The sequence below is a fragment of the Paenibacillus apis genome (assembly GCF_018333295.1).
GTDB classification, from domain to species: Bacteria; Bacillota; Bacilli; order Paenibacillales; family Paenibacillaceae; genus Fontibacillus; species Fontibacillus antibioticophila.
This window is the reverse complement of the sequence record NZ_BORS01000008.1, coordinates 115,344-173,014: the sequence shown is the minus strand read 5'-3', so window position 1 is coordinate 173,014 and position 57,671 is coordinate 115,344. Positions and strand designations below refer to the sequence as shown.

Here is a 57,671-nt window from a genome sequence, read left to right as displayed (position 1 = left end):
CTGCCGTGCTGGCGCTGATTAGCGGTCTCGCTTTTAATCCGGCGTTAAACTCGGATGTGACCTTCGGGGAAGCGGCGCAAGTCGAGAACAGCTCTTTGGATTTAGTTCGATTGTTTACGGTTTCAGACTTTGTGGAGCTGTTGTCCTTAAAAAATATGATGGCCTTAATCGTGTTCGCCATTCTGTTCGGGATATCCGTCAGCTCGATCGGGGAGATCGGAGAGCCTGTGGTCAAGCTGCTAAACAGCTTGTCCGCCGTATTGAACAAAGTCGTATCGATCATCATGTATTACGCACCGGTTGGCATTGCCTGCTATTTCGCTACGTTAATCGGAAAAGTCGGCAATCAGGTGGTATGGTCCGTGGCTCGGGCATCGATCATCTACTCCGTCTTCTGCATTTTGTTTTTCGTCCTATTCTCCATATTGGCTTCTTATTACGGCGGCGGGACAACCGGATTAAAGCGGTTTTGGAAAAATATATGGCTGCCGCTGACGACCGCTATGGGAACCTGCAGCAGTACGGCTTGCATCCCGGTTAATCGGCTGGCCGCCAAGGATATGGGCATCCCCGATGAAATTAGCGACATCGTCATTCCGCTGGGGGCAAGCGTTCATAAAAACGGGGTCGTCGCCGTTCAAATCATTAAAATCGTATTTTTGTTCGGTATTTTAAACCTAACGATGGGCCCGGCGGATATGGCAACGGCGATTGTAGTGGCTTTGATCAGCGGAATCATTGTGGGCACGATTCCCAGCGGAGGATTCATTGGAGAGATGTTTATCTGCACCGCTTTCGGGTTTCCGGTGGAAGCGGTTCCGATTCTTGTGATTATGGGCACGATTACCGATCCGTTCTGCACGATGGTGAACGTCACGGGCGACACGGCCATAAGTATGGTCATTTCGCGAATTGTCGAAGGGAAGAACTGGGTGAAAAACAAAATCGGCAACTTAACACAAGCTTGAGATTAGAGAGGATGTACAAATATGGATAGGGAAGAGATAAAAAAGCGACGGCAGACGATCGCGAAACAGGACTGCGACAGCATCTATATTGGTAATTTATATACCGTGGATACGGATTTGCAGCTGCCTTCCGTTGGAAAGCATGGCTCATCCATCAACTGGGAATCTAAAGAAATTCTTTTTTTAAGCCATACCGGCAAGGTCACCAGACCTACTCATGGGGTTGGAAACCGAATTGTTCCCTTGGTGGCAACCGTAACTTTTGAAGGAGAAACTTTGCAAAGAACTTTTGAAGTCACGGTGCTGGAGGAAGAATATAAGGCCGAAATCGTGGAAGTTTATCCTGTCCGGATTCTCACGAAGGCAGGGATCAAGCCGGAATTACCGGGCGTCGTTGTCGTCAGAAACGATACCGGAAGCCGTACGGTTAGCCAGGTATCCTGGGAGCCAAGCGCAAGGGAAAACTATCAACAGACGGGTGTTTTTACGATCAAAGGCAAGCTTGAGGAGAGCGGATGGCAGGCCGAAGCCATCGTGACCGTGGCGACCGATGCGGATGAAAGAATTGAGCATACTCCCAAAGTATATGCATTTAAAGGTCAAAGCGTACGGCTTGAGGCAGATACGGAGTTTGGAGCGGCGATGAACCGTTCGTTGGAGTATCTGTTATCCGTGGATGACGATCAGATGCTGTACAATTTTCGGATCGCCGCCAATTTGGATGTCAAAGGGGCAAAACCGATGACCGGCTGGGATGCTCCGGAATGCAATCTCAAGGGGCATACGACAGGGCATTATTTATCCGCTTTAGCGCTTGCCTATGACGCGACAGGAGGAAATTTGGCGATAAAAGCAAAAATGGACTACATGATTGCCGAATTGGGCCTATGCCAAAATGTCATGTCGGAACTGCCTGGCTATCATCAAGGCTTCCTAAGCGCTTACTCGGAGGAGCAGTTTAATTTATTGGAACAGTACACCACTTACCCAACAATTTGGGCCCCGTACTACACGCTGCATAAGATTATGGCGGGGCTGTTGGATTGCTATACCCTGGCCGGAAATAATAACGCCCTGGTGATGTGCATTCGGTTAGGCGATTGGGTACATCGGCGGTTGAGCCAGCTCTCCAAGGAACAACGCCAGAAAATGTGGTCATTGTACATTGCCGGAGAATTCGGCGGCATGAACGAGGTCTTAACGAACCTGTATCTGATCACGCAGAACCGGAACTATCTGGCTGCCGCAAAATATTTTGACAATGAGAAATTATTTTTTCCCATGAAGGAAAATATGGATACACTCGGCGACATGCATGCGAACCAGCATATTCCGCAAATGATCGGCGCGTTAAAACTATTTGAGGCGGAAGGCGAGAAAGCCTATTATGAGGCAGTCAAAAATTTCTGGCATATGGTTACGGAAGACCATGCTTATCAAATCGGCGGCGTCGGCGAAACGGAAATGTTCAAGGAGCCCGGCAGGATTGCCGCATATTTAACGGATAAAACCGCGGAGACCTGCGCCAGCTACAATATGTTAAAGCTGACCAAAGAGCTGTACGGTTTTGAACCTAAAAAGGAATACATGAACTATTATGAGAGAACCCTTTACAATCACATTCTGGCCACGGAAAACAGCAAGCGGGCGGAAGGGGGAAGCACCTATTTCATGCCTTTGGCCCCGGGTTCATGCAAGAAATTCGATACCCATGAAAATACGTGCTGTCATGGCACCGGTTTAGAAAACCATTTCAAATATCAGGAAAGCATTTATTTCCATGACCAGGACAACTTGTTCGTCAATCTGTATATACCGTCCGCTTTGTCGTGGAAAGAGAAAGGTGTTACCGTTACCCAAAAAAGGATTAGAGGCGAAAATGGTGAAACGGTACAGTTTTATATTAATGGCGGGAAAGAAGAATTCAGCATTCGTTTTAGAATTCCCGAATGGGCGGAGAGCTCCATCGCCGTTAAGATCAATGATGTTCTAATTACTCCAGACATTGTGGATGGGTATATTCAAATTAAACAAACATGGGAACGCGATCAAGTAGAACTTATCATACCTTTTGGTTTAAGATTGGAAAGTACGCCGGATGATAACCGAATCAAAAGCGTATTCTACGGGCCTTATGCTTTGGCGGCAATCCATGAAGGTGAGGATTTCATTACATGGCCTTTCGGCGAAGAACAATTCGTGCAACGCATGAGAACAGCAGAAGGGGACTTAAATTTCTCCCTGAATGGCATACGTTTTGCTCCACTGTATCAAATCCAAGATCAGCGATATCATATGTATTTTAAGTTCACGGAGTAAACGTTTATCCGGAAATCCGTAGAGCCAAGACTTCCGAAGCGAAGTTTTGGCTCTATTTTTGCATTGAAGGAGACTAGAAGCCCCTGCTCTCCATTTGGCAGAAAGGCGAAATTGCATGGTTTACAACCGCTTGTTTGGTGTTTATTAACAACCCCAAAAGTCTTATTACGAGGGGGCAGGCTGCTTGACGAATTGTGGGACGCGGCGGGAGTCCTTGCATTTTTCAATTTGTGGTGGTACCATTACCGCAGAGCCTATGATAGTATTGGTCGGATCGTGGTAGGATTTTGGCGGGAAACAGTCTATAACAAAACTACTATTACTGATCGCAAACGTAAAATGTTGTCATGGGAGACAATTCAATAAGCAGCATCCTTCGGGGCAGGGTGAAATTCCCTACCGACGGTGATGGCGCCAGAAGCATGAAGATGGACGGCGCACAAGTCCGTGACCTGTATACAGCACTTGGAGTTGTATATGGCTGAGCCGGTGAGATTCCGGGACCGACAGTATAGTCTGGATGGGAGAAGGAGACGCATCAACGAAGCACATCGTTTTTTTTGTATATGTGTAGTTAAGTTGAAGTGTAGATTATTGCTGGAAAGTTCTGTTTTTCACATAGTGGAAAAGGGACATTCCTGACGATAGTTTATTTGCGTACACTCACTCTCAACCCTGCCGGATGCCGGCAGGTTTTTTTGTGCTATTACACATGAACGAAGGAGGTGGAAATGTGATCGGACTGAATGACGAGTACTATATGGAGCTGGCGATTCAAATGGCCGAGCGGACGCAAGGACAAACAGGCGTTAATCCCGTCGTCGGCGCTGTGGTCGTCAAGGATGGGGCAGTGATAGGTATGGGAGCGCATCTGCAGCGAGGAACGCCTCATGCTGAGGTGCACGCGTTGAATATGGCTGGGAGTGCAGCTGCTGGCAGCACAGTATATGTCACGCTGGAGCCCTGCAGTCATCATGGATTGACCCCACCCTGTGCTGAGCGACTTGTCCACGGACAGGTAGCTCGTGTGGTTGTTGCTTGTGAGGATCCCAACCCGCAGGTTGCCGGCCGGGGAATTAAGCTCCTTGAAGAGGCAGGCATTACGGTCGAGGTAGGTGTTCTGAAGGAACGCGCGATCAAGCTGAACCGTTTCTTTAACAAATTCATTACTACGGGCATGCCCTATGTGACAGTTAAGACAGCCTGCACCTTGGACGGCAAGATTGCTTCTCGAAGCGGGGACAGCAAATGGATCAGCAATGAAGCAGCGAGAGCGTTAGTGCATACCATGCGGCACCGTCATCAGGCTATTATGGTAGGCGCAGGGACGGTGGCGGCGGATGATCCGCAGTTAACGACCCGACTGGAGGTTCCGGGTATTCAGCCGATCCGGATTATCGCTGACTCCAAGCTGTCTATGCCTTCAGAGAGCCGTGTATTAAATGACGGTCTTGCCCACACCATAGTGCTGACGACTGAAGAAGCCGATCAAGCTCGCGTGAAGGTGCTGCAGGACCGGGAGATTGAGGTTCTGATCTGCGGAGCAGGTCCTCGGGTTGATCTGAACCTAGCCTTGAAGCAATTGGGAGCACGGGGGATCTCTTCGATCCTGGTGGAGGGAGGCGGTCGCCTCAACGGCTCGCTATTGGAGCTGGGCCTGGTGGATGAGATGATTCTATTCCTCGCGCCGAAGCTGATTGGGGGATTTCAAGCGCCGGGGGCGTTCACCTTTGCGGGCTGGGATCGCATGGAGGATGGTATCCGGCTCAAGGATCTTGAGGTGGAAATGATCGGCGGCGACAACATTTGCGTAAGAGGGATCCCTGAGCGAAAGGAGGAGAACCGTGTTTACGGGACTGGTTGAAGAAGTAGGAACGATGAAGAGTATTGGGCGCAAGGGGGAAGCGATGCTTCTGGGAATTTCAGGAACGGTTGTGACTGAAGGGTTGAAGCTCGGCGACAGTATTGCGGTAAACGGGGTATGCCTCACGGCCGTCTCTTTTGATAAGGGACACTTCACCGTGGATGTGATGCCGCAGACCTATCGTCATTCCAATCTGAAGGAGCTAAGACCGGGCAGTCCGGTGAATCTGGAACGTGCCATGGCGGCAAACGGACGCTTCGGCGGACATATTGTCCAGGGCCATGTTGATGGAACTGGAAAGATTACCCGAATCCAGCGGGACCAGAATGCGGTGATCTACGAAATTGCGCCTCTTGATGAAAGTATATTCAGATATATTATCCCTCAAGGCTCAATAGCAATCGACGGTATCAGCCTAACGGTCACTATGGTTGAGCATGGCGGGTTTGGAGTGTCGATCATTCCGCATACGCTGGCTGAGACGGCGCTTGTCCATAAACGGGAGGGCGATACGGTAAATCTGGAATGCGACTGTATCGGTAAATATGTAGAGCATTTACTTAAGTACGGCAGAATGAACGGAAGCGGCGGTGCCCCTGATCGCCGAACCGAATCGGCCATTGATATGTCCTTTTTGAATTCTCATGGATTTGTATAAGTCGAGATCAAGAATGGATTGGAAGGAGATGCAGAGATGAGTGATATACAGCTGGACCGAGTTGAGGAAGCGATCTACGAGCTAATGCGCGGAAAGGTCATCATTGTGGTGGACGACGAGGACCGGGAAAATGAGGGGGATTTTGTCGCACTTGCCGAAAAGGCAACCCCCGAGGTAATCAATTTCATGATCACTGAAGGCCGGGGATTAGTCTGCTTGCCGATTACGGCAGAGCGCGCAGAGGAACTGGAGCTTCAGCCGATGGTAGCACAGAATACGGATTATCATGGGACCGCATTTACGGTGTCGATAGACCATAAGGACACGACTACCGGGATCTCGGCGCATGAACGTGCTATGACGGTCAAGCAGCTTATGAACCCTGAGACTAAAGCGGCAGACTTCCGGAGACCGGGGCATATGTTCCCGCTGATCGCCAAGAAGGGCGGCGTGTTGCGTAGAGCGGGTCATACCGAAGCGGCTGTCGATCTGGCCAGAATGTGCGGCTCCTACCCGGCAGGTGTTATCTGCGAGGTTATCAAGCCGGATGGGAGTATGGCCAGGTTGCCGGACCTGGTAGAGATTGCGAACAAGTTCGACCTGAAGCTGATCAGTGTCAAGGACCTGATTCATTACCGGAACGAGAAGGAGAAGCTCGTTACCCGGGAGGTCGAGGTTCGGATGCCTACGGATTACGGTGAATTCAGAGCGGTAGCTTATACGAATGAAGTAGATAGCAAGGAGCATGTTGCCTTAGTAAAAGGCGATGTTAGCGGTGAAGAACCGGTGCTGGTGCGCGTTCATTCGGAATGCTTGACCGGTGACGTATTCCATTCGCACCGCTGTGACTGCGGCCCGCAGTTTGAAGCGGCCCTTCGTCAGATTGAGCAGGAAGGAAGAGGCGTGCTGCTCTATATGCGTCAGGAAGGCCGGGGAATTGGCCTGGTCAACAAATTAAAGGCCTATAAGCTGCAGGAGCAGGGACTGGATACGGTCGATGCTAATCTGAAGCTCGGATTCCCTGCGGATCTTCGGGATTATGGAATCGGTGCGCAGATTCTTAAAGATCTTGGGATTACGAATATCCGCCTGTTGACCAACAATCCCCGGAAGATTACCGGACTGGAAGGATACGGCCTGCAGGTGGTTGAGCGGGTTCCCCTGCAAATTCAGGAGAACAAAGACAATACGGGCTACCTGCATACTAAGCAGCTTAAGCTGGGGCATCTGCTGAAATTTGATGATCTGGAGCAAGACGAATCTGCAAATAACTAATACGAATTGAAGAAGGGATGAGTTCTCAATGACACAAATGCAAGTATTCGAAGGAAATCTGGTATCGAACGGACTTAAATATGCTATCGTAGTGGGAAGATTTAATGAGTTTATTACCAGCAAGCTGCTTAGCGGAGCGCTGGATGCATTGAAGCGCCATGGGGTAAAGGATGAGGAAATGAGTGTAGTATGGGTGCCTGGAGCCTTTGAAATCCCGTTTGCTGCCCAGAAGCTTGCCGAGAGCGGCAAATATGATGCGGTTATTACGCTGGGAACCGTAATCCGGGGTTCAACCTCGCATTATGATTATGTCTGCAATGAGGTTGCCAAGGGTGTGGCGGCAATCGGTCTGAAGACAGGCGTTCCGACGATCTTTGGCGTCGTGACCACCGAGAACATTGAACAGGCCATTGAACGTGCCGGGACGAAGGCCGGGAACAAGGGCTGGGATGCAGCCACGGCGGCGATTGAAATGGCAAACTTGACGAATCAGCTAAAATAATGCTTATTAAAGTAGTACCCATGTAATTTTGGGTACTACTTTTTATTTGTTTAATGTTATAATTTATGGATGCAGACAAGCTCACAAGGTTGGAGGAAGTTCATTGACGACGGTATTATATAAACTGGAAACTTTCGAAGGACCACTTGATTTGCTGCTGCATCTGATTGATAAAGCGGAAATCGACATCCATCAAATCTCTATTAGCGAGATTACTGATCAATACCTTGAATATCTACATAATTTGCAGGAGCTCGAACTGGAAGTGACGAGTGAATTTTTGGTGATGGCAGCTTCGCTGTTGTCGATCAAGAGCAAGCAGCTGCTTCCCAAGCCACCTGTCATCGAATTTGACGATGATTACGAGTATCTGGAGGATGAGGATCCAAGGGATGAGCTGATCCGTCAACTGATAGAGTACCGTAAATATAAGGGAATTGCCGAGCATTTACACGAACGTGAATGGGAGCGCAGCCTGATTTTTTCCAAGGAGCCTGAGGATCTTTCTCCATTCCTGCCGGAGATCGAGGAGAACCCGGTGAAGGGTCTGCATGCGTCCGACTTAATTGCTATGTTCCAGAAGGCCATCCGGAAGTCGATGAAGCGCAATGTCGTGGCAAGGATTCATCGGGATGAAATCTCGGTCAAGGACCGGATTAAGGAAATAGTGAATGCACTGGAAGATGTGGGGATCGGCGGAAGGCTGCTGTTCTCCAAGCTGCTGCATGAGGAAATGTATCGGCATGAGATCGTCGTTACCTTTCTCGCGGTGCTGGAGCTTATGAAGATGAAGCGAATTGTATGTTATCAGAACAAGTTGTTCGATGATATTGTCATGGAGTGGAGAGGGGAAGTCAAGGCAGATGAATTTTCAGGACTTGAAATCGATTATTGAAGGCTTGCTGTTTCTTGCGGGAGAGGAAGGCCTCAGTATCAAGCAGCTTGCGGAGGTTACGGAGCAGCGTCAAGAATTAATCACCGACGCGCTCACAGATATGAAGTCATCGTTCGAGCGTGAAGGAAGAGGGATTCAAATCCTGCAGATAGCGGGCAATTACCAGCTCGCGACCTTGCCGCAGCATGCGCACTATTTTGAGAGACTGGCTTATTCGCCCTCCCGTTCGACCTTGTCCCAAGCAGCACTGGAGACCCTATCCATCATTGCCTACCGTCAGCCGATTACACGAATTGAGGTTGAAGAAATCCGCGGTGTGAAATCGGAACGGGCCATTCATACCTTGGTCAACAAAGATCTCATTGAAGAGGTAGGGCGGGCGGAAGCCATCGGCAGACCGATCTTGTATGGCACGACAAAAGCCTTCCTTGATTATTTCGGACTGGCGAGTCTGAAGGATTTGCCGGACTTGTCCGATTTTGAGACTACCGACCAGCTGGAAGAGGAGACACAGTTATTGTTTCAGAGACTTGAGGAGCAGCAGTTGACCATTGACGATGTGGACAAGCCTGGTGGTGAAGGATGAGATTTTGCGGCTTTGTATGGAAAATCAGTTTAATAGAGGGTGTACCAAAAGTGATCATTAAGATGAACTGAGGTGCAGCCTCTTTCATTTCGTTAAACAAAAAGAAAAGAAACCGCTCTTTGGAAAATGGAGGTACCACCCAACCCTAAACAAAAAGGAGACGGTTTCTTTGTACATTTGATCTAAGGGAAGAAGTCCTTGGTCTTACGGACATTATGTCTCCTTACGGTCCGCCATTGGAGGAGCCAGAATTGTAACGGACATTTTGGCTGCTAAGAGAATAGAATCGAGTGAACCAGAGTCGTTTGAGCGTCCTAAGCGCCCGAAATGTCCGTTAACCCTTCGAATCATGAGAACAAGTCTGCTAAGAAGCTAGAATGTCCGTTAGAGTTTAAAATATCCGGCAGCGAGCAGCAGATGGTATTAGCTGACGTTGCCTTCTTTTGAACAGCGATGCGGGCTCACTGCATTATTGCTCTGCTTTCTTTATATTCGCGCGGCGACAAGCCTTCTTGCTTCTTGAATACTTTGCTGAAGTATTTCACATCGCGGAAGCCGACCAACTCCGCCACATCCTGAAGCTTTAAATGCGGGTTGGACATCAGCAATTTAGCCTTGTCGATCCGGTATTTGGCTAAATAATCAGAAAAGTTAATCCCAAAGGTTTGCTTGAATTTTCGGGACACATATTCTCTGCTGACATAGAACTGAGCGGCAATATCTTGAAGCGCGATATTGGATTGATAATTCTGCTCTATATAATGCACGATCTCCGAGATCGTATCTTTGTCGCGGGTCAAGTGCCGGCTGAACAGCCTGGATAACCCGGCAAGTACGCCGACTGTCCAATCGATCCAGGCATACTTTGAGAAGGTGTAGTTCTCCGGCAGCGGGGCATCTGTGTCTCCCGTGTCTTCATTTTCGTATTCCGAATCGGCAAGCAGGCTGTCCGCCTGATGACCCAGCACATCTTGAATGGTTCTTGCCCGGAAGGCCATGACCTCGTTTTTCCAGGCGGTGAGTAATTCAGGAGTAATGACCCCAAGGCGCAGCTGCTCGTCGAACCATTTACTTGCGGCGAGCGTTATTCGGTCGTCATCCGCGCTCTGAACGGCCAGCTTCCATTCTTCTTGAAGCTTTCCAAGAGAATGGCGGCCAAAAGCCGAGTTTGATTGATGCTGGATTTCCGCCCGATGCATGTATTCATCAGGCCTGAGCAGATTTCTCCTGCGCAAGGCCAGGCCAGCTTCGGTGTATTGCTTCGGCAGGCTGTGCGGCAATGGCCCAGCAGAGCCAGCTCCAAAGTGAAGCCTGCGCTGCAATGTGACGAACAGTCCCTGATTGATCTGCTCGATCAGTTCTGCGATGTTTCTGTCTGAAGACCATACGAGAAGCACTATTTCCTGCGGCCCGCCCAGATGCTTGAACGCGATTCCCTGGCGGTGAGCAAGCAAGAACTCATTGCAAATATTGATAAAAGCGAAAAGAAGAAGCTCGCCGTTATGGCCGAATTTTTGCTGGAGCAGAGAGTCGCCGGGATCAATCCGGGCAATCAGCAAGCAGGCCTCCTCCAACCCGGTCGGGATGAGGCCTTCCTTACGCAATTTCCCCAGTGCGCCTTCCGCCGATCCCGGATCGTCGATCAGCGAAGACAAGAGCTTCTCATCATAAAGCGGCTTGAATTCGTTCAACCGGATGTTCAGCAGCTGCTGGTCTGCCCGCTCGGCCTCCTCAAGGCGCCACCCATCAACGGCTTTGCGAACGGCAGTATTGATCGCTTCTGGATCAATTGGCTTCAAAATATAATCGACTCCGCCATGACGAACGGCGCTCCGCACAAAATCAAAATCATCATGCCCGCTGACGACAATGAATTTGGTATTGCTGGCGTGCTCATAGACCCATGCCATCAGTTCGAGGCCATGCCCCGACCCCATCATCATATCCATAATGACAAGCTGGGGACGGAATTGCTTGATAATTTCGATAGCCTCATTTCCTCCATTGGCTTCCCTAACCTCACGAATGCCGTGCTTATCCCAATCCACCAGCAATTGCACGGCCTTCCGGACCCGGGCTTCATCGTCGACAATTAGTGCTCTCATGTGTTCACTCTCCAAATATCCGATATCAAACAGGTAATTTCAGTATAATCCGGACTCCGACAGGTTCCAAATTCTCGAGCTCCAGCGAAGCGGCTTCTCCGTACACCAACCGGAGCCGGGCAAGCACATTATGAAGCCCGATCGTTGCAGGAATAAGCTCATTACGGACCGACTCGTCAGCTTCCGTATCCGCATCGAATTCGGCTTCCGCTTGCCGCTGCAGCTCTAGTGACAACCCTTCCAGCTGTCCGGGCGGGATGCTGGCTCCGTTATTTTCGATCACGATAAAGACAAAGCTCTTATCCTGTGACGCTTGAAGTCGTATCCGGCCGTCTGTCTCCGTAACGCTCAGCCCATGCTTGAAGTAGTTCTCCATAATAGGCTGGAGAATCAGCTTGGGAACCTTAAGGTGGAGCAGATGATCGGGAACCTCGCTTGTATAGGAAAAGCGGTTCTCGAACCGCTCCTTCTGCAGCTCCATGTAGGCCTTAACATGCTCCAATTCATCCTTTAAGGTTACGGTCGAATCGCTATTGTGCATGCTGTAATGCATCATTTTGGCAAGCGCAGAAATCAGCGTATAGATTTGGGGAACCTTCAATTCTAGCGCCAGCGTACCGATTATTTGCAGCGTATTATTGAGAAAATGCGGATTGATTTGTGCCTGCAATGCTTTCAACTGACTGGTCTTGCTGGATAATTCCAGCTTATATTCACGAAGGATCAAATCATTGATGGTCTCCATCATCGTTCGGAACCGTTTGGTCAGCATACCGATTTCGTCTTTGCCAGCGGGGAGCACGGCGACATTCAGATTGCCGGTCTTTACCTCGTTCATATAATCGGCCAGACGCTTGATCGGGGCGGTCACTCGAATGGAGATCAGCACGGTTGCAGCGATAATAACCAACAGGGCAAGACCGAACATGATCAGGTTGATCATGACCGACCGGTTAGCCTCTTGCAGCAGGTGTTTTTCGGGAATCTCCTTGATGATTAGCCAGTCGGCGTTCTCCTGATTGATCCGCTGATACACAAACATGGAGTGATTGATCTCGAAGCTCCCTTGCTCGTTTTGGCTAAAGGCTTCAAGCTGCTCGTCATACCAGTCTTCATTCATGGCTTGGCCGATCATTTCCTCCTGCCCGGAGTAAATGATATTGCCAACCGTATCGGTTACGTAGAGTCTCTCCTGCCTGCTGTCGTACAACTGTTCGGCAATATCCTGCAGTGACGAGAGCTTGACGTCAATGGACAGAAAGCCAAGCGGCTCATTCGATGGTATTCGCTCGATTCGTCGATGTAGCGTAAACACCTGCTCGTGCTTAATTTCAGGTATAGGCGAAGTCAATCCATAAAAATGGCTCTCATGAGTGGACTGGAGAAATACGGATTGGCCTTCGGGTGGAACTGCATCCGCATAAGGCGCAGCTCCTTGCCAGCGCTTGGGAGTCGTCTGCGTCATGAGCGTCGCTTGGCGGTCCTTGACTCCGAACAGATAAACCTGAAAGATGTCGGGCATTGATTTATAAATGGAGTTCAGGGAAGCGTAAATAGTGCTGTTTGCTGCAACATCATCATGACCGGCATTTAACACACGGTATAACTCCGAATCCGAATATGCAGTCAAAGAGATCCGATTCAACTCCTCAAGCAGCCCGGCAATGTTTCGGTAGCCCTGGTACAGCAAATTCTTGTTCTGTTCCACGGTCCGCTCTTTCACGGATTGGGTGGTGAGAGAATAGCTGATGAACATCCCTGCCCCCAAGCTAAGAATGATAGGGAGAATCAAAAATACAATCAGTTTGGTTCGTATACTGTTCCAGTTCATCAAGACACATCCGATCAATATTTTACACCTCAGTGATCACTTTCGTAGGTGTATGAAAGCTAAGATAAACTACATAATAGCATTACAGGAGTGTTTCAACAAAGAGAGATAGAGAGGAGGGGCAGCTTTGCGTACAAAAAGATTATCGCAATTCGGGCAGCAGCTGTTTTTCGTCGGCCCGGCATTTGCATTTTTTGCTCTAGTAATGATCATTCCATTCCTGATGGGGATGTACTACTCCTTCACAGATTGGGACGGGGTATCGGGACAGGTCAGCTGGGTCGGATTCGCGAATTTTACGAAAATGTTTGCCAATGACCCTGACTTTTGGACCTCGTTCTGGTTCACAGTCAGATTTACACTGTTGGGCGTCATTCTGGTGAACGCAGTAGGCTTCTTTTTGGCCTATTTCTTGACCAAGCCCTTGAAAACGCGCAACTTGCTTCGAACCATCTTTTTTATGCCTAACGTGATCGGAGGCCTGCTGCTCGGGTTTATCTGGCAGTTCATTTTCATTAAAGGCTTCGCGGCGCTGGGCGATGTGACCGGCTGGTCGTTCTTCCAACTACCTTGGCTCGGTGACGCGACCACCGGATATTGGGCGATCGTGCTCGTATTTGTGTGGCAGTATTCCGGTTACCTGATGGTCGTGTACATCGCATCATTGAGCAATGTGCCGAAAGAGGTGCTTGAGGCAGCCGAGATTGATGGCGCGAACCGCTTCCAGGTTCTGAAGAGCATTATTGCTCCGTTAATTATGCCTGCGGTTACCGTCTGCCTATTCCTGGCGATCTCCTGGTCGTTCAAGATGTTCGACCTGAACTTGTCGCTGACGAAAGGCGGACCGTTTAAATCAACGGAGTCGGTGGCGCTCAATATTTATAATGAGGCGTTCCTAAATAACCGTTATGGGTATGGAACAGCCAAAGCACTGTTGTTCTTCGTAATCGTCGCAGGCATTTCGCTCCTTCAGGTCTGGTTTACGAAGAGTAAGGAGGTGGAGGCCTGATGGAATCCAAACAGCGCGGAAGAAACGGGTTTACCGAGGTAATGATGGCGCTAGTCGCGCTGATCTTCCTTGCTCCCTTCTATTTTTTGTTCGCTAATTCCGTGAAGACTTTCGGCGAAATCTTGACCAATGCAGCCAGCTGGCCCGAGAAATTCAATTGGAGCAACTATTCGAAGGCATGGGAGCTGGCCAGATTTTCCGAGGCATTCCAAAATTCCGTAATTATTACGGTCGTTAGCGTTATCTTGATTACATTGTTTAGCGCGATGGCCGCTTACCGGATGGTTCGCTCCAATTCCAAGTTTAACCGGATCCTGCTGCTGCTCTTCGTTGCAGCGATGGTCGTTCCGTTCCAGACGATCATGATTCCGGTCCTGAAGGTCGTCAATACACTTGGCGTCAATAACAGCATATGGGGCTTGCTGCTGACCAATCTTGGACTAAGCTTGCCGCTGGCGGTGTTCCTGTTCCATGGATTCGTCAAATCCGTACCGCTGGAAATTGAAGAAGCAGCAACGGTGGACGGCTGCAATCCGATTACCGTTTTCTTTAGAATCGTATTGCCATTACTGAAGCCAATGATGATGACGATCATTGTATTGAATGCGCTGGCGATCTGGAACGATTATTTGCTTCCGTCCCTGATTCTGCAAAAGCCGGAGCTGCGCACGATTCCGCTGGCTACGTATTCATTCTTCGGGCAATACACAAAACAATGGGACATGGCGCTTCCAGCGCTGGCGATCGGGATCTTGCCGATCATTGCATTCTATCTGTTGCTTCAACGTTACATTGTAGAGGGAATTGCGGCAGGCTCGGTAAAAGGTTGACGCCGGGCCTGGCGTTCCAAATATAGTACTTACTAATACAGATTGCGGGGGAAAAAGATGAAGAAAAGTTCATGGATGATCGTCTCGGTTCTGCTGATCATGAGCATGCTGCTCTCAGCATGCGGTGGAAACAACAATGCTGGAAATACCACCAATGGGAATGCCCAAAATGGAAGCGCTCCATCAACAGGAGAGACCAAAACGGTAAAGATATTCCAATTTAAAACCGAAATCGTGGAAGGCCTTAATGAACTGAAGGTCGAGTTCGAAAAAGAATACCCGGACATCAAGCTGGATATCCAGACTGTTGGCGGCGGAGCCGATTATGCGGCTGCATTGAAGACGAAGTTCGCTTCCGGCGATGCGCCTGATATTTTCTCTAACGGCGGCTTTGCCGAACTGGATATGTGGCAGGATAAAATCGAAGATTTGTCCGACCAGCCTTGGGTTCAGGATCTGGTACCGCTTGCTGCCGAACCGATGACCAAAGACGGTAAAGTATACGGTATGCCTATGAATCTGGAAGGAATCGGGTATATCTATAACAAGGATCTGTTCGAAAAGGCAGGGATCACGGAAACGCCGAAGACGATCGCCGAGCTGGAAGACGCTGCGAAGAAACTGCAAGCCATCGACGTAACGCCGTTCGGTAACGCATATCAGGAATGGTGGCTGCTCGGCAACCAAGGCATCAGCGTGGCCTTTGCAAGACAGGACAACGTAGATGAGTTCATTAAGGGATTGAACGAAGGTACTGCGACGATTGCTGGAAACGAGCACTTCAAGAATTGGAGCGATCTGCTCAAGCTGACGGTTCAATATGGTCAAAAGAATCCCTTGACTACCGATGCCAACACTCACTTGGCCATGTTTGCAAGCGGCGAAGTGGCCATGATGCAGGAAGGCAACTGGGCACAGACATTGGTGGACAACATAACACCGGATATGAACATCGGCATGTTCCCAATGCCAATCGACAATGACGCTGAGAAGAATGATAAGCTTACCGTGGGAATTCCGGCTAACCTGGTAGTCAACAAGGAGTCCGCTTCCAAGGAAGAAGCAAAAACCTTCTTGAACTGGCTGGTTACAAGCGATCTGGGTAAAGAATACATCTCTAAGAAGTGGAAGTTCATCCCGGCCTTGACGACAATTCCGGCTACTTCCGAGGATATCGGTATGCTAGGAGCGGACGTGAAGAAATATGTGGATGAGAATAAGGTCTACGGATTGCAATCCTCCAAGTTCCCTGATGGGGTAACGCAAGAATTTGCGAGCGTAATCCAGCAATTGATTGCAGATAAGGTAGATGTGGAAGGCTGGATGAGCAATATGCAAGCAGCCTGGGATAAATTGAAGAAGTAAAAGTTGAATGGCAACAGGGCTCTCCCATCTCGCGGGAAGCCCTGTTTTTTTGTATTCATTAGAGGGCGCGTTAGAGGGGCAACGTGTGAAGAGTTGCTATGATCGCTGTTGTTCGCGGATTTCTATGATTGGACTAAGTTCTAACAATGGAGAAATCCGCTCACAAAGGCGAACGCTCCGCTTCTTCACAACCCTTCACACTTATGCCCTGACAACTTTGCCCTTGCAGTTTAACTACAAATTTGCACATGGCTGCGCATCACAGGCTGCACGGCACTGTGCTCGCAGCCTGTGATGCACAGCAAGTAGAACATAGTGCGCCTGGAATGCTCAGGCACAGTACGAAACTTTGATTGTCCGACTGGCATTTCCAGTCTTACTCCGAACTTCACTCGCCATATTTTATTTGATCAGCCTCGTTTGGTCATGCTCCAGTGAAATTTCTACCTTTAATTCTTCAATCGGAGCTTTAACCTACTTCTATGTAAGTTGAACTATAAAAGCTACGTAGAAAGGGCATAAGTGTGAAGTGATCTGTAGAAGCGAAAGCGTTCGCCTTTGTGATTGGATTCCTACCTTATAATATTTTCGTTGAATTAGAGGAATCCGCGAACAACAGCGATCGTAAGAACACTTCACACGTTGCCCCAGTACGTAAAATTTAGTAGTTCAACTTTACTCAAGGATGATTCCCTCCTGTTCATCAAACCGATCCTATGTTAGTTTGATTGTATCGATTTATTGGCTTTGAAGCCGGAAAAGCTAGGGGCAAATTTCATCTTTAACGGAGGGGTGATGGATTCCAGTGAAAAGACCGAGACGGTGGTTCACGCTCAGAAACCAAATTTTTGTCGGCTTTATGCTAGTTATGCTGTTCGTATTGGGGATCGCAAGCGTGCTCACCTACTCAAGCGTGTCGACGATGTTGAAGTCCAATGCCGAGAAGCACATCGGCCAGACGGCAATCCAGGCGAACGGGCGGCTTGATGCCTTGATTGCCCAAATCGATACGATCACGACTCAAATTGCTACGAACGATTATATTCAAGAGTTACTGCTCTCCGAAGTCGATGGGGCGGAGACGCCTTTCAGTGCGCGGCAATCCTTACTGTCGATCCTGGGAAGCTACCAATCCTACGTTTTGGGAATCAAAGCGCTTGAGCTATACAGCAACGACTATAGCCGGTTATTCCCATTGAATGATATCCCGCTTAACGACACTATTGATCAGGAATGGATCTTGGCGGCCGACCGGGGAAAAGGAGAGCTTGTCTGGCTGGGCATAGATCCCGGCGATCCGTCATCGGTGCTTGCGTTAAAAAGGGTAAGCCTCGTGGACCGGTGGTTTTCGTCGGGAGGCTTTCTTATGCTGCGCTTGGATAAAGCTTATTTTCAGTTTGATGAGCAAATCGGCGGGGAAGCGGGCGAATCCATCCTGCTCGTCGATACGAACCAGCAGCCCATTACGACAAATTTCAATCTGGATTCCGGACTGGATCTGGCGCAGCTGCTGGGTAACCAAGAGAAGAACATCTCGATTAACGGAAGCGATTACATCGAGGTGAAGCAATACTCGGAGACGACGGGCTGGACGCTTGTATTTTTTACGCCCGTGAGCTATGTTACGAATGGCATTTCCACCTTGCGAACGGCGATATTGGTGTCGGGAGCCATCGGCGTGCTGTTGTTCCTGATAATGTCGCTGATCCTGTCCACGACGATCACACGCCCGATTTTCAAATTAATCAAAGCGATGCGGGGGGCCAGATTCGGAGTTCTGCAGCCTAATCCGATGTTCTCGAATACGATGGAGATTAACGAATTGAACAATTCGTATAATCAGATGGTCGAAAATATGAATGAATTGATACGGGTAGTCTACGAAAAAGAGATTCTGCAGAGCCGGACTGAATTGAAGGCGCTTCAGGCCCAGATCAATCCGCACTTTTTGTTTAATACGCTGGAAGCTTTTTATTGGTCGCTTGAGGAAAAGGGGGAAGAGGAGCTTGCGAATCTTGTGGTCTCCATGTCCAGCCTGTTCAGATACACGATCAGTACCCCGAATCAGGATGAATGGGTGACGATCGAAGATGAGCTGGCTCATATCCGGAGATACTTGCAGCTGATGGATATCCGGCTGGCGGATAGGTTAACCTGGTCGATCGACGCTTCTGAATTTAAACACCTCAAAATTCCAAAGCTGCTGATTCAGCCGCTTGTGGAAAATGCAATCAGGCATGGGGTGGAAAATATGGAGGGTCCGGGAAAGGTTACAATCAGCGTCGAAGCTGCAAATCGTGATGGTTACGTCAGAATCACCGTCCGCGACAACGGACCGGGCATGGATGAGGATACTCTGCGAGATCTGTGGCAGGCGATGGAAGGGGGCAAAGTAGTGTCTTCCAAAGGAACGGGCGTCGGGGTTGTCAATGTAAGGCAGCGTCTGCGTCTGTATTATGATAGCGTATCCGGCGGGAGACACGAACTCGAAGTGATAAGCAGGCCGGGAGAAGGCACAAGCGTTAGCTTTGAGATTCCAAGCGAATATGGAGGACCGCTATGATTGAGAACCGGACGATACTGATCGTAGAAGATGAGATCCGTACAAGACAAGGGTTTTTAAAGACACTGGAGGCCTGGTCTGCCGGGCGGTACCGGATTGAGTGCGCGGAGAGCGGCCAGGCGGCATTGCTGTGGCTGGAGCATCATCCTGCCCATTTACTGGTTACCGATATTCGAATGCCGGGCATGACCGGACTCGAACTGATCGAAATGCAGCAACGGCACAAGCATTGCAATCCGGTTGCGATCGTTATTTCGGGTTATGCCGAATTCGAATATGCCCAAAGGGCGATGCAGCTTGGCGTGGTCAATTATTTGCTCAAGCCCGTGGACAAGCACCAACTGGTACAGGCGGTCGAGCAAGCCTTGATGATCGAGGACAGCCGCTATCGCATCGAGACGATGGAGAAGCTCATTGATCCGCATCTGCTGGATACGAAGACAACCCGCGTCAACTACAATCCGCTTATCCGGGATGCGCTCGTATTTCTGGACGAGCATTTTCATGAGCCGATTACGATGCGGCAAGTGGCGGATAGGCTGCATCTGAATCCCAGCTACTTCAGCGTATTGTTCAAGGAACAGACCGAATTGACCTTTAGCGAGTATGTCAGCCGGCTGCGTATGCAGCGGGCCAAGGAGCTGCTGCTTCACAGCGGATTATCCATCGCTCAGATTGCCGAACGCGTGGGCTATCAAACCGACAAATATTTTATTAAAGTATTCAAAACCTATGAGGGGTTGAGCCCAAGCAAATACCGAAGCCAAAAAAAGTAGGATTATAACTAATAAAAGTGAACTTTTGAAAGCGCAATCAGGATGATACAGTTGGTTTAAAGCGTTTTCATAAAAACGCGAATTGATGGGGGATGTAATAGGTGACGGTAAAGAAAACGACATCGATCCTTTTGATTGCGCTATCGATCATGCTTGTGCTTGGAGGCTGCAGCCATCCGGAAGAACGCGCCGGAGCCCTGGAAGTCAGGCACGGGGATACGGATAAAGTAACGATCAAGATGATGCATTTGTGGCCGCAGGACGTATCTGCCCAGCAGTATAAGCTTGTTAACGAGATCATTGATCAATATCAAACCCAGCATCCGCATGTTACGATTCAGCAGGAAGTGCTGGAGAACGAGCAATACAAGAACAAGCTGAAGATTCTGTCTGCATCTAACGAGCTTCCTGACGTAGGAGTCACCTGGGCGGCCGGATTCATGGATCCTTATGTCAAAGGGGAGCTGTTTGCACCGCTGGATGATTTGCTGAGCGGAGGTCTGAAGGATAAATTCTTCCCGGGGACGACCGATGCCTACGCTGTGGACGGGAAGACGTACGGCTTGCCGATTGAGCTGAATATTTCGCCGGTTTATTATAACAAGGCTATCTTCGAGAAGTACAATCTGGAGGTGCCGCAAACTTATGATCAATTTTTGAGCATCGTAGAGAAATTATCCAGCAATGGGGTGACCCCGATTGCTTTGGGCAATAAGGACCGCTGGACCGGTTCATTGTGGTATATGTATCTGGCCGACCGTTTGGGCGGACTGGAGACCATGAAGAAGGCCATCGACCGTTCAGGCACGTTCGAAGATCCGGCGTTGATCCAAGCGGCTGCGGAGATTCAAAGGCTCGTAGATATGAATGCCTTCAACAAAGGATTCAACGGGCTGTCGAACGATGAGGGTAAATCTGAATTCATGAACGAAAAAACGGCCATGTACTTGACGGGAACCTGGGAAATTCCGAATTTTACATCCAATCCTGAAGTGCCTCAGCAATTTAAGGACAAGGTAGGCTTCTTTAAGTTTCCAACCTTGGACAGCGGCAAGGGAGATATCAACAGCTGGGTGGGCGGACCGGGCGTTGGTTTATTCATTGCCGAGAATTCCAAGGTAAAGGAAGAAGCAAAGGAGTTCGTTGAATATTTTATCGATAAGTGGGGGGCCAGCTCCGTAAGCACGGCAGGCGTTATTCCTGCGACCAAGGTAGACACCTCTTCGTCCGACCTGCCGCAAATATATATCGATCTGTTGGACGAATTAGGCAATGCCAGCAACCTGACGCTGTTTGCCGATGTGCAGATGAAGCCGAACGCCGCCCAGACGCATTTGAACATGATTCAGGCTTTATTCGGCAAAGCGATTACACCGGAGCAATTCGTCAAAGAGCATGAAGCCGCTCTGGAGAAAGGGTATTAAAAGTATTTGCTGCGGTTTGAAGAATCGTAGGTTCGCCTTGATTGGAATTAAATCTCACTGCAGGAGTCATACTAAGCCTAGATCACAATCTGATACAGGCTTGGAGGGCTTTCCGTGTCGCTATGGGACTGGCTCGGAGTCATCCTGATCGCATTACTGATGGTGCTATTTTTGGCGATGATCCTAGTCCTGAGGTCCACGATCACCATTCAAATGAAAGCCCGCAAGAGCAATCAGGATGAAACGATAAAGATCGAAGTTACCATGCTGTTCGGCATCATTCATTTTCACTATATCATTCCTCGGATGAGCTTCAGCAACCTGCGAACGGGATTGAAGGTAGAAAATGACCATGCCGATAATTTGTTTTCAGGTCATACGAACAGTGAAAAGCAGCATATTAACAAGGAGAAGATTGATCAGTGGAGTGAGCAGGTCAAACGGATGCTTCATTCCACAGAAGGGCTGTTTCCATGGTTGAAAACGACGTTAAAGAAGATGTCTTTTCAGCAGTTTGACTGGTCAACCAATGTGGCTTTGCCGGATGCAGCCGTAACAGCAACATTAACCGGCGCGCTCTGGGCCATCAAATCCACGTTAGTAGGCTGGCTTAGTCAACATATTTCCTTAAGGCAGCAGCCGAAGTTATTCGTTGTCCCCTTGTTCAATAGCCCGCCGATATTTACCACCGAATTGAGCTGCATAGCCAAAATTCGCTGCGGACATGCTATACATGCTGGACTGGTACTCATAGTTCGCGTGCTAAAAGTGAAAGGAGGAGTGAGAAAATGGCTGAACATCCTATTCAAGGGCTCATGAAAACAGCGATGGAGAACATCAAGGAAATGGTCGATGTGAATACGATCGTGGGTGAAGCAGTGCAGACGCCGGACGGAAGCAGTGTAATTCTTCCAATCAGCCGCGTCGGCTTCGGATTTGCTGCCGGAGGCAGCGACTTTCATCTGGATGAGAACCAGACAAGCAACAACGGAGAGGCGAAGCCCAGACCTTTCGGCGGGGGCAGCGGCGGCGGCGTATCCATCAATCCGATTGCCTTTCTGGTCGTGGGCCAAGAAGGCGTGCACATCGTTCCTTTAGATAATCAAACACACTTGTTCGAAAAATTGATCGACTCCGTGCCTTATGTAATGGACAAGATCGAATCCATGATCCCTGGCGGGAATCATGTGGTGGTTACGAATCAAAGGGCAGCAGAATCTGAAGCGCCTTTACTGTAATCGAACAAGCTGGTCCCTTTCCGGTGATTCGGGAGGGGATTTTTTTAAATCTATAGGCAGTCTGCTCTAAGGTCAAGAGAGCTTGGACATACTCTTCTTAAGAAGGACATATAATTCACTAGAACCGCTCGGAGGAATTGAAGATGAAGATCACTACGCAGCTAAGAAGAATCATCCAATATATCATCATTCTGGCGCTTGTCATTCCCCTGTGGGGGATGGCCGAGGGACCTATCCATGCTGCTCCTTCAACGAATGCTCAGGCGGCGGCCCTAATCGATGTGGAGTCGGGCAGAATATTGTTCAGTGCCCGCGGAGATGAGGAGCTTCCCATCGCAAGTCTGACGAAGATCATGACAGCTATTGTAGCGATTGAGCACGGGACGCTGAGCGATAGGGTAAAGGTCAGCAAACGCGCCTATGGCAAGGAAGGCTCGTCCATTTATCTTCATCTTGGGGAAGAGATGAGCCTGGAGAATCTGCTGTATGGATTAATGCTCAGGTCAGGGAATGATGCGGCTACCGCAATAGCGGAGCATGTAGGCGGCTCGGAAGAGGGCTTCGTTCTGCTGATGAACAAGAAGGCAGAGATGCTGGGATTGGAGCATTCGCAATTTCAGAATCCCCATGGACTTGATGCGAACGGACATTACTCCTCTGCTAACGATCTGGCCAAGCTGACGGCCTATGCCATGCATAATCCAGTATTCAAGGAGATTGTTCGCACCCCTTCACGTACAGCGCCCAATCCAAATGATCCCTGGGATTACAAATGGGACAATAAAAATAAAATGCTTCGTCTGTACGAAGGTGCGGATGGGGTGAAAACTGGATATACGAAAATTGCAAGACGCTGTCTGGTCAGCTCGGCTACCCGTAACGATCAACAGCTTGTAGCTGTAACGATCAATGACGGCGACGATTGGAATGACCATCGCAAGCTGCTCGATTACGGATTTGAACAATATCCGCAGCAGACACTAATTAAAGCAGGGCAGGCGGTTCAGAACGGATTGAAGGCTGGAATTACCTTTAGCTATCCTTTGAGCGCGGAAGAGGCGAAAATGGTTGAATTCCGGTTAAAGGAACAGGTGTCCAGCAGCAGGTTATTCGGTTATCGGGGAAAAATTCTGATCAGGCTGGGGGATCAGGAGATCGGGGTTGTGCCTGTATACGATGCAAGGGGGATTGTGGGAGATGGTTAATAAAATCTGGCTTGGCTTGATTTTAATCGGGTTTATATTCGCGGCGCTAAAAGGGGATATTCAGATCGTAACGAAAGCCGCTTTTGAAGGAGCAGCCACTGGAGTAACAGTATGCTTCGGATTGATCAGCGTGCTTGTATTCTGGATGGGAATCATGAAGCTTGCCGAGGATTCAGGACTGGTTCGGGCTATTTCCCGAGTGCTCGGACCGGTCGTAGCCTATTTGTTCCCGGATGTTCCGAAGAACCATCCTGCTATGGGTTATATTCTGTCCAACATGAGCGCTAATCTATTGGGACTCGGAAATGCGGCCACTCCCATGGGAATAAAAGCGATGCAGCAGCTGCAGGAGTTAAATCCGGACAAACAGTCCGCTTCTCCGGCAATGTGCACCCTGCTGGCGCTTAACACAGCAAGCATCACTTTGATTCCTACGACATTGATCGCCATCCGGTTAAATTTCCATTCAGCCAATCCCGCTGAAATTGTTGGCTCAACGCTGCTTGCGACGGCCATTGCGACCCTTGCCGCGATTGCTGCGGACCGTTGGTACAGAAAACGCTCCGCCTGGACCAAGCCGCCCGTGTCCCCTCCTTCAGAGGCATCCTATACACTGAAAGGGTGATAGATCTTGCTGGACTGGATCAATATACTCTCTGCCTGGGCGATTCCTGTAATGATAGCCTTTATTCCGCTTTATGCTTCTATTAAAAAAGTCCCGGTATATGAGTCGTTTGTTGATGGCGCTAAGGACGGCTTCTCCACGGCGGTCAGTATCATTCCCCATCTTGTCGGAATGATGGTAGCGATTAGCGTATTCCGCGCCTCCGGTGCCCTGGAGTTCTTTACAGGCTGGCTGTCGCCGCTGCTTGCGCGCCTGTCAGTTCCGTCCGAGGTGCTGCCGCTTGGCATTCTGCGCCCGCTGACAGGTACGGGATCATTGGCATTTACGACGGATTTGATCAAGACCTACGGACCTGATTCCATGATCGGAAGAATTGCTTCAACGATTCAAGGCAGCACAGACACCACGTTGTACGTATTGACGGTTTATTTCGGCGCAGTCGGTATTCGAAACGGGAGATATGCGCTTAAGGTCGGATTATTCTCCGATATCGTCGGCTTCATCGCCGCGATTGCCGTGTGCTTGCTGTTGTTTGGCTAAAATACATAACTGATGCGCTGCTATTGTGATTTTGACTTCCAATAGGTATCATGGGTATGAGGTGACCTATCAATTATGGAAGAAAGACTTCAGAAAATACTTGCAGGTGCGGGCGTGGCTTCGCGGCGCAAATGCGAGGAGCTGATTCTGGGCGGCAAGGTTCAGGTGAACGGCGAGACCGTCACGGCCTTGGGAACGAAGGCTGACCCGGACGTAGATGAAATTACAGTAGATGGCAAGGCAATCGGTACGGAGAAAAAGATGTATCTGGTATTTAATAAACCCAAAGGTGTTATTACCAGCGCTTCGGACCCGCAGGGCCGCAAAATTGTCACCGATTATTTGAAGGGGATTACCGAGCGGCTGTATCCGGTAGGCCGCCTGGATTATGATACGGAAGGTCTGCTTCTGCTGACCAATGACGGGGAGTTCGCTCATCTGCTGACTCACCCCAAGCATCATGTGGCCAAGACTTATTTGGCCACGGTTAAGGGAGTGCCGCATGGAAGCGAGCTGGACAAGCTGAAGAACGGCATCATGCTTGAAGATGGAATGACTGCACCTGCAGAGGTGGAGTATCATGACATTGATTCGGAGCAGAGGCATTCTACGATCTCCATCACGATTTATGAGGGGCGTAACCGTCAGGTTCGCAGAATGTTCGAGGCTATTAACCATCCGGTAACGAAGCTGAAGCGGATTTCATTCGGAGACCTGTTCCTGGGGAACATGAAGAGGGGATTGTTCCGCCACTTAACCAAGGATGAAGTAGAGAGCTTGGTGAAGCTTGCAAAGCAAGCGGGCAAATCATCCGCAGGGAGGTCTGCAATAAAATCACCGGCTGATTCGAGTATTAAAGCTGTAGAAGAATTTAAGCCGAAGCCGAAACCGAAACCTAGGCCGAACACAGAGCCAGCAACGAAGTCGGCAAATGCTCAGACCACGACGGCAAGATCTGCATCAGGGAAGCCTGCTTCAACCAAGGCGACCGCAAAACCAGCGTCGAAGCAAGCGGCAAGATCATCGTCAAGACCGACTTCCAAAGCGAAGCCGGCGGGAAGAGCCGGAGCAAATGGCTCGAGGAATCGTAAGGCTGGAGACTCTCGGCGGCGCAGAAAATAGTAAAAACTTAGAATTAACTTAAACATCTTATTGTTTTCTGTCCAAATACAGGAGATAATAAGGTGTTTTTTATTCATGACACACAATATTCAAAATTTCCCCATCTGAAAGTGTGTCGTTTTTCGTTATAATGTTCATAGGATATTCACGATTTGTCCATTGATTTTATGAAAAACATCATAGATAGGAGAGGAAGCGCATGGGGAAAGCCCGACGCCCTGTTCAGATTGTGATTTTATTATTCATTATTGTTCTGGGCGGATACGCAATCGGCTCAACGGTATTCGGCGATCACGAGGGAAGACCAACCCAAGGGAGCACATCTCCTGACTTTAAACTGCTTGGAATGGATGGAAGCGTTCACAGCCTGAAGGAGTACAGGGGGAAGTCTGTCGTCATTAACTTCTGGGCTACCTGGTGCACGTACTGCGTCAGCGAGATGCCTGCACTGCAAGCTCAATGGGAGAAGTGGCGGGATCAGGATGTAGTTATACTAGGCATCAATACAGGAGAAGACCGCTTGACAGTGGATCGCTTCGTTAAGCAGGTCGGTGTGGACTTCCCGATCCTGCTGGATTCGGAGAATGAAGCCGTCCAAAAATATGGAATTGTTCCGATGCCGACAACTTTTTTCGTCAATAAGAAGGGCAATATTGTCTCTATTCATGAGGGCGAGCTGGACTTGACGATGCTGGACGAGCAAATCGAAAAATTAATAGAGCCTTGATACGACAGGAGGAGCTAGGTATTGATCCAGAACACAAAATGCGAATGCGGTCACCAGAATCGGGTGGGAACCGTACTGTGTGAGGCTTGCGGCAAACCGTTGTACGATTCGGATCAATCGACCGAGCCGCTTGAGATGCGTTATGACGGTGTGGCCCGGCGTTCTCAAAAGAGCAATCCTAATTTTATTGACCGGATATGGAACTTCTTTTCCTCGGTCAAGGTTGCCGTCTATCTGATTATCATCACCTTGGTTGGGGCCATGTTCGGGACGATTTTTGAGCAGGAGAGCAATTTTGTCTATTTTGACCCGTCCACCTTCTATAAGCAGAAGTACGGGACGATCGGTGATATCTATTACAAGCTGGGCTTATCTCATACTTATGAATCCTGGTGGTTTGTAACACTGCTGGTCATGATCGGAGCTTCGCTCGTGATCTGCAGTCTGGACAGAGTTCTGCCGCTTTACAAGGCGCTTTCCAGGCAGAAAATACGTAAGCACCGGCAATTTCTGATCCGGCAGCGGGTTGTCTATGAAGGTCCTGTTGAGAATCTGACGGGAGACTGGATCTCCAGGGCGGTCACTTCCCTTAAGAAAAAAGGCTATAGGGTGAAGCATGATGAAGAGGCCCTGCTTGTCGAGAAACAACGGTTTAGCCGTTGGGGGCCTTATATCATTCATATCGGTCTTATCATCTTTTTGCTCGCGATCCTATTTCGGGGACTTCCAGGCTTGAATGTCGATAAGCACTATTGGTTCCCTGAAGGAGAGATCACGAAGATTCCGGACAGCAATCTTTATCTCAAGAATGAAGGATTTACCGTGGAGTATTATCCGGAGGAAGAGCTGCCGGAGAAATTCCGGGAATCGGGACGGGTTGTTCCCAAGCTGTTTGAAACAAAGGCTGTATTGTACCAATGCACGGCGGATTGTGACGATCCCTCGAAGGATCCATTACTGGAAGAGGTCAAGCGCCATGATATCCGTGTAAATGATCCGCTCAATTACAACGGGTTCAAGGTTTATCAGTTTGATTTCGATTTAACGCCGAAGCTGCGGTCGGTTACACCAAGCCTGGTTCGGGCAGATACCGGAGAATCCTATGGGAAGTTCAAGCTCAGCATGACGAACTCCGAGGAGGCGTATCAGGTCGGTCCGTATACGCTGGAATTAAGCAATAAGTACATGGACTTTGATCTTAACGAAGAGGGCAAGCCGGTATCCAAGTCGAACGACCCTAATGCTCCTGCCTTTCTTTTTGTCATCAAAGGGCCGGATCTGCCGGAAGCAGGCGTGCAGTATATTTATTTTCCGAAGCAGATTGACAAAGAGCGGTTCCAGCAGGATGCGATTAACGAACGTCTCGGCGGACTGGACAGTGGACTGGCGCTGGATGTGCTTGGGATGGAGGACGTAGATTTCATCGCTTCATCCAGTTATTTGAACATCAGGGTGGATCGGGTGATGCCTTTTGTATGGATTGGGCTTGGAATCGTCATGCTGGGGCTTGTGCTCGGGTTTTACTGGCACCATCGGAGAATCTGGCTTCGGCTTGACGGGCAGACGTTGATTCTTGGTGCGCATACAGCAAAGAACTGGTTCGGCCTGCGCCGGGAGGTAGCGCGCTTCTTGCAAGACATGGGTGTAGATGTGGATGAGAAGCATTTGGAAAACAGGGGGAACCAAGTATGAATGTATTGGAGATCAGCAGATTAGCCTTTGTAATTGCATTTTATTTATACTGCTTATCCTTTATTTTTTATGTGGTGGCCGTAACGGGAAAAACCTGGAGAAATCGTGATCCGGTCCGGCATGAGCGTAAATGGGGAGCTGTATCATTTGTTACTTCCTCTCTGGGCCTGTTGTCCCATTTTATCTATTGCGGAACCCGCTGGGCCTACAGCGGACATATTCCGGTCAGCAATATGTATGAATTCATGACTTTTCTGTCGATGATGGTTATGCTTGCTTTTACCGTAATCTTTTTAATTTATCGAAAAATACTCATCGGTATGTTCGCGCTTCCGGTGGCCATCATTATTATGGCTTATGCCGCTGTTTTTCCAAAGGACGTACAGCCGCTAATCCCTTCATTGCAATCGATCTGGCTCTATATTCATGTGACGCTTGCAGCGACCGGAGAGGCGTTTTTTGCGATAGGCTTTGCCGCCGGATTAATGTATTTGCTGCGGACCGTTGAATTCGACAAACAGGATAAAAGTTCGCTAAGGCAAAAAAGATGGCTTGAATTTACGCTTTATTCTATTATTATAGTATTGGGCTTTGTTATATCTGTTTACGGATTCAGAGCTGCAAATTATGAAGCTGTATTCGTACAAAATACGACAGTGATTGACAGCGAAGTACAGGAAGATAGTACAATAGAAAGAATAGTGTACAATTTACCGCCGATTGTAGCTCCTGATGACAGCAAGCCTGAGTACATAGATTCCTTTCTGGGCTTGAAGTTTCCTTGGTTTGAGGCGCCTTCATGGATGAAGGGAGAACAGGCGGGCAGACAATTGAACACCGTGGTATGGGCGGTTGTAACAGGCACGCTGCTCTACTTCTTGCTGCGACTGCTGCTAAGAAAACCGCTTAGCAGGCTGATTGCGCCAACGCTGAAAAGTCTGGATCCCGACGATCTGGATGAAATCAGCTACAGGTCGATTGCGATTGGATTCCCGATCTTTACGCTTGGAGCTCTTGTATTCGCCATGATCTGGGCTCAGCAGGCCTGGGGCCGTTTCTGGGGCTGGGATCCGAAGGAAGTGTGGGCGCTGATTACGTGGCTCTTCTATAGCGCTTATCTCCATCTCCGCTTGTCGCGCGGGTTCCAGGGGCGTCAAAGCTCATGGCTCGCAGTGATTGGATTTATTGTAGTTATGTTTACACTCATTGGGGTAAATTTAATTATCGCCGGGCTGCATTCCTATGCAGGTGTAGACTAATGATATAAGTAATAACTTTTGACGAACATGATGGACCTAACAGGATATGCGTAAGATTGTAAAGGGGTTGTTGTCTATGTCAGATCAAGAAAATCGAATTCTTGTAGTCGACGATGAAGAGCGCATTCGCCGTCTGCTCAAAATGTATCTGGAAAAAGAAGGTTATGTGATTGATGAAGCGGAGGACGGAGAGATTGCTTTGAAAAAAGCGACCGAGAATGATTACGATCTGATTCTGCTCGACGTCATGCTGCCTGGAATCGACGGGGTTGAGGTGTGCAACCGGCTGAGACAGGTTAAGTCGACACCTGTGCTGATGCTTACCGCCAAAGGGGAAGAGATTAACCGTGTCCAAGGCTTTGAGGTGGGAGCCGACGACTATGTGGTGAAGCCGTTCAGTCCGCGTGAGGTCATTTACCGTGTCAAAGCGATTATGCGCCGGGCTTCCGCTACCGCATATCTGTCCAAGGAGAGCGGTCCAAGCAACAATATTGTATTTCCGCATCTGATTATCGAGCATGATGCCCATCGAGTGACGGCAGGCGGACAGGAAGTCAGTCTGACACCTAAGGAGTATGAGCTCCTGCATTATTTGGCTGTATCTCCGGATAAGGTGTTTTCCCGTGAGGAATTGCTCAAGGATGTATGGAATTATGAGTTCTTCGGAGATCTGCGGACGGTGGATACCCACGTTAAGCGTCTCCGCGAGAAATTGAACAAGGTTTCTCCAGAGTCGGCTGCGATGATTACAACGGTCTGGGGCGTAGGCTATAAGCTGGAGGTTGCAAAATAAGTGAGCTTCCTGAGAACGCTTGTCGGCAAGTTATGGATCACGATCATCTGTCTGGTTGCCCTCGTTCTCCTTACGGTAGGTCTGTTCTTTCTGCCGTATATTGATACCAATTTTACGAATCCCGGAGCGATCAAGAAGCTGTTCTTGATCGTTTCGATTATCGGCTTCTCCTTGACCACCTTTTTTGCTCTGTTCCTGATCACGAAAATTACGCAGCCCATGCAGCAGCTTATTCAAGCGGCTGAATCGGTCGGCAAGGGCAAGTATGACACCCGTCTTTCACTGCGAACGAGCGATGAGATCGGGGTGTTGGCGAATACGTTTAATTACATGGCCCAAGAGCTGGAGATTACGATTCGCAGTCTTAACCATGAGAAGGAGCATCTTTCCAGTGTCCTGCGGAGTATGAACGATGCAGTAATTACGCTAAATCGCGAGGGCTACGTCATTCTGGCGAATCCGCCTGGGGATATTATTATGAACATGTGGGCTAATCTCCTTGGCGAAGAGTCAGACGCGGATGAGGCGTCCGATAACCCGCTTCCCTATGTGCCGAAGCCGCTCGAGCAGATGTTCCATCAAGTGCTTAACCGGGAAGGCGATCAGAGCATGAATGTGCATGTGAAGAAGGGAGTCTGGTCTGTTCATATGGCTCCGCTGACTTCGGATGGCGAGATCCGGGGAGCGGTTGCGGTGCTCCGTGATGTAACCGAAGAGGTTCAGTTGGAGAAGATGCGCCGCGACTTTGTTGCTAATGTATCCCATGAGATCAGAACGCCTCTCTCGATGATGCAAGGCTACAGTGAAGCGCTTCTGGACGGTATGGCAAGCTCGCCGGAGGAAAGTGCCGAGCTCGTGCAGGTCATTCATGATGAATCCTTGAGGATGGGCCGCCTGGTTCGGGATCTGCTCGATTTGGCGCGGATGGAAGCCGGTTATATCGATATGTCCAAGGAGAGCATGGATTTTCGGGAGCTCGCGGAACGAATTCACCGTAAGTTTTTGGTTCGGGCGAAGGAAAGCTTGATTCAGCTTGAACTGAAATTAGGCGAAGGGCCGCTCACACTGCGGGCTGCAAGTGAAGATCGTCTGGAGCAGGTGATGACCAATTTGCTGGACAACGCGTTCCGGCATACGCCTGAGCATGGACGGATCACTATAGAAGTGCAGCTTGAGGACGGCGCTCGAGGAACAATGATCCATGTGTCGGTGCGGGATAGCGGGGTAGGCATACCGGCTGAGGATGTACCGTTCGTATTCGATCGATTCTACAAAGCGGATAAGGCCCGTGTTCGGGGCGAATCCGGGGGAACCGGACTAGGGCTCTCTATCGTTAAAAATATTGTGGATGCCCACCAAGGGACCATTTACGCGGAAAGCGAGCCAGGAAAAGGCACGACGTTCCATATGCGGCTGCCTGTCGAATAACAAGAGCCTGAGAACAAGGAAAAGCGCCCTTTTTTTGAAAAAGGGCGCTTTTTTGTTGAATCCGCAAGATAAATCTTGTTCAACGTGAAACAATCTGCTAACGGATTCAAAATCAGTTGAAATTCATTTGCAAGGCTTTATTGATTTCGGGCAGCGTGGTAAGCTCGCTGAGGACTTCTTTCGGAGCCTCTTTATCGACACCCAATACCATGATTGCATCACCGCCGATAATTTTACGTCCTACCTGCATGGTCGCGATGTTCACATTGTTCTTGCCGAGCAGTGTCCCGACATTACCGATGATGCCCGGTTTATCGTTATGAGCGATGAAGACGAGGTTCCCTTCCGGTGCGAAATCGACAGGGAATTTATCGATTTGGACAATACGGGCACCGAAGCCGTTAAGCAAGGTGCCGGCCACACGGCGTTCGGTTCCGTCGCTGAACTTCAAGGTGACGCTGAGAAGGTTCGTAAAGCCCTTCGTAGCAGTAGCCTTGGATACAACCACGTTCACATCGCGAATTTTGGCAAGATGCATCGAGTTGACGGTGTTCACATCTGAGCCGAAGTGGCGGGACAGAACTCCCTTAATGACGTAACGGGTTAGCGGCTGGGTATCCACCTCTGAGAGGTCGCCGGCATAATCGACGTGAATCTCCTTAACCGCCTCATTGTTGAGCTGAGTTGCGAAAGCACCAATTTTTTCACCCAGTCCGAAGAAAGGCTGCAGCTTGCTCATAACACTTGGAGCTACCGGAGGCATGTTGACTGCATTCTTGAACGGTTCATTGCGCAGAATATGCAGCACTTGCTCTGATACGTCAATTGCCACATTCTCTTGGGCTTCAACCGTGGAAGCGCCCAGGTGAGGAGTTACAATGACCTTAGGATGATTGAGGAACGGATGATCCGCTTCAGGCGGCTCCTTCTCGAAGACGTCAAATGCAGCACCGGCAACGATCCCTTGATCGATCGCCTCAACAAGCGCCAACTCGTCTACAACACCGCCGCGGGCACAGTTGATGATCCGCATGCCTTTCTTCATCACTTCGAATTGAGGTCTGGAGATCATATGCTTGGTCTCTGGTGTCAGCGGTGTATGCACGGTAATAAAGTCTGCTTGACGAACAATCTCATCCACCGTTGCGACTTTAACGCCGATCTTCTCGGCCCGGTCTTCGGTTAGGAATGGGTCATAACCGAGAATGTCCATGCCGAACGCTTTGGCGCGCTTTGCTACCTCGCTGCCGATTCTTCCCATGCCCAGGACGCCCAGCGTCTTGTTGCGAAGCTCTACGCCCAAGAATTTCCGGTCCCATGTTCCTTGAATCGTCTTGGCATAGGCTTGCGGAATGTGGCGCGCGAGAGCCATCATCATGGCAAAGGCATGTTCACAGGTAGTAATCGTATTCCCGTCAGGAGCGTTAATCACGACGATCCCGCGATTGGTTGCCGCCTCCAGATTGATATTATCCACGCCGACGCCTGCACGCCCGATCACCTTCAGTTGTGTGCCCGCAGCCATAATCTTCTCTGTGACTTTCGTCTGGCTGCGCACAAGCAATGCGTCATACTCTCCGATAATGCCGACGAGCTCATCTTCGCTCAGCCCTGGTTTCTTGTCTACAATAACGTCGCTTGCATCCATGAGCTGTTGAATACCCATGTCACTAATAGGATCCGATACTAACACTTTAAACATGATTTCTTGCCTCCCGTTTTTTTGTTTTCTTTGATTTCTTTTTCTCATTACCGTTATACTGTGTCAAAGGATTGAGGTGCGGCATGACCGCGAAAGCAGTTGGAAGCGGGTAATAAAAAAACTCCCGATCCGCATACTACTGCCGTAGTAAGGGACGAGAGTTGTTCGTGGTACCACCCTAATTCACCCTGACTTTCCGATCAAGGTCTCAGTGTCAACATTGACAGAATGATAACGGAGTTCATCCGATTGCGTCTACTATAGGGGTTCAACGCAATGACTCAGGATCGCTAAAGCTGTCGTTCCACTGCCGGTTTGCAGCACCACCGGCTCTCTGGGAGCTTCCGGACAACCTTGTTTCCTTCATTGTCTTATTACAAAACTAATTTTTCATAATGTATCATGCTCTGTCAGAGGTGTCAATAGCTCGTACCGCCTTGAACGCAACGATTTTTTTCGTTATGATTTTATTGAACCGAGAAGAACGGCAGCGCTGGAAGATGCTCAGAGGCATAATAGACCGTTTTCCATTTGTCGTATTCCTGATCCTGAACAGCTTCGGTCTCTGTAAGAACCTTGACGATCGCACTCACATGGGTGAGGCCGAGCGAGGCCGCCTTGCCGCTGTTGATCATCTGGTCGATCTTGGCGGTCATGTCTTGCGGCTGATAGGAGACGTACAGCTTGGAGCTTAGCATCACATCGGACACGGCTTTATTTTTCAAAGACAGCGAATAGCCGCTCCATTCTTTGGTAGTGGTATCCTGTTTCAATGCAAATTCCTTCGGCGTATTGCTGTCGGTCTTCGCGCACCATTTCATGATTGAGGTGTAAAATTTATTCTGGGCACGAAGACCGTATTCCTCGGCGCTTGTTGCGAATTCGTCTCCTGACAGCTCCACCAGCAATACAGGCCCCTTCTCACCACCGAGCAGGGATACATATTTGTCGAGCCCCTCATCAAACAGCTTCAGACTTTTGAGAATGTCACGCTGCGCATCTGTCAGGAGCGGAGAAGAACTGGATACCGGATGCTCGGAAATCTGCTTATACATCGTTTGTGAGGACCTCTGCACTTCTTTGATCAGATTGGAGGCAGTGATTCCAGACTCTGTACGGCCCAGCTTGCTTTCCAATTTGAGGTACTCATTCTTGAATTGCAAATAGGGCTGATAAGCGACATAGTAGAAGGTAAGCAGTTCCTGCTGGGTGTAAGAGGCATCGGTCTCCATTTCAAGGAAGCTCTCTTTCAGATTAATGTATTTTGCTTCCGTGCGTTCGATGCCCAGGCTTAAGCCAAGGAAGAATGTACCGAATGCGGCGATCAGCGTGAACAGAAATCCGATGGAAAACCATACCTCGATCCGTGTTTGTTTTCGTTTCATGTTGATATTACGCTCCTTGCCTCATCATATTAAGTCCGTGAGCAAGCATAAAACAGAAGCCTGAGCTTGCCGTAAAAAACTATGTATCCTTACTACTCAATAACTTAAGACAGGAAATGAATACTTATGAAAAAGTCTAAATTCAGCAAGATCAAGATCCAGCAGGTGGATCCAGGGCAGCTCAGTGAAAAAATGTTGCTGGTCAATTTGTATTTGACTCAGGGACTTACTCTAATTATCGGTTTAATCATCCTATTATTTCAGAAACGAAATCCGTTTACATTATTACAATTTCCTGAACAAATTCATTTTTTGGGGTGGGCATTCGGTTTGGCGGGGATCATGTTTTTAGCGGACCTGTTGATTTCCAGGCTTGTCCCCGAGGATGCGATGGATGACGGAGGAATTAATGAACTGCTGTTCAAGTCGCGTCCGATATGGCATATCGCCGTTATTTCCATCGTCGTTGCCATCTGCGAGGAGCTGTTGTTTCGGGGAGCGATTCAGCATGGACTCGGCCCTTACTGGACCAGTATTTTATTTGCCGTCATTCATATCCGGTATTTAAGACACTGGATTCCGACAGGCTGGGTGTTTGTCAGCAGCTATGGGCTGGGCTACATTTATTTACAGAGCGGAACCTTATGGGCTCCCATTGTATGCCACTTTCTAATTGATTTCATCTCAGGATTAGTAATCCGGTTTCGGAGGGAATCATGAGCGAGCATTTAAGCCGGAGTGAACGTCATCGGACGGTGCGCCGGCGCCAACAACAGATCAAGCCGACGTCATCGCTTCCGGAAAAAGTGCAGCATGCGCTGCAAGCGGAGGTAGAGGAGGGGGGACTGGATTTTTCCGAATTGCCGCCAAGAAGGGAGTTATTCCCTTCCCAGCGTCTGCGGATAACAAGAATATTTTATAATGTATTACTATACGTCTTTATAGGAATTACAATTTACTTGCTCTGGTGGGGGATTAGCGCTTCTCCCTGGGGACAGGAGCATGGACTATAGCGGCCTGCAGGATGCTTCGCACCAATCACTCCGATTGCTCTGGTGCCTCGGAGATGGTCCGCGGATCAACGAAGGAGTAGCCCTTTTCTTCGAGCTGGGTTAGCAGGCTGTCGAGGGCTTCGACCGTCCATGGGAGCTCATGCATTAATATATTGCTGCCGGCATGCAGCTGTTCCAGAACATTTTGAATAACGGCTTCCGGTTTATTCTTGTTCTTGGAATCCCAGTCCAGTGATCCGTTGGACCAGGTCATATAAATCATATTATTCTCCTCGACAATTTGATGAAGCTGATCATTGCCTGAACCGAATGGAGGACGGAAAAAACGGGGGCGCTCCCCGATGGTGTCCTCGACGATGGCCTGAACATCCTCCACTTGTTTACGAGCTTCGCTTTCGGATTCTTTTTTCAGGTCGATATGATCCCAGCTATGGTTGCCGATCACTTGGCCGCGCTCATGGATCAGCTTCAGCAGCTCGGGGTGAGTCTCGACACGATAGCCGTTGACGAAGAAAATCGCTTTCGCTTGGTGTTTGTCCAATGTATCAATGAGACCGTCAATCATTTCCTGTTCTTTGGGGCCGTCATCGAAGGTGAGCAATACCACCTTGGTTTCGGTCCCTTCTTCATTCGGGACGACTCTGTAAGCTTTGTTAATGTGATACAGCGGGGGAATTGTCTCCACCTCGGCAGCTTGGGAAGGGGGCTCCTGCTCTTCGGTCCCTGCTTCGGCTGAAGGTTCGGTCGCGGTTTCGGATAAATGGTCCGAATTGGCTGAAGGTCCAGTCCCGGGAGCTGCAGCCTCCAAAGAAGTATTGTTTTCAGACGGAACAGCCGCCTGGTTCTGCTTCTGACCGCAAGAGCTCAAGATCAGGCAGGCAGCGGCAAACAGCAGCAATTTCTTGCTCATCAAGCGTATCCTCTCGCTTTCCTGTATTTATGTCGCATGAGTTTGTGTTAAAGCGCGAACACTACAATTGATTTTAACACATACAAGGAGGTTGTTTGGATGAAATCTTCCTCATTTTTATGCGGAGCATTGTTCGGGATGGCCGCTGTCGTCTGGGCATCAAAACGAAAAAGATGGGCAGGCATGCTGACTGAGGCGGGCTCCTTTATCAAGATGCCGTCGTCCGGAAAGGATTCCCATGCTCACAAGCATGATGGAGCAAAGGCAGAATCAAAGGTGAATTCCTTCACCTCGGGAGCCGCTGCCACGGCCCAGGTGCCTCCCAGTCCAGCCGCACAGAGCCACGAGAACCATCCGAAGGAATACAATTTGAAGCAGCTTAAGGAACTGATCAAGGGCAGCGCGGATGTGCGCCGCGAGGTCGAGGCTATTTTGAAGGAATCGCATACGGCTGTCCCCGGTTTATAAGGGTTAATGAACTCCGGAGAATCATCTTCCACTTTTCTTCCGAAGGGCGGAATATGGTTCTTCTTTTTTGAAATGATTAATGCGTGCATTTCGTGAAAAGAAGTGATAACATACATACAAAGAACCATTTCCATCACACATTAGAGCAGGTTTCATAATCTGTTATAACAAGGAATGGAGAGGAGGATCCTGTATGAGGATTGAAAGACTTGGCCAGGATAAAATACGGATTTTCCTCACGTTTGACGATTTAAGCGAACGCGGTATTCAAAGAGAGGATATGTGGCAGGAAATTCCGAAGGTCCACGATCTGTTTACCGAAATGATGGATCAGGCTTACACGGAAGTGGGCTTCGATGCAACAGGCCCCTTGGCGGTAGAAGTGTTCGCACTTCCAGCCCAAGGCATGGTCGTGATCGTTACGAAGGGAAAATACGACCATCCGCATATGGGCGGGGGAGCGTCATACGAGGATGAACTGCCTGACGAAGTATATGAAATGGAAGTTACGCTTGAGACAAGTGATACAATATTGTATTCCTTCGATGATTTCGAAGTGCTCATTGAAGCGGCGCACGTTCTCCATCATATGCTGTTCGATATTGGCAGTCTGTATAAATACAATGGGAAATGGATTCTGAGAATGGAGCCTGAGCAGCTTGAAGAAGGAAAGGTTCCAGGATTGATTGCTGTGCTTGCGGAGTTCGGTGAAGCGACCTCGGTCACGCCGGCCATGCTTGAAGAGTATGGCAGCCTGATTATGGGAGATCATGCGGTTGAACAAATCTGCAGTCATTTCAAGCGCCAAAGCTAGTAAGTGAAAGGGGAAGGGCCGTTGCTTATTTTTTCAATTGCTACGGCGGCGGTTGCTCCCGGTATTGCTCTGCTGACCTATTTTTACCTAAAGGACAAGTATGATGCCGAACCGCTTCATATGGTCATTAAAGTGTTTTTTGTCGGCATCCTTACCGTATTTCCAATTATGATTATCCAGCGGGGCATTACGCTCTGGCTGGGGGAGGGGCCGCTTCTCGGCTCCTTTGGCATAACTGCGGGTGTCGAAGAATTTATTAAATGGTTTGTTCTATTCCACATGATTTATAAGCATAAGGAATTCGACGAGCCATATGATGGGATTGTATATGCTACTGCAATATCCCTTGGATTTGCAACAATGGAGAACATCCTCTACGGCATTGCCAGCCATGCCTCGTTCGGGGCGCTGATGATTCGGGCTTTACTGCCGGTCTCCGGTCATGCGATGTTCGGTGTCATGATGGGCTATCATCTTGGCAGAGCCAAGTTCTCGAGCGGAACCGGGAGTCGCAAGTATTTGAGCTATTCGCTGATATTCCCGATCTTGTGGCACGGCATTTACAATTATGTTCTAATTCATGTGACCCATTACTGGATCTGGTTTATCATCCCGCTGATGGCCTTCTTATGGTACGGGGGCCTAAGCAAGATGTACCGGGCGAATAACAGCTCGCCATTCCGAGTTACAGAGGCACATGGGCAGGATTAATGAAGTGCAATAAAGGGCATCCTGAATTCAGAAGCAGGCCTGCGGGCGTGATACTGGAAGGGGTGCCTTTTTTATGCGGATAAAAGTGAAAATCGTATGTAAAAATTGCGGTGAGCGTTTTATATTGCGGGGGAAGAAGGAGCACGGCAATATTGAAACCGGGTTTAAGCAGTGCATTTGCGATAACCGGGAGCGCTTTGAAATTATTGAAGAAGCTGAGTAAGAGTGCGTGATCAAAAGCTGACTTCTTGAACTACCTCTAAAAATGTATGTTCAAGAAGTCAGTTTTCAGCACCGAGAAGGTTGTGGGATGAATAAAGCTCCCAGCTTCATGTCAAACTATCCACAGACAGTAGAAGAAAGGAGTGTCTGTTCGGATGTACAAACGACTGAGCGCGATATTGTTCCCGATAGCAACCGTACTATTAATCGGTGCCGTCGTATGGGGGTATCAGGAGAACCAGGAGAAGAATGCGATTTTAATCAAAGCGGAAAACCAGTACCAGCGGGCATTTCACGATTTGTCCTATCATGTGGACCGGCTTCACAGTGAGCTGGGGAATACGCTGGCTGTGCATTCGGCGTCTACCGGCTCGCACCGCAAAGGGCTGGTAAATGTATGGAGAATTACAAGTGAAGCCCAGAATGAGATCAATCAGCTTCCACTGACGATGCTGCCCTTTAACAAAACGGAAGAGTTCTTGTCCCGGATTGCAAAGTTTTCTTATCAGACTGCAGTACGTGACTTAACGAAGCAGCCTTTATCCGACTCGGAGGTCAAAAATCTGAAGGAGCTTTATAAGAGTTCCGCAGACATATCAAAGGATCTTCAAGCCGTGCAGGATAAGGTGATCAGCAACCGTCTTCGCTGGATGGATGTGGAGACGGCATTGGCAAGCCAGGATGAACCGAAGGACAACACCATTATTGACGGCTTCAAGACGGTGGATAAGAAGGTAGGGGAATATCCTGAATTGGATTGGGGACCTTCCGTATCCAGCATGTATAACCGCAGATCCGTGAAGAAGCTGGGAGGTACGCCGGTAACCTTGGACACGATCAAGGATAAAGCGGCTAAATTTATTGGAAATAGCGTGACAGGCGATATCAAGGTGACGGAAAACGGAAAAGGGACAGAGTGGGCTTCGTTCACGGCTCAGGTTCAGGGGGCAAATAACGAGGTGACTACGCTGGACTTCACGAAAAATGGCGGGCAGCTCATTGCCTATTCCAACAACCGGACAATCGGCCCAAAGGCGGTGAGCTATGAGCAGGCCAGAGCGAAGGCGAGCGCTTTCCTGGAGAATAAAGGATATAGCGATATGACGCCGGTAGCTTATGACGAGTTCGACAATACCTCAACCTTTACTTTTGTGACCAAGCTTAACGATGTATTGATCTATCCCGAGAAGATCACGGTTCGTGTTGGATTGGATACGGGGGATGTGACAGGGATTCAGGCCAGCGACTACGTCTATGAGCGGGAGAACAGACAGCCAGTAGGCGAGCCAAAATTGACGCTGGAGGAAGCTCGCAAATATCTGAACCCGGATTATAAAGTGAAGTATCATCGGCTCGCGCTGATTGAAAATGAGATGTTCGAGAAGGTGCTGACTTACGAGTTCGGGGGCGCCATTAACGGCTCGGACTTTAAAATCTTCATCAATGCGGAGTCGGGAGTAGAGGAGACGATTGAGGAGATCCAGAGCCAGAAGCAGGGGGCTCGCTCGTAATTGACAGAGCTGATTGGACCAGGTTCCAGCACACACATCAAAGCTTGAGGGCATTACGCGCTTTCTCAAGCGCTCGCTCCCTTGAGGAAAAAGGACATAGAAAAAGGGCACAGCTAACGGGCTGTGCCCTTTTCATGGTTGTGCGCCATTTTTTTAACGATCGGTCGTTAAATTATTGACAATACATTAGAATCCTCCTTATAATGGCCTTAATTCAATTGAAGGGAGCTGACAGATCATCAAGAAAAGAGAGATTACATCTAGTCATATCATCCAAGCAGCATATGAACTCTTTGCAGAGTGCGGGATAGAGAGAACAAGTTTGGGCATGATTTCAAAAAGAGTAGGAATAACTAAATCCTCCATATACTACCATTATTCTACAAAAGAAGAGTTGATTGCCCGAACATTCGATTATATTTTTAGAGATCATTATTTCGCTGTTTACTTTGATACTGAATCTGTTACTAAAGACAATTATGTAGAAACACTAATAAGAGGCGGATTAAAAATGCTGCCTAGCGATGATAAGGAGCATCGTTCAACATTGAGAGTACTAAGTGAGTTTATGATGCTAGCCGAGCGTGATGAGCAATTTAGAGCCCCTTTGTTGAAAGTTCAACAAGATTTTGCTACCGGTTTTTTAAATTTATTGTCAAAAGGTGCTGAATGGGGGCTTGTTGAGCCTGAAAAAATCGAAGTTAGCTCTAAAATTCTTGCCCTTCTTATAGATAACTTATCCAGATGTAAGATGATGAAGATGGATTTGGATTATCAGATCATTTGGGAAGAGACCGTTAATAGAATTATTACTCGAGAAAGAACATAGTTGCTTATTAGGAGAGATAAATTTGAAACATATTATTATTACTGGTACATCAAGAGGAATCGGTGAAGCCTTGGCTAATCAACTGCTCGATAAGAACCACCACCTTATATGCATATCTAGAACTACTAACCAGCAGATTATCGACCAAGCTCTAGAGAGGAACTGCAGAATCGATTATTTTAATTATGATTTATCAAACATTGGCGGTATTGATCAGCTTTTTATAGACATCTTCCGTCACCTTGAGGTTAATTCCAATGATGAAGCGATCTATCTTATCAATAATGCCGCCATGCTGACTCCTGTGAGCCCAATTGAACAGATAGAAACTGAAGAAATAATCGAGAATATCCATTTAAATTTATTGGCGCCGATGATCATAACGTCAAATTATTTAAAACATACGAAGAATTTGAATGTGGATAAAAGAATTCTAAATATATCCTCAGCATCTGCAAAATATTTATTACCCTCACAAAGCTGTTACAGTACTGCGAAAGCCGGTCTGGACTCTTTTATTGTACACCCTGCAAAAGTAGTCGCTGTGTATCCAGGCATGATCGATACAAAGTTACAAGCGGATATTCGATCAGTAAGTGAGAACCTTTTTCCTTATGTTAATGAATTTATTCGACTTTCAGAGGACGGGAGACTGCAAACGGTTGACTTTGACGTGATGTAAGGCCTTATTATTTCTCTAAATAAGCATGGAGGAGAGATCAATTAGGAATGGCAAATTCAATTAAGTTTGTAGCGATGGAAGAACAGGATGTTGAAGAACTTGTCCCAATTATGAAAAGAGCCTTTGATGAAGATACTCGGATTCATTTAGGGAAAGAAGCAGGGGGACCGCCAGGATATGATGACGGAAGCTTTCTCAGACACTGGGGATTTCATCCGCAGTGTACTTCCTTCAAAATCTATAACGATGAGGCATTAATAGGCGGGGTTATTCTTTGGATTCATTCCCGCAACGAGAATTGTTTGGGAACGATTTTCCTTGATGCTGATCTAGAAAATAAGGGGATTGGAACAGAGGTATGGAAAAAGATAGAGGACATGTATCCCGACACAGTAACATGGAGTACGGAAACTCCTATCTTTAGCAGAAGGAATCATCATTTTTACATCAATAAGTGCGGGTTTCATTGTATTGAAATTAAAAATCCGAAGAACCCGGAGGAAGGATGCTTTGTGTTGAAAAAAGAGATGAAGCCTCAGGTTACGAAGCAGATATGAGTGGTGAATCTTGCCTCTAGCTTGCTAAGGGGAGGGGCATCGGGTGCAAAGTTTACGGCCCGCCTTTAGACTCGGGTTATTACCCTAAGACAAGTTCAATCAGAACCTGACTCTAACAGCGGGTGAAACCCGATACCCCTCTCTTAAGAAAATTCTGGCGCCATGATACTATGCTCCATGCTATAATCAGATCATATAGTGTCAGATTTGGTCAAGGAGTGGGGATAACGTTGCTGCCTAAAATAAATGATTTGGTCTATATCCAGGTTGCCTCGCCGAACAAAAAGGAAGAAGAGAAGGAGTGCAAATCCCGGATTGCCGACATCGAGGATGAGTACTATTTGATCGAAATGCCGATTGAGGTCGGTACGGGTCGGATCAAGCGCTTATTTGTCGGCGATGAGCTGTCCATCTACTTTTTGACGGATGAAGGCGTAAAAAATTACTTTAATACATATGTGATCGGCTTCGCCGAGGATGTAATTCATCTGATCCGGATTCGCAAACCCAGCGAGGAGTCCATCACCAAGGTTCAACGGCGCAACTTTTTGCGGGTTGTAGCCGAGCTTGAGCTGGCTGTCAAGCTGAAGGATAATACGAGATTTGTCGCATACACGGACGATGTTGGCGGGGGCGGAGTATCATTTCTATGCGACTCAACCTATAAGCTGAATGAAGGGGATCAAATGTACTGCTGGCTCCTGCTTCCTTATAAAAATGGCTCGATTGAGCATGCTCCGTTTGAGGCGGAGATTGTGAGAACCAAGAAACTGGAGAATGGTCGTACACGAGTTATGCTGAAGCTCATCACGATCTCGGATATGGAGCGGCAGAAGATTATCCGTTATTGTTTCGAGCGGCAATTTGATTTTCGCAACCGGTAAGACTTCCGATATGATTTGATCTGGGTGCCCCTGGATAAGCTAGGATTAATGACTTCATCTTGGAGACAAGGGGTGCGCCAAATGCATAGCAAGAAGAAAGCAGACGCTTATACGGAGTTGTTCCTGACATTCTCGGACCGGGTGGAGCTGTGGATCAAGAGAGGGATTATCGTGCTTGTCGCGTTGCTGTTGTTGAGTCAGGCTGCGCTCTCGGTACCTGCCTTGAGGCATGTGCTGGCATCCGCAGACCGTCACGAAGGGGTTCCAATTCAACGCATCGGAGCGCACTGAAATTGCACGAATTTATGACAACTGCTTTTGCATACCGGGTTTTAATGTGGTATAATTTTCACGTCGCAGGCAAAGCCTGCTTTTTTATTGAGACCGTCTTGAAGGAGGATTTCCCCTTTGGCTAGTACAACGTCGACATCTACAGATAGAATCAACATTGCAATTGACGGGCCTGCGGGAGCAGGTAAAAGTACGATCGCCCGGAGGGTGGCGGAAAGACTGTCTTATGTATATGTAGATACTGGAGCCATGTACCGCGCAGCTACCTGGTATTTCGGGCAACGCGGAATCGAACCGGAAGATGAAGAGAAGCTGCTTCAAATGCTGCCGGATCTGGTTATTGAATTAATACCCGAGCCAGATGGACAACGAGTTGTGATTAACGGACAAGATGCTACAGACGAGATCAGATCCATCAAAGTCAACGCCAAAGTATCAAGATATGCGCAGGTCGAGGGGCTTAGGAGCAGATTGGTAGCGCTCCAGAGGCAAATGGCTTTGCGTAAAGGCGTTGTCATGGACGGACGCGATATCGGAACAACGGTGCTGCCGGATGCGGAGGTCAAAGTATTTATGACCGCATCTGTAGAGGAGCGGGCAAGGCGGCGCTTCAATGAAATGAAAGAGCAGGACCAGATCACTATGGAGCAACTGATTCAAGATATGGCAAGACGTGATCGTCTAGATCAGGAACGGGAGATATCTCCGTTGCGTCAGGCTGAAGATGCGGTATTATTGGATACTACCAATCTGAACCTTGAAGAAGTTGTCAACGTCATCATATCGATGTGCAGATCTTTTGTGAGAGTGAGAGAATAGGATGATTTACAACATTTGCCGGGCTCTGCTCCGTGGAATTTACAAGATTTTGTTCCGACTGGAAGCCAAGGGTCTGGAGAATATTCCTTCTTCAGGGGGAGTACTGTTATGCTCCAATCATATTAGCTTGCTGGATCCTCCGACGATCGGCATCTTGCTGGATCGGAAGGTGCACTTTATGGCTAAGAAGGAACTGTTCGACATCGTTGGTTTCGGTTGGCTCATTCGTCAACTAGGAGCTTTTCCGGTTAAGCGCGGCGGAGTCAGCAAGGAATCCATCAAGACCTCCTTGCTGCTTTTGCGGGAAGGCCATGTAATGGGGATCTTCCCGGAAGGTTCGAGACAGAAGGGCGATGATGGAGGAGAGGGCAAGAAAGGCGCCGCAACCTTCGCGCTCCGCAGTGATGCGACGGTCATTCCGGTGGCCATTATCGGCCAATATAAATTGTTCCGCAAAACCAGAGTTGTCTACGGTGCGCCGGTAGATTTGGAAGCTTTCAAAGAGCTGAAAGGCGCGGAGGCAGCTGAACAGGCTACCGAGAAGATTATGTCGCAAATCTCGGAGCTCAGAAAACTAGGATAATTTAACGCCTGATGCATGAAGGCATGAAAACTTGGAAAAATAGGATTAAATTGTTTTGAACTTCGCTTCTGCGGGTTTAAATAAATGGTTTTTTTGAATTGAGGAGGTAATCACATGTCGGAAGAAACGAAGAACGGATTGGAAGCTGCAGAGGCGGCAAGCCAGGCAGAATTGGAACAAATCGTATCCTTGAAAAAAGGGGACACAGTAAAAGGAACGATCGTCAAAATTGAGGATAACCAAGCTTATGTGAGCATTGGATATAAATACGACGGCGTTATTCCTATTCGTGAACTGTCCTCGGTACATTTGGACAACGCGGCTGATGTCGTACAAGTTGGCCAGGAAGTAGAAACAAAGGTTGTCAGCATTGACGACGATAAAGAGCGTCTGGTGCTGTCCAAGCGTGCGATTGACAGTGAAAATGCTTGGGAAGAATTGCTGAAGAAGTTCGAATCTCAAGAAACCTTTGAGGTTACGGTTGCCGATGTGGTAAAAGGCGGCATCGTTGCCGATGTGGGCGTTCGCGGATTCATTCCTGCTTCGATGGTAGAACGTCATTTCGTTGAAGACTTCAGTGATTATAAAGGACGCACCCTTCGGGTGAAGGTGAAGGAAATTGATCAGGAGAACAATAAAGTGATCCTGTCCCAGAAGGATGTCCTCGATGAAGAGTTCGAAGCTAACAAGCTGAAGGTTATGGGCAGCTTGAAGGAAGGCGAGGTCATCGAAGGCACTGTACAACGTCTTACCCAATTCGGGGCATTTGTTGATGTGGGCGGAGTTGACGGTCTGGTGCACGTATCCGAAATCGCTTGGAGCCATGTCGATAAGCCAGCTGACGTACTGTCCGAAGGCGACAAGGTAAAAGTGAAGGTGCTCAAGGTTGATCCTGAGAAGGGCAAAATCAGCCTGAGCATTAAAGCGGCTACTCCAGGTCCTTGGGAAACTGCAGCTGAGAACTTCAAGAGCGGAGATATCGTATCCGGTGAAGTAAAGCGTCTTGTGGCATTCGGCGCATTTGTTGAAATCGCACCAGGCGTTGAAGGACTTGTTCATATCTCGCAAATTTCTCATAAACATATCGGTACTCCGCATGAAGTGCTGAAAGAGGGCCAAACGGTTCAAGTGAAGATTCTTGAAGTGAACCCTGGTGAGAAGCGCGTGAGCCTCAGCATCAAGGAAACAGAAGATGCTCCGGAACCGGCTCCTAAGAGTGAAAAGCCTGGCAAGGGAAGCAGCGTTCGCAAAGAAGACCTCGGAGACAACCCGAATGTGTCTCTTAGCAACCAAGGGTTGAGCATTACCCTGGGAGAACGTTTTGGCGACAAGCTGAGCAAATTCAAGTAATCGGGATAAGGCAAGCATGAATCGGCGGCCCCTTGAAGCGGGTTCGCCGATTTTGCTTGTTTAGGAAGAATTGGTTACAATCGGTTAGCATATGGTTGCTTTTTTTGCTATGATGTTTTCGATGAAAAGCGATGCAGGCTTACAGCTAATGCGTTGATGAGATAGAGGAATGAAACAAGGAGGAATGCGCATGGCAAGACCAGTTGTGGCGATTGTCGGCCGGCCGAATGTGGGGAAGTCCACGATATTTAACCGGATTATTGGCGACCGTCTGGCCATCGTGGAGGACAAGCCAGGAATCACGCGTGACCGGATCTATGGCACCGCGGAATGGAACGGCAAGCCTTTTAGTATCATCGATACAGGCGGTATTGAATTGGATGATGAGGAGCCGATTCTAAAGTCAATCCGCATGCAGGCGGAGCTGGCAATTGAGGAAGCGGATGTGATTGTGTTTATGTGTGATGCCAAGACGGGGGTAACGGGTTCGGACGAGGAAGTTGCCGGGCTGCTGTTCCGTTCAGGCAAACCGGTTATTGTGGCTGTCAATAAAGTCGATAATATCGGTCGGATGGATAATATTTATGAATTCTATAATCTCGGATTCGGCGAACCTATCGGGGTGTCCGGAAGCCACGGAACAGGCGTTGGTGATCTTCTGGATGCTATCGCTGATAACCTGCCGGAGCTGGAGGATGTGGAATATGAAGACGATGTAATCCGGGTTGCTCTGATTGGTCGTCCGAATGTAGGAAAGTCCTCGCTTGTAAACGCCATTCTTGGCGAAGAACGCGTCATTGTAAGCGATATTGCAGGCACGACGAGAGATGCGATCGATACTCCGTTTGAGAAGGACGGTCAAAAATATGTCCTGATTGACACAGCCGGAATGAGAAAACGCGGCAAGGTATACGAGAGCACGGAGAAATATAGTGTCATGAGAGCAATGAAGGCAATTGAGCGTGCTGATGTTGTGCTTGTGCTTATTAATGGTGAGGAGGGAATCATTGAGCAGGACAAGCATATTGCCGGCTATGCCTATGAGGCTGGCAAGGCTGCGCTTTTTGTCGTTAACAAGTGGGATGTTGTCGAAAAGGACGACAAGACGATGCATCAATTCGAACAGAAGATCAGAGACCATTTCTTGTTTATGACGTATGCACCGGTTGTGTTCCTCTCTGCGAAAACGAAGCAACGGCTTCACAAGCTTTTACCGGTCGTTCAGCATGTTGCAGATCAACATACGAAGCGGGTTCAGACGCATCTGCTTAATGACGTAGTGTCCGATGCGATTGCCATTAATCCGCCTCCGACAGACAAGGGCCGCAGACTACGGATCAATTATGTAACCCAAGTAGCGGTGAAACCGCCTACGATGGTGGTGTTTGTGAATGATCCGGAGCTGATGCACTTCTCATATGAGCGATACCTGGAGAACAAAATCCGGGCTGCCTTTGATTTTGAAGGAACGCCAATCCGGTTGTTTACGCGCCGGAAGTCTGACGAAGGTTAGGGGAGTAGGACACAAGTGATATTACCGATCATAGCTGTAATCGCCTGTTATTTGCTCGGTTCGGTCAGCTTCAGTGTTGTGTTGGCCAAGGGACTTAAGGGAATTGATATCCGGCAACATGGCAGCGGAAATGCCGGAGCAACGAATACCTTGCGTGTGCTGGGAAAGGGGCCGGCCATTTTAGTGCTGGCGCTGGATGTATTGAAGGGAATCGCAGCCGTCTGGATAGGACACTGGCTTGGCGGCGGCTCGGAATGGGTCGCTGCAATCAGTGGTATCGCTGCGATTATTGGCCATAACTGGCCGGTCTATTTCCGCTTCCGCGGCGGAAAAGGAATTGCTACGGCCATTGGTGTTATGGCAACGCTGTTTTTTTTCCCTGCGTTTTACGCCGGAATTATTGCGATCCTATCCATCGTCTTTACGAGATTTGTTTCGCTTGGTTCCCTGATCTTTGTATTCTTAACACCGATATTTTTGCTGATTAGCGGCGAGTTCGGCGCTTATTTCTGGGCGAGCCTTGTCATCTGTCTGTTCGCCTTCTGGCGGCATCGCTCAAATATTGTGAAGATCATTCAAGGCAAAGAGAACAAACTTGGATCCAAAGGAGGAACACGCATTGTCTGAGAAGGCTGCTGTACTGGTAGCAGGCAGTTGGGGAACGGCTCTGGCCAGCGTTCTGGCCGACAAGGGCATCGATGTGAATATTTGGACACGTAATGAAGCACAGTGCCGGGAGATCAATGAGCGCCATACGAATGAGCGCTTCTTGCCGGGAGTTGTACTCCCGTTCAATCTGGTTGCTGTGACCGATATGGAGGCGGCGGTGCGGGGAGCCAGCTCAGTTGTTATAGTCGCTCCTTCGTCTGCAGCGAGAGAGGTTGCTCGTTCGTTGAAGCCTTATTGGAGCGAGAACATGCTGGTGGTCCATGCTACTAAAGGCTTCGAGACAGAAAGCTTGAAGCGTATCTCGACGGTCATCTCCGAGGAGCTTGAATGTGAAGAGGGCAGGATTGTTGTTCTCTCCGGCCCGAGCCATGCGGAAGAGGTCGTCAAGCGCTGCCCGACCACGGTTGTAGTTGCTTCATTGGATGACAAAGAGGCTGCTAAAGCCCAGGACCTGTTCATGCATTCCTATTTCCGTGTTTACACAAATCGGGATATGCTGGGAGCAGAGCTTGCCGGGGCATTCAAGAACATAATCGCACTGGGTGCCGGTATGTCTGACGGGCTTGGGTACGGGGATAATGCCAAGGCCGCGCTGTTGACCCGCGGATTGGCCGAAATTACTCGTATCGGTGTCGAGATGGGGGCCAATCCGCTTACGTTTGCCGGGCTAGCTGGAGTAGGTGACCTTGTAGTAACGGCAACAAGTAAGCACAGCCGGAACTGGAGGGCCGGATTCATGCTTGGCGAGGGGACACCGCTGGATGAGGTGCTCTCGTCGATGGGGATGGTCGTGGAAGGAATTCGTACCACCAAAGCTGCACATACGATCTCCGAGAAGTACCAGGTGCAAATGCCGATCGCGAGTCAATTGTATCACGTGTTGTTCGAGGGAATGAACCCGAAGACAGCGGTTGAAGCCTTGATGGGACGGGATCGCAAGACCGAAATGGAAATGATGTCGATCGAAACCTGGGAGCAGTGGCACAGCTAAGCTGTGTAAGTTGAACTAAATAAGCTGCATGGAAAGGGCATAAGAGTGAAATGTTCTGGAAGAAGCGGGAGCGTTCGCCTTTGTGAGTGGATTTCTACCTTAAACTTCCCTGGTTCAGTTAGAGAAATCCGCGAACAACAGCGATCGGAAGAACACTTCACACGTTGCCTCCGCATGCATAATCTTTAGTTCACCCGATGTAGACAATCCGCAACCGCCCAGGACCTTTTTCGTGAACACCTCATAAACTGTTGGGGAGGACATGGAGGAGGCGAGAGCATGGGCAAAGTTTCCAAGGATGCGTTGAATGCAATCAATAAAAAGACAGGCAAAAATATAACCGAGGGTGCAGTTAAAAAATTGGCCGGTACGGTAAAGCCTTCCACAATGCAGAACGAGGCTGAGCTTCGCAAGCTGATCAAGCAGGTTTCATCTATGGCGAAGGTTCCTGTGACTGAGAGCACGGTCAATGAGATTGTTGCAGCGGTCAAAAAAAGCGGAATGAATCCATCCAATATGGAAGCCTTGATGAAAATGATGTTGAAGAAGTAGACAAAGTTCAGATAAAGCCTGTAATCGGCAGTCCCGCTTGGAAGCGATGGCTTCAAACGGGACTTTTTTTTGTGCTATAATATTTATCATAATCAGTTCACGCCATTAGAATTGGGAGTGTTAAGTGTATGGATCCGATGACAAAAATGTGGCTGTCCTTGGCAGCCCTGCTTGTAATGGGCTTGTCCGTATTTCTGATCACATTTGCCAGGACCAAAACGAAGGGGATTGTTCGCGGTTTGCTGTCGTTGTTTGCCTTCGTGATTATGGTTGCCGGGTTTCTGGCGGGGCTGGTGTCCATCACCTGACCAACGGGAAGAGGTTTAAATCATGAGATTCCAGCAAGATGACACATCGGCCTCGGAGCTGCTGAGATCGCTTTGCCTGCTCCATAAGCGGCTTGAGCATGCGGAGGTTCCCTGGATACTGGGCGGAAGCTGCGCCTTATGGCTGCAAGGGGTTAGCCTTTCTGCACTGCCTCGTGATATCGATGTGTATACTGATGATCAGCATGTTCCGCTTCTCCATGAGTTGCTGTTCAACCTGGCAACGGATGAGCCGACTCTGGATGAGAGCGGAATCTACAGCTCCAGATTAAGTCACTACCGATTGGGCGAATATGCCGTGGAATTGGTTGGAGGGTTCCGAATTCGCGCGGGCTCGTCTTCGTATTTGACCGAGGTCGAAGAGATTCTTGCCCCTGCTGCTCGCCAGATCAAGCTAGATTTGGCTGAAGGGGAACTGCCCCTGATGCCCCTTTCTCATGAGCTGGTGTTCAATATCCTCCGCTCACGTCCTGATCGTTATCAGGCCGTTGCCGAAGCCATGGCAAGAGAGCCGAAGCAGCATGCCGCAACATTAAGAACATTAATTCGGAGCAATTCATGGAGCGAAGCCCATCTTCGTCAGCTTAAAGCGCTGTTTCCCTGGGCAATAGAAGGATAAGAGGAGGCCGCATGGATGGAAGCCCAAGTAACCTTTTATCCGGCTGAAAAGCCGATTAAAGTACGGGTCGGTACAAGCTTGTTGCAGGCTGTTCATAAAGCCAGGATCGCTATGCCTACGAGATGCGGGGGGAAGGCGTCTTGTATGATGTGCAAGATCCAGGTGGAAGAGGATAGCTCTGCCGCTTTATCTCCTCCTTCTGCTGCGGAGCGGCGCAAGCTGGGAATGGCGGAGCTGGAAAAAGGGACAAGGCTTGCCTGTCAGTGCAAGGTCCTTGGAGACGCAGCGATCAGGCTCCCTGAGAATCCGCTCAAGGCTGCGATTCGCAGACAGATGGAACTGAAGGCGCAAGAGTCGGATGAACTGTGGTAAATATCATAACTATGCATAAGGAGAACTCGGTATGCATCGAAATTATTTTGCTCCATTAGCCAGAATCATGCTGGTCCCGATGGCTCTTGCTATACTGTTGTCAGGCTGTCTGTATCGGGAGGCAGTGTCGGAGAATCCTTCCGATGCCTATCGTGAGGGTGTGAACCGAATCCAGCTTGCCGTGGACCAGTACCAAAGCGATCATGAGCTCCTTCCATTAATAACCCCTTCCGAAGAGACCCCGAAGTACGAGAAATTTCGGGTAGATCTGGCTTTGTTGCAGAAGCAAGGATATCTGGAGTCAATTCCCCGGGCCGCCTTCGAGAACGGGGGAAGCGTCTATTTTCTCATACAAAATGAAGAGCTTGACCCTGTTATCAAGATCATGGATTTGACAACGGCTCAGTACGTTAACGATGTTGAACGGCTCGCCGCCAAATACAGGGAGCAGCAGGGAGGCGTCCTGCCGGTAAAGAAGGAAGATGGAGAATTGCCGGAAGGAATACATAGGATCGATTTGAAGGCGATGGGCGGGGAGAACTATGTGCTGAAAAGCGTGTATTCCGGCCTGGAACTGAACTATCTGATCAACGAGGAAGGCAAGGTCTATGTGGATTATGCTCCGGACTTGATGCAGATTGTTGAGCGCACGGGAATTACGCCTTCCGATGACAATGATATTCGGGAAATGCTGACGGAGCAATCTTACTTCGTTCCCGTGAAATCCTTGCCTTATTTTTGGAAGGATAATCGACCGATCCCCCAACCAGAGTAATCTAGTTAGAGGTAGTTTTTTGAACATGCGTTATTAGCTGTGAAACAAGCCGTTCCTGAGCCAGTTGGCCGGGGGCGGCTTTCTTTTTGCAAAAAACATTGCATAATGCGTATCTCTCATTCATACGCATTCAATATGGCGGAAAAATCATTGTCCTGCCCGCGGCAGGTATGAGATCAAAAAAAGGACCGGAGATGACGGGGATTCTGTCATAAAACTTCATCTTGTACATAAGATGGTACTAGTCCAAAAGCATGTACGAGTGGCGCCGCTTCGATTGTAATCTTCCTGCATCAGGTAAAGCGGCGGCGGACGCGGGTTACGGGAGCTGCCGCTCCTGCCCAGCTGCGTATGCAAATTGTTGGTGAATAACGAAGCGGATGCTCTCAAAGCATTTTTCCTTCGGCGAAATTTGAGGAGGGGATATCAGTGGTATTGGAGAAAGTAGACATTTTTAAGGACATTGCCGAACGTACCGGAGGGGATATTTATCTGGGCGTTGTCGGGGCTGTCCGCACCGGCAAATCTACGTTTATCAAGCGGTTTATGGAAACGGTCGTACTCCCGAATATCGCAAGTGAGGCAGACCGGGTCCGGGCAGTGGATGAGCTCCCGCAAAGCGCTGCAGGAAAGACGATAATGACGACTGAGCCAAAGTTTGTGCCCAATAATGCGGTACAGATTAAGGTGGCAGAAGGACTTGAGGTAAACGTCAGGCTTGTGGATTGCGTTGGCTATGCCGTAGAAGGAGCGAAGGGGTATGAGGATGAGAACGGACCTCGAATGATTTCTACGCCTTGGTTCGAGGAGCCGATTCCCTTCCAGGAAGCGGCCGAGATCGGAACCCGCAAGGTGATTCAGGAGCACTCCACACTGGGTGTCGTCGTAACGACGGACGGAACCATTGCCGATATCCCGAGATATTCCTATGTAGACTCGGAGGAGCGGGTGGTTGCCGAGCTTAAGGAAGTCGGCAAGCCGTTCGTACTCGTCATCAATTCGACCCGGCCAAGCAGCGAAGAAGCGCAACAGCTTCGGGGAGAGCTGGCTGCCAAATATGACATTCCGGTCATCACGCTTAGCGCAGCTACAATGACTGAGGAAGATGTTACCGGCGTGCTCAGAGAAGTACTGTACGAATTCCCTGTGCATGAGGTGAATGTCAACCTCCCAAGCTGGGTTATGGTGCTGAACGAGAATCACTGGCTGCGCAGCAACTATGAGAACTCTGTCCGCGATACGGTCAAGGATATCCGCAGGCTTCGCGACGTGGATCGTGTCGTTAATAATTTCATGGAATACGACTTCATTGACCGTGCGGGACTTAGCGGTATGAATATGGGGCAGGGCGTAGCAGAGATTGACCTGTATGCCCCGGATGATCTGTATGACCAAATTTTGATGGAGGTCGTCGGAGTAGAAATCCGCGGCAAGGATCACTTGCTCCAGCTGATGCAGGATTTCAGCCATGCCAAGCGGGAATACGACCGTTTCTCCGAAGCGCTGGAGATGGTCAAGACAACCGGCTATGGAATTGCCGCCCCTTCTCTCGCGGAAATGGCTCTCGACGAGCCGGAGCTGATCCGGCAAGGCTCTCGCTTCGGTGTTCGCCTGAAGGCAACGGCACCTTCAATTCATATGATTCGTGTGGATGTGGAATCGGAATTTGCTCCGATCATCGGTACCGAGAAGCAGAGTGAAGAGCTGGTTCGCTTTCTAATGCAGGATTTTGAGAATGATCCGATCAAGATCTGGGAATCCGATATATTCGGCAGATCGCTCCACTCCATTGTTAGAGAAGGAATCCAGGGCAAGATTGCCATGATGCCGGACAATGCGCGCTACAAGCTTCAGGAGACACTTGGACGGATTATCAATGAAGGCTCAGGCGGTTTGATCGCGATTATTTTGTAACGGTTATAGACGGGTTAACCAACAGGCCGGCTGGGTTACAGCCGGCTTTTTCATGTGTTTTCGCGCGGAATTCACCAAATCGGGACTTAATTCACTTGAAAATATTAATCCGCTGTATTACTATAAATTTGTTCCGCGCCTTGAAAACGATGGCAAATGGCGGATTTCCGGGAGAAATATGCCTATTCTGTCCGCTTCAACGTATAATTTACGGCAAAACGGAAACAAAGTATATCAGAATGAATTTCAAATTTACTAGGGAGGTGAATCCTAATGAACAAGACCGACTTGATTTCGCAAGTTGCTGAAAGCACTGAATTGTCCAAGAAAGACGCTACTAAGGCAGTAGATGCTGTTTTTGAAGCGATTGCGGGCGCACTTCAAAGCGGAGATAAAGTACAGTTGGTTGGTTTCGGTAACTTTGAAGTTCGCGAGCGCTCCGCTCGTAAAGGCCGTAACCCGCAAACCGGAGAAGAAATCGAAATTCCTGCGAGCAAAATCCCGGCATTCAAGCCTGGCAAGGCGCTCAAAGACGGAATCAAATAAGATTTCTACATATCTTCCGTGATCAAGGTCCGTGGGCACTAGTGTTCACGGGCCTTTCTTATGAATTCCAGAACGGGAAGGAGCTACATTCATGGAGCAGTCCGGACAAGGAAGCGAGCAAGGAATGGGCGGCGACTATTTTGTCGTAAAAGCTAAGGACCAGGGGGTTACCGTAATCGGTCTGACCCGCGGGAAGGACACCCGTTTTCATCATACGGAAAAACTCGACAAAGGCGAGGTGTTGATTGCCCAGTTCACCGACCACACTTCTGCGGTCAAGATCAGGGGCAAGGCTGTTGTATACACCAAGTATGGTATCGTGAATACCGAGGAATAATTGTTAAGCAGGCATAGCCTGCTTTTTTCTTTTGTAGAATGAAATAAGGGACAGCATTCTGCAGGTTAATTGGACGGAGGGAGCGCAGCCCATGGACAAGAAATGGTTGATCCGGTCATTGTTATTTGCCTTCAGCACTGTCATGCTATGTGCATGGTTAATCGGACCGGGGGGAGCTTTGCCGAAGGGCGGTGCCCTTTCGGCTGCTTCTGTCGTTGCTCCTGCTTCCTCCCTCGTGCTGACCGATGAGAATCTGGTGGACGGCTTGGCCTCGCTTGAATTATCGGTACGGATTGCCAAGGTGGACTTGAATGGCCAAATTCTTTCGATCGATCTGCGGGTAGCCGAGGAACAATTTGATAAACAGCAATTGTATCAGAGCATGGCGGAAGTCATCTCATTCGCTATGGAGGATACCTCCAACATCGACCAGCTGCTGCTAAGGCTGATTGCCGAGGATCAATGGCTTGGCACCAGGTACTTACTGCTAGCAGCGGATGTCCGCCGGGGAGCCTGGCCGGTACAGGCCCTGGAGGAGCTTCGGAATTCCGGTCAAGAGGAGCTTTCGCCATCACTAATCCGATGGTTCAGAATCACGGCGACGCATCTTTGGAAGGAGCATATTCCTTATTGATCGTACAGTGCGCTCCATATGAACATGTGCTATAATAGACAAGATTGTGACATTCTTGAAGCTTAAAGAGGAAGTTCAAAAAGTCAGCTTTTGATCACGAAGTGTTCCAAGGCGTTGATTCGGCGTCGAATCTTGCGTTCACCCTCGAAGTCCGAGCGGATGCTTACGAGGCATGCTTCCTTTGGAAGCATTTTGCTCATGTAGGTTCTGCCTACACTCCGTTCCTCCTTCTTCGGGTTCTCGCAACCTTCTCGGTGCTAAAAACCTGACTTTTTGAACACGAACTTAATCGGTTAGGAATGTCCTTATATAGCAGCTCGGAGGCAGATGATGAGACCTGATCACATAACCGAATTGGCTCGAAAATATGTCGACTACGACATGATTTCTACTCACACGGAGCTTCCGGATTTTCCGGTACCCCGTGTTCGTTTGCTTTATACGTTCCTGAACCATCGGGAACAGCACTCCGGACAGCTGACAGAGGCCGGTCCGCTGGCGGCTTTCCTCGTCCAGTTAGGTCTGGATACGCATGACATGATTGATGTTGAAGACAGGCAAAAGGAAGAAAAGGAAATGCGCTCCCGCCAGTTGAAAGTGCTTGCTGGAGATTACTTCAGCAGCGTGTTCTATCAGCTCCTGGCGCATAGCGGTCAGATTCGCCTGGTGAATTCCATGAGCGCGGCCATTTGCGAAGTGAACCGGCTGAAGGTTCGCCTATATAATAGCTTGAAGCGCATGCTGCTTCCGGCTGAAGCCTATGTGAAGGAACGTGTTAAGCTAAAAATGACGTTGTTCCTTTCTTTTTCTCAACAGATGGATAAATCGGTGCGGAATGTTTGGGATTTGCTGCTGGAGGAGCTCAGCCATTGTGAGGTTGTGATGGAAGAGATCAAGCAGAGTGTAACGTCGCCTGCAGAACGAAAAGGCTTCGCCTATCTGAAAATGTTGGAATCGGCTACAGCAGAGGACAAGGAGCGAATTTCGCGAGACAGTATTGGGCCAGGGGAATGGCATCAATTGCTCAATAAGTATACGATCAGGGAACAGCTTCTGACGATGTTGGGTCATTCGGCGGATAGGGTGGAGCAGCTGATTGGAGAATGTCAGGGAGACAAGTTGCGGGCTGAGCTTGCTGCCGTGCTCGAACCGGTGAAAATGGCGCTTGCGCCGGAACGTCAGATGATACAGGAAGGGTGAGGTCTTGGACATGAACAGCAACCAGGCGGAGACAAAAGAGCGGTTTGTTCATTCGGTGTTCGAGAGCATCGCTCCCAAATACGATATCATGAACGATATTATAAGCTTCAGGCGGCATAAGGCCTGGCGCAAATTCACAATGAACAAAATGAATATGCAGCATGGGGATTCAGCGATCGACCTGTGCTGCGGCACCTGCGACTGGACCATCAGCATGGCGAAGACAAGCCAGGGACCGATTACCGGTCTGGATTTTAGCGATAATATGCTGGAGATTGGCCGGGCGAAGATTAAGGAGCAGGGAATAGAGTCGAATATTACTTTGATTCAAGGGAACGCCATGGCGCTGCCCTTCGAAGATAACAGCTTCGATTATGCGACAATTGGATTCGGGCTCCGCAATGTGCCGGACTTGAGACAGGTGCTTCAGGAAATGAAGCGGGTCGTCAAGCCGGGCGGAATGGTTGTATGTCTGGAACTGTCCAAACCGACCTGGCAGCCGTTCAAAGGAATTTATTATTTTTATTTCAAGCATTTGCTGCCGATGCTCGGAAGATTGATTGCCAAGCGATACGAGCAATACAAGTGGCTGCCGGATTCGCTTGTTCAGTTCCCGGGCCGAAAAGAACTGGCGGATATATTCCGGGAGACCGGACTTGCCGAAGTAGAAGCATATGCATTAACCGGCGGTATTGCCGCATTGCATATTGGCAAGAAGGAGTAGAGTATGTTTAGGAAAATAGGTATTTTTCTGCAAATGATAAAATTCGAGCATACGGTTTTTGCTCTTCCATTTGCATTTATGGGTACGCTGCTCGGCGCTGTTACGGTCAACCATTCGATGCCGACCTGGGCACAGATCGGCTGGGTTCTCATCGCGATGTTCGGGGCCC

The 57,671-nt window shown here is 49.0% G+C and carries 59 protein-coding genes, 1 pseudogene, 1 riboswitch and 1 other annotated feature (2 of these 62 cut by a window edge); of the genes and pseudogenes, 55 read left to right on the top strand and 5 right to left on the bottom strand.

Going from position 1 to position 57,671, the window contains the following annotated elements; translation table 11 throughout:
* The 8 genes from KI362_RS13355 to scpB form a co-directional block, all read left to right on the top strand.
* Positions 1–968: the 3' portion of a dicarboxylate/amino acid:cation symporter gene (locus KI362_RS13355; RefSeq protein WP_301627660.1), read on the top strand. The gene continues 265 nt to the left of window position 1, outside the view; the window shows 968 of its 1,233 coding nt (coding positions 266–1,233); its start codon lies beyond the left edge, outside the window; its stop codon occupies positions 966–968.
* A gap of 21 nt (positions 969–989) precedes the next feature.
* Positions 990–3,287 carry a beta-L-arabinofuranosidase domain-containing protein gene (locus tag KI362_RS13350; RefSeq protein ID WP_301627657.1) on the top strand — a complete coding sequence of 766 codons (2,298 nt, stop codon included), beginning with the start codon at positions 990–992 and terminating at the stop codon, positions 3,285–3,287.
* Between the two features lie 368 nt (positions 3,288–3,655).
* Positions 3,656–3,823: riboswitch (FMN riboswitch) on the top strand.
* Between the two features lie 197 nt (positions 3,824–4,020).
* On the top strand, positions 4,021–5,151 hold the full coding sequence (ribD, locus tag KI362_RS13345; protein ID WP_301627656.1) for a bifunctional diaminohydroxyphosphoribosylaminopyrimidine deaminase/5-amino-6-(5-phosphoribosylamino)uracil reductase RibD: 1,131 nt from the start codon (positions 4,021–4,023) through the stop codon (positions 5,149–5,151).
* On the top strand, positions 5,132–5,809 hold the full coding sequence (ribE, locus tag KI362_RS13340; RefSeq protein ID WP_044479073.1) for a riboflavin synthase: 678 nt from the start codon (positions 5,132–5,134) through the stop codon (positions 5,807–5,809). The genes ribD and ribE overlap by 20 nt, the downstream gene beginning before the upstream one ends.
* Positions 5,810–5,845: 36 nt before the next feature.
* Entirely contained in the window at positions 5,846–7,084 is a 1,239-nt protein-coding gene (locus tag KI362_RS13335; RefSeq protein WP_301627653.1) for a bifunctional 3,4-dihydroxy-2-butanone-4-phosphate synthase/GTP cyclohydrolase II, read from the top strand.
* A 37-nt stretch (positions 7,085–7,121) separates the two neighbouring features.
* Positions 7,122–7,586, top strand: coding sequence for a 6,7-dimethyl-8-ribityllumazine synthase (gene ribH / locus KI362_RS13330; protein WP_301627785.1), 465 nt, complete (start codon positions 7,122–7,124; stop codon positions 7,584–7,586).
* Positions 7,587–7,689: 103 nt separating this feature from the next.
* Positions 7,690–8,481: a segregation and condensation protein A gene (locus KI362_RS13325; RefSeq protein WP_044479071.1), complete on the top strand. Its 792-nt coding sequence runs from the start codon at positions 7,690–7,692 to the stop codon at positions 8,479–8,481.
* Positions 8,450–9,067 (top strand): SMC-Scp complex subunit ScpB, encoded by a 618-nt coding sequence (scpB, locus tag KI362_RS13320; protein ID WP_301627650.1) that lies wholly within the window; start codon positions 8,450–8,452, stop codon positions 9,065–9,067. The genes KI362_RS13325 and scpB overlap by 32 nt, the downstream gene beginning before the upstream one ends.
* A 461-nt stretch (positions 9,068–9,528) precedes the next feature.
* On the opposite strand, the gene KI362_RS13315 is transcribed toward scpB, so the two are convergent.
* Both KI362_RS13315 and KI362_RS13310 read right to left on the bottom strand, forming a co-directional pair.
* Positions 9,529–11,172, bottom strand: coding sequence for a response regulator transcription factor (locus KI362_RS13315; protein WP_301627648.1), 1,644 nt, complete (start codon positions 11,170–11,172; stop codon positions 9,529–9,531).
* Positions 11,173–11,197: 25 nt separating this feature from the next.
* Positions 11,198–13,003 carry a cache domain-containing sensor histidine kinase gene (locus tag KI362_RS13310; RefSeq protein WP_301627646.1) on the bottom strand — a complete coding sequence of 602 codons (1,806 nt, stop codon included), beginning with the start codon at positions 13,001–13,003 and terminating at the stop codon, positions 11,198–11,200.
* Positions 13,004–13,130: 127 nt separating this feature from the next.
* Between KI362_RS13310 and KI362_RS13305 the strand changes: the two genes are divergently transcribed.
* The 17 genes and pseudogenes from KI362_RS13305 (at position 13,131) to KI362_RS13225 (ending at position 31,599) form a co-directional block, all read left to right on the top strand.
* The gene (locus tag KI362_RS13305; RefSeq protein ID WP_044479067.1) at positions 13,131–14,012 is read left to right on the top strand and encodes a carbohydrate ABC transporter permease; all 882 of its coding nucleotides are present in this window, start codon (positions 13,131–13,133) and stop codon (positions 14,010–14,012) included.
* On the top strand, positions 14,012–14,842 hold the full coding sequence (locus KI362_RS13300) for a carbohydrate ABC transporter permease (protein WP_044479066.1): 831 nt from the start codon (positions 14,012–14,014) through the stop codon (positions 14,840–14,842). The genes KI362_RS13305 and KI362_RS13300 overlap by 1 nt, the downstream gene beginning before the upstream one ends.
* A gap of 57 nt (positions 14,843–14,899) precedes the next feature.
* A complete protein-coding gene (locus KI362_RS13295) occupies positions 14,900–16,207 on the top strand; it encodes an ABC transporter substrate-binding protein (RefSeq protein WP_301627644.1) in 1,308 nt (435 codons plus the stop codon).
* Between the two features lie 805 nt (positions 16,208–17,012).
* On the top strand, positions 17,013–18,770 hold the full coding sequence (locus KI362_RS13290) for a cache domain-containing sensor histidine kinase (protein ID WP_306432837.1): 1,758 nt from the start codon (positions 17,013–17,015) through the stop codon (positions 18,768–18,770).
* Positions 18,767–19,546 carry a response regulator transcription factor gene (locus tag KI362_RS13285; RefSeq protein ID WP_301627642.1) on the top strand — a complete coding sequence of 260 codons (780 nt, stop codon included), beginning with the start codon at positions 18,767–18,769 and terminating at the stop codon, positions 19,544–19,546. The genes KI362_RS13290 and KI362_RS13285 overlap by 4 nt, the downstream gene beginning before the upstream one ends.
* Before the next feature lie 149 nt (positions 19,547–19,695).
* Complete coding sequence (locus tag KI362_RS13280; RefSeq protein ID WP_301627781.1) at positions 19,696–20,970, top strand: extracellular solute-binding protein; 1,275 nt, start codon at positions 19,696–19,698, stop codon at positions 20,968–20,970.
* Between the two features lie 114 nt (positions 20,971–21,084).
* Positions 21,085–21,789 carry a DUF2953 domain-containing protein gene (locus KI362_RS13275; protein WP_301627640.1) on the top strand — a complete coding sequence of 235 codons (705 nt, stop codon included), beginning with the start codon at positions 21,085–21,087 and terminating at the stop codon, positions 21,787–21,789.
* Positions 21,759–22,208, top strand: coding sequence for a GerW family sporulation protein (ytfJ, locus tag KI362_RS13270; protein WP_044479062.1), 450 nt, complete (start codon positions 21,759–21,761; stop codon positions 22,206–22,208). The genes KI362_RS13275 and ytfJ overlap by 31 nt, the downstream gene beginning before the upstream one ends.
* Before the next feature lie 143 nt (positions 22,209–22,351).
* Entirely contained in the window at positions 22,352–23,413 is a 1,062-nt protein-coding gene (locus KI362_RS13265; RefSeq protein WP_374705662.1) for a D-alanyl-D-alanine carboxypeptidase family protein, read from the top strand.
* Positions 23,406–24,038: a nucleoside recognition domain-containing protein gene (locus KI362_RS13260; protein ID WP_301627636.1), complete on the top strand. Its 633-nt coding sequence runs from the start codon at positions 23,406–23,408 to the stop codon at positions 24,036–24,038. Before KI362_RS13265 ends, KI362_RS13260 begins: the two co-directional genes overlap by 8 nt.
* A gap of 6 nt (positions 24,039–24,044) precedes the next feature.
* Positions 24,045–24,578, top strand: coding sequence for a spore maturation protein (locus KI362_RS13255; RefSeq protein WP_044479060.1), 534 nt, complete (start codon positions 24,045–24,047; stop codon positions 24,576–24,578).
* A gap of 75 nt (positions 24,579–24,653) precedes the next feature.
* Positions 24,654–25,385: pseudogene (locus KI362_RS13250) on the top strand (pseudouridine synthase); the annotation flags it as partial.
* A 514-nt stretch (positions 25,386–25,899) separates the two neighbouring features.
* Positions 25,900–26,427 (top strand): redoxin domain-containing protein, encoded by a 528-nt coding sequence (locus KI362_RS13245; protein ID WP_044479059.1) that lies wholly within the window; start codon positions 25,900–25,902, stop codon positions 26,425–26,427.
* 21 nt (positions 26,428–26,448) lie between these two features.
* Positions 26,449–28,119 (top strand): cytochrome c biogenesis protein ResB, encoded by a 1,671-nt coding sequence (resB, locus tag KI362_RS13240; protein ID WP_301627632.1) that lies wholly within the window; start codon positions 26,449–26,451, stop codon positions 28,117–28,119.
* Positions 28,116–29,378, top strand: coding sequence for a cytochrome c biogenesis protein CcsA (ccsA, locus tag KI362_RS13235; RefSeq protein WP_044479057.1), 1,263 nt, complete (start codon positions 28,116–28,118; stop codon positions 29,376–29,378). The genes resB and ccsA overlap by 4 nt, the downstream gene beginning before the upstream one ends.
* Positions 29,379–29,454: 76 nt before the next feature.
* Positions 29,455–30,171, top strand: coding sequence for a response regulator transcription factor (locus KI362_RS13230; protein ID WP_044479056.1), 717 nt, complete (start codon positions 29,455–29,457; stop codon positions 30,169–30,171).
* Entirely contained in the window at positions 30,172–31,599 is a 1,428-nt protein-coding gene (locus KI362_RS13225) for a sensor histidine kinase (RefSeq protein ID WP_044479055.1), read from the top strand.
* Between the two features lie 112 nt (positions 31,600–31,711).
* Here KI362_RS13225 and serA read toward each other — a convergent pair whose 3' ends face one another.
* Together serA and KI362_RS13215 are read right to left on the bottom strand one after the other, a co-directional pair.
* Positions 31,712–33,301: a phosphoglycerate dehydrogenase gene (gene serA, locus KI362_RS13220; protein WP_044479054.1), complete on the bottom strand. Its 1,590-nt coding sequence runs from the start codon at positions 33,299–33,301 to the stop codon at positions 31,712–31,714.
* A gap of 147 nt (positions 33,302–33,448) precedes the next feature.
* Positions 33,449–33,677, bottom strand: a binding site (T-box leader).
* Positions 33,678–33,768: 91 nt separating this feature from the next.
* A complete protein-coding gene (locus KI362_RS13215; protein ID WP_044479053.1) occupies positions 33,769–34,686 on the bottom strand; it encodes a hypothetical protein in 918 nt (305 codons plus the stop codon).
* 126 nt (positions 34,687–34,812) lie between these two features.
* On the opposite strand from KI362_RS13215, the gene KI362_RS13210 reads away from it, so the two are divergent.
* Complete coding sequence (locus KI362_RS13210; RefSeq protein ID WP_301627627.1) at positions 34,813–35,406, top strand: CPBP family intramembrane glutamic endopeptidase; 594 nt, start codon at positions 34,813–34,815, stop codon at positions 35,404–35,406.
* The gene (locus KI362_RS13205) at positions 35,403–35,699 is read left to right on the top strand and encodes a hypothetical protein (protein WP_301627625.1); all 297 of its coding nucleotides are present in this window, start codon (positions 35,403–35,405) and stop codon (positions 35,697–35,699) included. The genes KI362_RS13210 and KI362_RS13205 overlap by 4 nt, the downstream gene beginning before the upstream one ends.
* Positions 35,700–35,724: 25 nt before the next feature.
* Here KI362_RS13205 and KI362_RS13200 read toward each other — a convergent pair whose 3' ends face one another.
* Positions 35,725–36,609: a polysaccharide deacetylase family protein gene (locus KI362_RS13200; RefSeq protein ID WP_301627623.1), complete on the bottom strand. Its 885-nt coding sequence runs from the start codon at positions 36,607–36,609 to the stop codon at positions 35,725–35,727.
* 99 nt (positions 36,610–36,708) lie between these two features.
* On the opposite strand from KI362_RS13200, the gene KI362_RS13195 reads away from it, so the two are divergent.
* The 28 genes from KI362_RS13195 to KI362_RS13060 form a co-directional block, all read left to right on the top strand.
* A complete protein-coding gene (locus KI362_RS13195) occupies positions 36,709–37,077 on the top strand; it encodes a hypothetical protein (RefSeq protein WP_301627621.1) in 369 nt (122 codons plus the stop codon).
* 193 nt (positions 37,078–37,270) lie between these two features.
* Positions 37,271–37,891 carry a genetic competence negative regulator gene (locus KI362_RS13190; RefSeq protein ID WP_301627619.1) on the top strand — a complete coding sequence of 207 codons (621 nt, stop codon included), beginning with the start codon at positions 37,271–37,273 and terminating at the stop codon, positions 37,889–37,891.
* 21 nt (positions 37,892–37,912) lie between these two features.
* Positions 37,913–38,602 carry a glutamic-type intramembrane protease PrsW gene (prsW, locus tag KI362_RS13185; RefSeq protein ID WP_301627617.1) on the top strand — a complete coding sequence of 230 codons (690 nt, stop codon included), beginning with the start codon at positions 37,913–37,915 and terminating at the stop codon, positions 38,600–38,602.
* 73 nt (positions 38,603–38,675) lie between these two features.
* Complete coding sequence (locus tag KI362_RS13180; RefSeq protein ID WP_187375139.1) at positions 38,676–38,825, top strand: hypothetical protein; 150 nt, start codon at positions 38,676–38,678, stop codon at positions 38,823–38,825.
* Positions 38,826–38,979: 154 nt separating this feature from the next.
* Positions 38,980–40,335, top strand: a complete 1,356-nt coding sequence (gene ypeB, locus KI362_RS13175; RefSeq protein ID WP_301627615.1) for a germination protein YpeB — start codon at positions 38,980–38,982, stop codon at positions 40,333–40,335.
* A gap of 235 nt (positions 40,336–40,570) precedes the next feature.
* Entirely contained in the window at positions 40,571–41,164 is a 594-nt protein-coding gene (locus KI362_RS13170; RefSeq protein ID WP_306432838.1) for a TetR/AcrR family transcriptional regulator, read from the top strand.
* Positions 41,165–41,186: 22 nt separating this feature from the next.
* A complete protein-coding gene (locus KI362_RS13165) occupies positions 41,187–41,846 on the top strand; it encodes a (S)-benzoin forming benzil reductase (protein WP_301627613.1) in 660 nt (219 codons plus the stop codon).
* Between the two features lie 47 nt (positions 41,847–41,893).
* On the top strand, positions 41,894–42,403 hold the full coding sequence (locus tag KI362_RS13160; RefSeq protein ID WP_301627611.1) for a GNAT family N-acetyltransferase: 510 nt from the start codon (positions 41,894–41,896) through the stop codon (positions 42,401–42,403).
* Between the two features lie 230 nt (positions 42,404–42,633).
* On the top strand, positions 42,634–43,287 hold the full coding sequence (locus tag KI362_RS13155) for a flagellar brake protein (protein ID WP_301627609.1): 654 nt from the start codon (positions 42,634–42,636) through the stop codon (positions 43,285–43,287).
* A gap of 81 nt (positions 43,288–43,368) precedes the next feature.
* Entirely contained in the window at positions 43,369–43,578 is a 210-nt protein-coding gene (locus tag KI362_RS13150) for a hypothetical protein (RefSeq protein ID WP_301627606.1), read from the top strand.
* Between the two features lie 117 nt (positions 43,579–43,695).
* Positions 43,696–44,397, top strand: coding sequence for a (d)CMP kinase (gene cmk, locus KI362_RS13145; RefSeq protein WP_044479041.1), 702 nt, complete (start codon positions 43,696–43,698; stop codon positions 44,395–44,397).
* A 1-nt stretch (position 44,398) separates the two neighbouring features.
* Positions 44,399–44,980, top strand: a complete 582-nt coding sequence (locus KI362_RS13140; RefSeq protein WP_044479040.1) for a lysophospholipid acyltransferase family protein — start codon at positions 44,399–44,401, stop codon at positions 44,978–44,980.
* 114 nt (positions 44,981–45,094) lie between these two features.
* Positions 45,095–46,330: a 30S ribosomal protein S1 gene (gene rpsA / locus KI362_RS13135; protein WP_044479039.1), complete on the top strand. Its 1,236-nt coding sequence runs from the start codon at positions 45,095–45,097 to the stop codon at positions 46,328–46,330.
* A 190-nt stretch (positions 46,331–46,520) separates the two neighbouring features.
* A complete protein-coding gene (gene der, locus KI362_RS13130; protein ID WP_044479038.1) occupies positions 46,521–47,843 on the top strand; it encodes a ribosome biogenesis GTPase Der in 1,323 nt (440 codons plus the stop codon).
* A gap of 15 nt (positions 47,844–47,858) precedes the next feature.
* Positions 47,859–48,470 (top strand): glycerol-3-phosphate 1-O-acyltransferase PlsY, encoded by a 612-nt coding sequence (plsY, locus tag KI362_RS13125; protein ID WP_301627602.1) that lies wholly within the window; start codon positions 47,859–47,861, stop codon positions 48,468–48,470.
* Positions 48,463–49,503, top strand: a complete 1,041-nt coding sequence (locus KI362_RS13120) for an NAD(P)H-dependent glycerol-3-phosphate dehydrogenase (protein WP_301627600.1) — start codon at positions 48,463–48,465, stop codon at positions 49,501–49,503. The genes plsY and KI362_RS13120 overlap by 8 nt, the downstream gene beginning before the upstream one ends.
* A 279-nt stretch (positions 49,504–49,782) precedes the next feature.
* Complete coding sequence (locus tag KI362_RS13115) at positions 49,783–50,055, top strand: stage VI sporulation protein F (RefSeq protein WP_044479035.1); 273 nt, start codon at positions 49,783–49,785, stop codon at positions 50,053–50,055.
* A gap of 128 nt (positions 50,056–50,183) precedes the next feature.
* Positions 50,184–50,363 (top strand): DUF2768 family protein, encoded by a 180-nt coding sequence (locus tag KI362_RS13110; protein ID WP_044479034.1) that lies wholly within the window; start codon positions 50,184–50,186, stop codon positions 50,361–50,363.
* 22 nt (positions 50,364–50,385) lie between these two features.
* On the top strand, positions 50,386–51,000 hold the full coding sequence (locus tag KI362_RS13105; RefSeq protein ID WP_301627597.1) for a hypothetical protein: 615 nt from the start codon (positions 50,386–50,388) through the stop codon (positions 50,998–51,000).
* 15 nt (positions 51,001–51,015) lie between these two features.
* Positions 51,016–51,372: a 2Fe-2S iron-sulfur cluster-binding protein gene (locus tag KI362_RS13100; RefSeq protein WP_301627595.1), complete on the top strand. Its 357-nt coding sequence runs from the start codon at positions 51,016–51,018 to the stop codon at positions 51,370–51,372.
* A 31-nt stretch (positions 51,373–51,403) separates the two neighbouring features.
* Positions 51,404–52,147: a hypothetical protein gene (locus tag KI362_RS13095; protein ID WP_301627594.1), complete on the top strand. Its 744-nt coding sequence runs from the start codon at positions 51,404–51,406 to the stop codon at positions 52,145–52,147.
* Between the two features lie 435 nt (positions 52,148–52,582).
* Complete coding sequence (spoIVA, locus tag KI362_RS13090) at positions 52,583–54,061, top strand: stage IV sporulation protein A (protein ID WP_044479970.1); 1,479 nt, start codon at positions 52,583–52,585, stop codon at positions 54,059–54,061.
* A 273-nt stretch (positions 54,062–54,334) separates the two neighbouring features.
* Positions 54,335–54,607 carry an HU family DNA-binding protein gene (locus KI362_RS13085; protein ID WP_044479031.1) on the top strand — a complete coding sequence of 91 codons (273 nt, stop codon included), beginning with the start codon at positions 54,335–54,337 and terminating at the stop codon, positions 54,605–54,607.
* Positions 54,608–54,698: 91 nt separating this feature from the next.
* The gene (gene mtrB / locus KI362_RS13080; protein ID WP_044479030.1) at positions 54,699–54,944 is read left to right on the top strand and encodes a trp RNA-binding attenuation protein MtrB; all 246 of its coding nucleotides are present in this window, start codon (positions 54,699–54,701) and stop codon (positions 54,942–54,944) included.
* Positions 54,945–55,035: 91 nt separating this feature from the next.
* The gene (locus KI362_RS13075; protein WP_301627591.1) at positions 55,036–55,578 is read left to right on the top strand and encodes a hypothetical protein; all 543 of its coding nucleotides are present in this window, start codon (positions 55,036–55,038) and stop codon (positions 55,576–55,578) included.
* Positions 55,579–55,908: 330 nt separating this feature from the next.
* Positions 55,909–56,778 (top strand): heptaprenyl diphosphate synthase component 1, encoded by an 870-nt coding sequence (locus KI362_RS13070; RefSeq protein WP_301627589.1) that lies wholly within the window; start codon positions 55,909–55,911, stop codon positions 56,776–56,778.
* Positions 56,779–56,788: 10 nt separating this feature from the next.
* Positions 56,789–57,502, top strand: a complete 714-nt coding sequence (locus KI362_RS13065) for a demethylmenaquinone methyltransferase (protein WP_301627587.1) — start codon at positions 56,789–56,791, stop codon at positions 57,500–57,502.
* A gap of 3 nt (positions 57,503–57,505) precedes the next feature.
* Positions 57,506–57,671, top strand: the 5' portion of a protein-coding gene (locus KI362_RS13060) for a UbiA-like polyprenyltransferase (protein ID WP_301627585.1). Its footprint extends 701 nt past the window's final position; only the first 166 of its 867 coding nucleotides appear in the window; its start codon is at positions 57,506–57,508; its stop codon lies off the right edge, out of view.

Bases quoted from the DNA above. Each gene is read 5' to 3' on its own strand.
- KI362_RS13265 (WP_374705662.1), top strand. From the start codon at position 22,352: ATGAAGATCACTACGCAGCTAAGAAGAATCATCCAATATATCATCATT.
- KI362_RS13070 (WP_301627589.1), top strand. From the start codon at position 55,909: ATGAGACCTGATCACATAACCGAATTGGCTCGAAAATATGTCGACTAC.
- KI362_RS13190 (WP_301627619.1), top strand. From the start codon at position 37,271: ATGAGGATTGAAAGACTTGGCCAGGATAAAATACGGATTTTCCTCACG.
- KI362_RS13215 (WP_044479053.1), bottom strand. From the start codon at position 34,686: ATGAAACGAAAACAAACACGGATCGAGGTATGGTTTTCCATCGGATTT.
- KI362_RS13315 (WP_301627648.1), bottom strand. From the start codon at position 11,172: ATGAGAGCACTAATTGTCGACGATGAAGCCCGGGTCCGGAAGGCCGTG.
- KI362_RS13200 (WP_301627623.1), bottom strand. From the start codon at position 36,609: ATGAGCAAGAAATTGCTGCTGTTTGCCGCTGCCTGCCTGATCTTGAGC.
- KI362_RS13150 (WP_301627606.1), top strand. From the start codon at position 43,369: ATGCATAGCAAGAAGAAAGCAGACGCTTATACGGAGTTGTTCCTGACA.
- ribH (WP_301627785.1), top strand. From the start codon at position 7,122: ATGCAAGTATTCGAAGGAAATCTGGTATCGAACGGACTTAAATATGCT.
- rpsA (WP_044479039.1), top strand. From the start codon at position 45,095: ATGTCGGAAGAAACGAAGAACGGATTGGAAGCTGCAGAGGCGGCAAGC.
- serA (WP_044479054.1), bottom strand. From the start codon at position 33,301: ATGTTTAAAGTGTTAGTATCGGATCCTATTAGTGACATGGGTATTCAA.
- KI362_RS13105 (WP_301627597.1), top strand. From the start codon at position 50,386: ATGAGATTCCAGCAAGATGACACATCGGCCTCGGAGCTGCTGAGATCG.
- KI362_RS13230 (WP_044479056.1), top strand. From the start codon at position 29,455: ATGTCAGATCAAGAAAATCGAATTCTTGTAGTCGACGATGAAGAGCGC.
- scpB (WP_301627650.1), top strand. From the start codon at position 8,450: ATGAATTTTCAGGACTTGAAATCGATTATTGAAGGCTTGCTGTTTCTT.
- KI362_RS13335 (WP_301627653.1), top strand. From the start codon at position 5,846: ATGAGTGATATACAGCTGGACCGAGTTGAGGAAGCGATCTACGAGCTA.
- KI362_RS13285 (WP_301627642.1), top strand. From the start codon at position 18,767: ATGATTGAGAACCGGACGATACTGATCGTAGAAGATGAGATCCGTACA.
- KI362_RS13085 (WP_044479031.1), top strand. From the start codon at position 54,335: ATGAACAAGACCGACTTGATTTCGCAAGTTGCTGAAAGCACTGAATTG.
- KI362_RS13260 (WP_301627636.1), top strand. From the start codon at position 23,406: ATGGTTAATAAAATCTGGCTTGGCTTGATTTTAATCGGGTTTATATTC.
- KI362_RS13295 (WP_301627644.1), top strand. From the start codon at position 14,900: ATGAAGAAAAGTTCATGGATGATCGTCTCGGTTCTGCTGATCATGAGC.
- KI362_RS13075 (WP_301627591.1), top strand. From the start codon at position 55,036: ATGGACAAGAAATGGTTGATCCGGTCATTGTTATTTGCCTTCAGCACT.
- der (WP_044479038.1), top strand. From the start codon at position 46,521: ATGGCAAGACCAGTTGTGGCGATTGTCGGCCGGCCGAATGTGGGGAAG.
- KI362_RS13065 (WP_301627587.1), top strand. From the start codon at position 56,789: ATGAACAGCAACCAGGCGGAGACAAAAGAGCGGTTTGTTCATTCGGTG.
- KI362_RS13195 (WP_301627621.1), top strand. From the start codon at position 36,709: ATGAAATCTTCCTCATTTTTATGCGGAGCATTGTTCGGGATGGCCGCT.
- KI362_RS13300 (WP_044479066.1), top strand. From the start codon at position 14,012: ATGGAATCCAAACAGCGCGGAAGAAACGGGTTTACCGAGGTAATGATG.
- KI362_RS13205 (WP_301627625.1), top strand. From the start codon at position 35,403: ATGAGCGAGCATTTAAGCCGGAGTGAACGTCATCGGACGGTGCGCCGG.
- KI362_RS13245 (WP_044479059.1), top strand. From the start codon at position 25,900: ATGGGGAAAGCCCGACGCCCTGTTCAGATTGTGATTTTATTATTCATT.
- mtrB (WP_044479030.1), top strand. From the start codon at position 54,699: ATGGAGCAGTCCGGACAAGGAAGCGAGCAAGGAATGGGCGGCGACTAT.
- ypeB (WP_301627615.1), top strand. From the start codon at position 38,980: ATGTACAAACGACTGAGCGCGATATTGTTCCCGATAGCAACCGTACTA.
- ccsA (WP_044479057.1), top strand. From the start codon at position 28,116: ATGAATGTATTGGAGATCAGCAGATTAGCCTTTGTAATTGCATTTTAT.
- KI362_RS13210 (WP_301627627.1), top strand. From the start codon at position 34,813: ATGAAAAAGTCTAAATTCAGCAAGATCAAGATCCAGCAGGTGGATCCA.
- KI362_RS13100 (WP_301627595.1), top strand. From the start codon at position 51,016: ATGGAAGCCCAAGTAACCTTTTATCCGGCTGAAAAGCCGATTAAAGTA.
- KI362_RS13310 (WP_301627646.1), bottom strand. From the start codon at position 13,003: ATGAACTGGAACAGTATACGAACCAAACTGATTGTATTTTTGATTCTC.
- KI362_RS13180 (WP_187375139.1), top strand. From the start codon at position 38,676: ATGCGGATAAAAGTGAAAATCGTATGTAAAAATTGCGGTGAGCGTTTT.
- ytfJ (WP_044479062.1), top strand. From the start codon at position 21,759: ATGGCTGAACATCCTATTCAAGGGCTCATGAAAACAGCGATGGAGAAC.
- KI362_RS13160 (WP_301627611.1), top strand. From the start codon at position 41,894: ATGGCAAATTCAATTAAGTTTGTAGCGATGGAAGAACAGGATGTTGAA.
- KI362_RS13140 (WP_044479040.1), top strand. From the start codon at position 44,399: ATGATTTACAACATTTGCCGGGCTCTGCTCCGTGGAATTTACAAGATT.
- KI362_RS13280 (WP_301627781.1), top strand. From the start codon at position 19,696: ATGCTTGTGCTTGGAGGCTGCAGCCATCCGGAAGAACGCGCCGGAGCC.
- KI362_RS13095 (WP_301627594.1), top strand. From the start codon at position 51,404: ATGCATCGAAATTATTTTGCTCCATTAGCCAGAATCATGCTGGTCCCG.
- KI362_RS13110 (WP_044479034.1), top strand. From the start codon at position 50,184: ATGGATCCGATGACAAAAATGTGGCTGTCCTTGGCAGCCCTGCTTGTA.
- KI362_RS13115 (WP_044479035.1), top strand. From the start codon at position 49,783: ATGGGCAAAGTTTCCAAGGATGCGTTGAATGCAATCAATAAAAAGACA.
- KI362_RS13350 (WP_301627657.1), top strand. From the start codon at position 990: ATGGATAGGGAAGAGATAAAAAAGCGACGGCAGACGATCGCGAAACAG.